The 57,671-nt window shown below is 54.2% G+C and carries 43 protein-coding genes (2 of these 43 cut by a window edge); 18 read left to right on the top strand and 25 right to left on the bottom strand.

The window, feature by feature from the left end; translation table 11 throughout:
* On the top strand, window positions 1–350 hold the 3' portion of the coding sequence (gene hemB, locus VKV18_RS10365) for a porphobilinogen synthase (RefSeq protein WP_324204133.1). The gene continues 646 nt to the left of window position 1, outside the view; the window shows 350 of its 996 coding nt (coding positions 647–996); its start codon lies beyond the left edge, outside the window; it ends in the stop codon at window positions 348–350.
* A 138-nt stretch (window positions 351–488) separates the two neighbouring features.
* Window positions 489–1,838, top strand: coding sequence for a GAF domain-containing sensor histidine kinase (locus VKV18_RS10360; protein WP_324204132.1), 1,350 nt, complete (start codon window positions 489–491; stop codon window positions 1,836–1,838).
* 92 nt (window positions 1,839–1,930) lie between these two features.
* Here the strand turns inward: VKV18_RS10360 and VKV18_RS10355 are convergent, their stop codons facing one another.
* The 6 genes from VKV18_RS10355 to VKV18_RS10330 form a co-directional block, all read right to left on the bottom strand.
* Window positions 1,931–2,710, bottom strand: a complete 780-nt coding sequence (locus VKV18_RS10355; protein WP_324204131.1) for a DUF1080 domain-containing protein — start codon at window positions 2,708–2,710, stop codon at window positions 1,931–1,933.
* A gap of 28 nt (window positions 2,711–2,738) precedes the next feature.
* Window positions 2,739–3,572: a phytanoyl-CoA dioxygenase family protein gene (locus VKV18_RS10350; RefSeq protein WP_324204130.1), complete on the bottom strand. Its 834-nt coding sequence runs from the start codon at window positions 3,570–3,572 to the stop codon at window positions 2,739–2,741.
* Window positions 3,573–3,783: 211 nt separating this feature from the next.
* Window positions 3,784–5,184: a dipeptidase PepV gene (pepV, locus tag VKV18_RS10345; RefSeq protein ID WP_324204129.1), complete on the bottom strand. Its 1,401-nt coding sequence runs from the start codon at window positions 5,182–5,184 to the stop codon at window positions 3,784–3,786.
* 10 nt (window positions 5,185–5,194) lie between these two features.
* On the bottom strand, window positions 5,195–6,292 hold the full coding sequence (gene serC / locus VKV18_RS10340; protein ID WP_324204128.1) for a 3-phosphoserine/phosphohydroxythreonine transaminase: 1,098 nt from the start codon (window positions 6,290–6,292) through the stop codon (window positions 5,195–5,197).
* Between the two features lie 104 nt (window positions 6,293–6,396).
* The gene (locus VKV18_RS10335) at window positions 6,397–7,506 is read right to left on the bottom strand and encodes a DUF2252 family protein (protein WP_324204127.1); all 1,110 of its coding nucleotides are present in this window, start codon (window positions 7,504–7,506) and stop codon (window positions 6,397–6,399) included.
* A gap of 20 nt (window positions 7,507–7,526) precedes the next feature.
* On the bottom strand, window positions 7,527–8,648 hold the full coding sequence (locus VKV18_RS10330; RefSeq protein ID WP_324204126.1) for a Zn-dependent alcohol dehydrogenase: 1,122 nt from the start codon (window positions 8,646–8,648) through the stop codon (window positions 7,527–7,529).
* A gap of 274 nt (window positions 8,649–8,922) precedes the next feature.
* Between VKV18_RS10330 and VKV18_RS10325 the strand changes: the two genes are divergently transcribed.
* Entirely contained in the window at window positions 8,923–10,071 is a 1,149-nt protein-coding gene (locus VKV18_RS10325) for a GntR family transcriptional regulator (protein ID WP_324204125.1), read from the top strand.
* A gap of 94 nt (window positions 10,072–10,165) precedes the next feature.
* Here the strand turns inward: VKV18_RS10325 and VKV18_RS10320 are convergent, their stop codons facing one another.
* Window positions 10,166–12,361 (bottom strand): GH116 family glycosyl-hydrolase, encoded by a 2,196-nt coding sequence (locus tag VKV18_RS10320; protein ID WP_324204124.1) that lies wholly within the window; start codon window positions 12,359–12,361, stop codon window positions 10,166–10,168.
* Window positions 12,362–12,679: 318 nt separating this feature from the next.
* Here VKV18_RS10320 and VKV18_RS10315 point away from each other — a divergent pair, with 318 nt between their 5' ends.
* On the top strand, window positions 12,680–13,630 hold the full coding sequence (locus VKV18_RS10315) for a hypothetical protein (protein WP_324204123.1): 951 nt from the start codon (window positions 12,680–12,682) through the stop codon (window positions 13,628–13,630).
* Window positions 13,631–13,676: 46 nt separating this feature from the next.
* Here VKV18_RS10315 and VKV18_RS10310 read toward each other — a convergent pair whose 3' ends face one another.
* The 4 genes from VKV18_RS10310 to VKV18_RS10295 form a co-directional block, all read right to left on the bottom strand.
* Window positions 13,677–14,627 (bottom strand): TIGR01777 family oxidoreductase, encoded by a 951-nt coding sequence (locus VKV18_RS10310; RefSeq protein ID WP_324204122.1) that lies wholly within the window; start codon window positions 14,625–14,627, stop codon window positions 13,677–13,679.
* 19 nt (window positions 14,628–14,646) lie between these two features.
* Window positions 14,647–16,455, bottom strand: coding sequence for a tetratricopeptide repeat protein (locus tag VKV18_RS10305; protein WP_324204121.1), 1,809 nt, complete (start codon window positions 16,453–16,455; stop codon window positions 14,647–14,649).
* A 34-nt stretch (window positions 16,456–16,489) separates the two neighbouring features.
* Complete coding sequence (locus tag VKV18_RS10300) at window positions 16,490–18,124, bottom strand: Hsp70 family protein (protein ID WP_324204120.1); 1,635 nt, start codon at window positions 18,122–18,124, stop codon at window positions 16,490–16,492.
* An 81-nt stretch (window positions 18,125–18,205) separates the two neighbouring features.
* Window positions 18,206–19,186 carry an N-acetylglucosamine kinase gene (locus VKV18_RS10295; RefSeq protein WP_324204119.1) on the bottom strand — a complete coding sequence of 327 codons (981 nt, stop codon included), beginning with the start codon at window positions 19,184–19,186 and terminating at the stop codon, window positions 18,206–18,208.
* A gap of 179 nt (window positions 19,187–19,365) precedes the next feature.
* Between VKV18_RS10295 and VKV18_RS10290 the strand changes: the two genes are divergently transcribed.
* The gene (locus tag VKV18_RS10290; protein ID WP_324204118.1) at window positions 19,366–21,528 is read left to right on the top strand and encodes a hypothetical protein; all 2,163 of its coding nucleotides are present in this window, start codon (window positions 19,366–19,368) and stop codon (window positions 21,526–21,528) included.
* Between the two features lie 93 nt (window positions 21,529–21,621).
* Entirely contained in the window at window positions 21,622–21,912 is a 291-nt protein-coding gene (gene rpsT, locus VKV18_RS10285; protein ID WP_324204117.1) for a 30S ribosomal protein S20, read from the top strand.
* 35 nt (window positions 21,913–21,947) lie between these two features.
* Here rpsT and holA read toward each other — a convergent pair whose 3' ends face one another.
* The 4 genes from holA to VKV18_RS10265 form a co-directional block, all read right to left on the bottom strand.
* Complete coding sequence (gene holA, locus VKV18_RS10280) at window positions 21,948–23,102, bottom strand: DNA polymerase III subunit delta (RefSeq protein WP_324204116.1); 1,155 nt, start codon at window positions 23,100–23,102, stop codon at window positions 21,948–21,950.
* A gap of 191 nt (window positions 23,103–23,293) precedes the next feature.
* On the bottom strand, window positions 23,294–25,528 hold the full coding sequence (locus VKV18_RS10275; RefSeq protein ID WP_324204115.1) for a transglutaminaseTgpA domain-containing protein: 2,235 nt from the start codon (window positions 25,526–25,528) through the stop codon (window positions 23,294–23,296).
* Window positions 25,497–26,759 carry a DUF58 domain-containing protein gene (locus tag VKV18_RS10270; protein ID WP_324204114.1) on the bottom strand — a complete coding sequence of 421 codons (1,263 nt, stop codon included), beginning with the start codon at window positions 26,757–26,759 and terminating at the stop codon, window positions 25,497–25,499. The genes VKV18_RS10275 and VKV18_RS10270 overlap by 32 nt, the downstream gene beginning before the upstream one ends.
* A 33-nt stretch (window positions 26,760–26,792) precedes the next feature.
* Window positions 26,793–27,737 (bottom strand): MoxR family ATPase, encoded by a 945-nt coding sequence (locus VKV18_RS10265; protein ID WP_324204113.1) that lies wholly within the window; start codon window positions 27,735–27,737, stop codon window positions 26,793–26,795.
* Window positions 27,738–27,929: 192 nt separating this feature from the next.
* Between VKV18_RS10265 and VKV18_RS10260 the strand changes: the two genes are divergently transcribed.
* From VKV18_RS10260 to VKV18_RS10245, 4 genes are all read left to right on the top strand, one after another.
* Window positions 27,930–29,165, top strand: coding sequence for a DUF1385 domain-containing protein (locus VKV18_RS10260; RefSeq protein WP_324204112.1), 1,236 nt, complete (start codon window positions 27,930–27,932; stop codon window positions 29,163–29,165).
* Between the two features lie 40 nt (window positions 29,166–29,205).
* Complete coding sequence (gene argS, locus VKV18_RS10255) at window positions 29,206–31,059, top strand: arginine--tRNA ligase (RefSeq protein WP_324204111.1); 1,854 nt, start codon at window positions 29,206–29,208, stop codon at window positions 31,057–31,059.
* A 117-nt stretch (window positions 31,060–31,176) separates the two neighbouring features.
* Window positions 31,177–31,539, top strand: coding sequence for an ASCH domain-containing protein (locus tag VKV18_RS10250; protein ID WP_324201417.1), 363 nt, complete (start codon window positions 31,177–31,179; stop codon window positions 31,537–31,539).
* 31 nt (window positions 31,540–31,570) lie between these two features.
* The gene (locus tag VKV18_RS10245; RefSeq protein ID WP_324204110.1) at window positions 31,571–34,147 is read left to right on the top strand and encodes a hypothetical protein; all 2,577 of its coding nucleotides are present in this window, start codon (window positions 31,571–31,573) and stop codon (window positions 34,145–34,147) included.
* Window positions 34,148–34,168: 21 nt separating this feature from the next.
* On the opposite strand, the gene VKV18_RS10240 is transcribed toward VKV18_RS10245, so the two are convergent.
* From VKV18_RS10240 to VKV18_RS10225, 4 genes are all read right to left on the bottom strand, one after another.
* Entirely contained in the window at window positions 34,169–35,839 is a 1,671-nt protein-coding gene (locus tag VKV18_RS10240; RefSeq protein WP_324204109.1) for a glycoside hydrolase family 44 protein, read from the bottom strand.
* A 114-nt stretch (window positions 35,840–35,953) separates the two neighbouring features.
* Entirely contained in the window at window positions 35,954–36,739 is a 786-nt protein-coding gene (locus VKV18_RS10235) for a type III pantothenate kinase (RefSeq protein ID WP_324204108.1), read from the bottom strand.
* A 6-nt stretch (window positions 36,740–36,745) separates the two neighbouring features.
* A complete protein-coding gene (locus tag VKV18_RS10230) occupies window positions 36,746–37,792 on the bottom strand; it encodes a WD40 repeat domain-containing protein (protein ID WP_324204107.1) in 1,047 nt (348 codons plus the stop codon).
* A gap of 105 nt (window positions 37,793–37,897) precedes the next feature.
* Entirely contained in the window at window positions 37,898–38,539 is a 642-nt protein-coding gene (locus VKV18_RS10225) for an anthrax toxin lethal factor-related metalloendopeptidase (protein ID WP_324204106.1), read from the bottom strand.
* A 274-nt stretch (window positions 38,540–38,813) separates the two neighbouring features.
* Here VKV18_RS10225 and VKV18_RS10220 point away from each other — a divergent pair, with 274 nt between their 5' ends.
* The 3 genes from VKV18_RS10220 to VKV18_RS10210 are packed head-to-tail and all read left to right on the top strand — an operon-like array spanning window position 38,814 to window position 44,666.
* Window positions 38,814–41,114 (top strand): glycoside hydrolase family 2 protein, encoded by a 2,301-nt coding sequence (locus VKV18_RS10220; RefSeq protein ID WP_324204105.1) that lies wholly within the window; start codon window positions 38,814–38,816, stop codon window positions 41,112–41,114.
* Window positions 41,083–43,461, top strand: a complete 2,379-nt coding sequence (locus VKV18_RS10215) for a glycoside hydrolase family 127 protein (protein WP_324204104.1) — start codon at window positions 41,083–41,085, stop codon at window positions 43,459–43,461. The genes VKV18_RS10220 and VKV18_RS10215 overlap by 32 nt, the downstream gene beginning before the upstream one ends.
* A gap of 14 nt (window positions 43,462–43,475) precedes the next feature.
* Complete coding sequence (locus VKV18_RS10210) at window positions 43,476–44,666, top strand: D-galactonate dehydratase family protein (protein WP_324204103.1); 1,191 nt, start codon at window positions 43,476–43,478, stop codon at window positions 44,664–44,666.
* A 397-nt stretch (window positions 44,667–45,063) separates the two neighbouring features.
* On the opposite strand, the gene VKV18_RS10205 is transcribed toward VKV18_RS10210, so the two are convergent.
* The 4 genes from VKV18_RS10205 to VKV18_RS10190 all read right to left on the bottom strand — a co-directional run bounded on the left by VKV18_RS10205 (window position 45,064) and on the right by VKV18_RS10190 (window position 50,833).
* Window positions 45,064–45,591 (bottom strand): adenine phosphoribosyltransferase, encoded by a 528-nt coding sequence (locus tag VKV18_RS10205; protein WP_345786411.1) that lies wholly within the window; start codon window positions 45,589–45,591, stop codon window positions 45,064–45,066.
* A 124-nt stretch (window positions 45,592–45,715) separates the two neighbouring features.
* Window positions 45,716–48,862, bottom strand: a complete 3,147-nt coding sequence (locus VKV18_RS10200; RefSeq protein ID WP_324204101.1) for a type ISP restriction/modification enzyme — start codon at window positions 48,860–48,862, stop codon at window positions 45,716–45,718.
* Window positions 48,863–48,928: 66 nt separating this feature from the next.
* Window positions 48,929–50,008, bottom strand: coding sequence for an S-methyl-5-thioribose-1-phosphate isomerase (mtnA, locus tag VKV18_RS10195; RefSeq protein WP_324204100.1), 1,080 nt, complete (start codon window positions 50,006–50,008; stop codon window positions 48,929–48,931).
* Window positions 50,009–50,011: 3 nt separating this feature from the next.
* Window positions 50,012–50,833 (bottom strand): S-methyl-5'-thioadenosine phosphorylase, encoded by an 822-nt coding sequence (locus VKV18_RS10190; RefSeq protein ID WP_324204099.1) that lies wholly within the window; start codon window positions 50,831–50,833, stop codon window positions 50,012–50,014.
* A 243-nt stretch (window positions 50,834–51,076) separates the two neighbouring features.
* Between VKV18_RS10190 and VKV18_RS10185 the strand changes: the two genes are divergently transcribed.
* Window positions 51,077–51,643, top strand: a complete 567-nt coding sequence (locus tag VKV18_RS10185) for an HAD family hydrolase (protein ID WP_324204098.1) — start codon at window positions 51,077–51,079, stop codon at window positions 51,641–51,643.
* Here VKV18_RS10185 and VKV18_RS10180 read toward each other — a convergent pair.
* Window positions 51,614–54,040 (bottom strand): hypothetical protein, encoded by a 2,427-nt coding sequence (locus VKV18_RS10180; RefSeq protein ID WP_324204097.1) that lies wholly within the window; start codon window positions 54,038–54,040, stop codon window positions 51,614–51,616. The genes VKV18_RS10185 and VKV18_RS10180 overlap by 30 nt on opposite strands.
* A 73-nt stretch (window positions 54,041–54,113) precedes the next feature.
* Window positions 54,114–55,439 (bottom strand): sulfatase, encoded by a 1,326-nt coding sequence (locus VKV18_RS10175; protein WP_324204096.1) that lies wholly within the window; start codon window positions 55,437–55,439, stop codon window positions 54,114–54,116.
* 176 nt (window positions 55,440–55,615) lie between these two features.
* Here VKV18_RS10175 and VKV18_RS10170 point away from each other — a divergent pair, with 176 nt between their 5' ends.
* The 4 genes in view from VKV18_RS10170 to VKV18_RS10155 are tightly spaced (at most 40 nt apart) and all read left to right on the top strand, a layout consistent with a single transcriptional unit that may run on beyond the window.
* Window positions 55,616–55,756, top strand: coding sequence for a hypothetical protein (locus VKV18_RS10170; protein ID WP_324204095.1), 141 nt, complete (start codon window positions 55,616–55,618; stop codon window positions 55,754–55,756).
* Window positions 55,713–56,906: an aminotransferase class I/II-fold pyridoxal phosphate-dependent enzyme gene (locus VKV18_RS10165; protein ID WP_345786410.1), complete on the top strand. Its 1,194-nt coding sequence runs from the start codon at window positions 55,713–55,715 to the stop codon at window positions 56,904–56,906. Before VKV18_RS10170 ends, VKV18_RS10165 begins: the two co-directional genes overlap by 44 nt.
* A complete protein-coding gene (locus VKV18_RS10160; protein WP_324204093.1) occupies window positions 56,903–57,547 on the top strand; it encodes a hypothetical protein in 645 nt (214 codons plus the stop codon). Before VKV18_RS10165 ends, VKV18_RS10160 begins: the two co-directional genes overlap by 4 nt.
* A gap of 40 nt (window positions 57,548–57,587) precedes the next feature.
* A protein-coding gene (locus VKV18_RS10155; RefSeq protein WP_324204092.1) for a hypothetical protein crosses the window boundary here: on the top strand, window positions 57,588–57,671 show its start. 1,032 nt of this gene lie beyond the right edge of the window; the window shows 84 of its 1,116 coding nt (coding positions 1–84); it begins with the start codon at window positions 57,588–57,590; the stop codon falls past the right edge of the window.

Genomic DNA, 57,671 nt, shown 5'->3' with positions numbered 1-57,671 from the left:
ATCGGCGCAGCTATCAGATGGACCCGCCGAACCTACGCGAGGCGATGCGCGAGATAGCGCTGGATATTCGGGAGGGAGCCGACATCGTGATGGTGAAGCCGGGACTGGCCTATCTGGATGTGCTGCGCATTGCCCGCGAGCGCTTCGATGTGCCGCTCGCCGTTTATAATGTTTCAGGAGAGTATAGCCTCGTGAAGGCTGCAGCGCTGAACGGTTGGATAGAGGAGGCGCGCATCGTAGAGGAGATTTTGACCGCTTTCAAACGCGCAGGTGCCGACATCATCCTGACCTATCATGCGCTGGATTACGCTCGGCGTTGGCAGGAAAAACATGGCGAAACCAAATCCTAGATGCAGTCCGTAATCGGCTAAAGGCCTATCTATCCTTACGAAACTCCCAAAGGAAGGGAACATTTCTGAGTACGGATGCGGTTTCTTAATTTACAGGCCGATTCTTTTAGGGATATAGAGAAATAAGGAGTGAATAGAATGGCGGAGACAACAGCAAAGTCGCCTTCCCAGGAGAACTATTTAGAAAAGCTACTCGAGCTTGGCCAGCTCATGAACTCGACCCTTGAGCTTAAGCAGGTTCTCGATATAGCGATGGAGCAGGTGATCAAATTTGTCGGAGCGGAGAGAGGGTTCATTCTCTTGGTAGATGTGGCCACCGGAAAAGTTTGGGGAGAGGCCATGTACCAGATTGACCGAGCGGCGCTTGAGGCAGCTTTTTCTGGAAGAGAGGGAGGCAACCAGGCGGAGATCAGCAAGACTATCGTGGAAAGCGTGCTGACCACACGGCAGCCGGTGATCTCCTACAATGCGATGGAGGATCCGCGGTTTGCCTCGCGCCAAAGCGTGCAGTTTCATAACCTGCGCTCTGTGCTTTGTGTGCCTCTGTTGGTACGAGACAAACTGCTTGGTGTTATTTATCTCGACAATCGTCTGAAAACGGGAGTGTTTTCTGAAGAGCATCTTCAAATGCTACAGGCTTTTTCCAATCAAGCGGCCATTGCCTTGGAAAACGCACGGCTTTATGAGAATCTACGTCGTTCTTTAGAAGAGCGCTTGCGCTTACAAGATGAACTTCACAAACAAGAGACACGACGTTTGGCCATGGAAGAGGCCAATCGGCTAAAATCGGACTTCATTGGCTTCGTCGCTCATGAACTACGCAATCCTCTGACCACTATTCGAGGCTACGTCCAGACCATTTTAGCCGATACCGACCATACGCTAGATGAGGAGACCAAGCAAGAGTTTTATCGTGCCATTGAAGCAGACGCCGATCGTTTACTGGATATGATCAACGAGTTGCTCGATGTAGCTCGTCTTGAGGCGGGACGGCCCTTGACCCTAGCGATTCGCGAGGTAGATATTCGCGCCGTTTTAGAGCGATTGGTGAACCGTTATCGCTATTATAAGTTCTATACCGATCGTCATCAGCTTGTCCTCGATGTTGCCGATGATGTGCCCAACACCATTGAGGCGGATGAGGACAAGCTAACCATGATCTTCTCGAATCTTATCAGTAATGCCCTTAAATACTCTCCTCAAGGTGGAGAGGTACGTATTACGGCACGGAAAGAGGAGGATGCACTGGTTGTGCGGGTAAAAGATCACGGAGTCGGTATGACACAAGAAGAGTGTGCGCGACTCTTCCGTCCCTACGAGCGCCTTGAGCGAGAGGAGATTCGCAACATTCAGGGAACCGGTTTAGGGCTTTACCTGGTGAAGCACCTTGTAGACCTTCACAAGGGCACGATCTCGGTAGAGAGCGCACCCGGGCAAGGGAGCACCTTCACCGTGCGCTTGCCCCTGCAAGCGAACCAGGTTTCTTGAAACGCTTCACTTACCTCAGCATCGTATAGGATGACAAAAATCCCCTTCCTTAGTGAAGGAGAGGAAGGGGATTTTTGGACCTATATCAGACTTTAGTAGTGTGTTGCACCATGCTCCGGTAATGGGATCACCCAGACATTACGGAAGCGGACGGGCGAGCCATGGTCTTGGAGTAAGATAGGTCCTGGCCCGGGGTGCTCCTTACGACCGTAGGCGATGCCCGTAGGTTCAGGAATGATGGTGTTGTTTTGAACCACAATCCCGTTTTGAAGGACGGTAACCCGTGCATCTTCCGTTTTCTTTCCATTGGCATCCCATCGGGGCGCACGAAAGATAATGTCGTAGGTTTGCCATTGCAGTGGGGGCTTGCAGGCATTAAGGAGCGGGGCTGTCTGGCCATAGACGGCCCCACAATCTCCGGTTCCGGGATCGGGAATGCCGTAAGAGTCGAGCACCTGAATCTCGTAGAGGCCATAGGGTGCCACGCCGCTATTTCCTCTCTCCTGCCCGTGGGCGTTGGGCATATACGGCTCCCAGAACTCGACGTGGAGGTGGAAGTCGGTAAAGGTCTGTTTCGAGATTATGTCCCCACCTCGTGGCCTCATGGTGCCGTGGTCGAATATCCACTGAGCGGGTTGGTGACTGCCTCGGTAGACCCAGTTTTCGGCGATTTCGTTGGGCTTGCCGGTGAAAAGGTAGACCACATTCTTCGCTCCGGGTGGAGGGGGCACCGGTGGGCTTTCCACCGGTTTTGGGGCCGGCTCAGACGCCTGTTGAGGTAGAGAATGGGCGTGCATGGTGGCAAAGAACAGACCGGCCAAAAGCAAGGGGCTTAAGAGCCGCCCTATGCGTACAAGTTGTGCTTTGTTCATGAACTGACGCACTCCTGAAATAGGTTGGTTACTCCTTTCGATAGACTAAAGGATTCAGTTTGCTCACCGCTAGCTCTCCGGGTTTCACACCTGGGAGCCAGGTTTCAAGGTCGAGCCAGCGATTTTTATTGTCGGGCTTCTCCATCACGCGAACGCCATCGGCGAAGTAGATGATGGTCATGACCTCTCTGTTGCGATCGCTTTTATTGCCGGGGGCGGAATGGAGGGTGGCACCGGCATGGAATGTGGCATCGCCCGCTTTCATAGCCCCTGCCGGGCTAAGGGGAAAGCCGTGTTCAGCTACGAAATTTCTGAAGTACTCTTCGGATGTATCACCGATCTCAAAGTGCCCGAGAAAGCCTTGGGTGTGAGAGCCGGAAGCAAAGGTCATGGTGCCCATCGTCTCGTCGGCATCTACTAATGGCATCCACGTGGTGATCGTCTTGTCGGTATCGAGAGGCCAGTAGTAGAAATCCTGATGCCATGGGGTTGGGCCACCCCCTGCCTCCTTAAAGAGGGCTTGATCGTGATAGATTCGGACGCCCTCCACGCCCATCAGCTCCGCCGCGATGCGCGCAAAACGACGGGCCAGAACATATTTACGAACCCGCTCGTCTCGAACCCAGAGGTTCATAATTTGAAGGAACGCTTTGCCGTAGGTATCGCGTTGTTCGATGGGCAGATTTTGGGTGTTGTAGCGATAAGCGGCTTCACGGATGATAGGGCCGTAAACGGCTATTTCTTCGGGTGAGCAAACGCCTCTCAGTAGAATGTGGCCATCCCGTTGATAGGCCTCTATCTGCTCTTTTTTGAGCGGATAAGGTGAGGAGAGATCGGGTAAAGTCTCTGCAGACGTGATCATTTTCGCACTCCTCTTTAGGTTGTCCGTTGTATATACTCTATTGGCCGGGATGTTTCCTGCCTACTTCGATTCTGAACTTTCTTAGCCTAGTATCGTCTAACCGTTCGTAAGACGACAACTCCTTGCAAAGTTAAGTTGTGTTTTGATAGGGTTTGGGCTGCGTGTTGTTATCGCACGCAGCCCTTTGTTTTGGCATCTGCTCAGGGCAGAATCACTTAGCGAGTTCGTATAGGGCATGAGCGTAGATTTTTGCCGCTTTCAGCAAGGACTGGATCGCAATGCGCTCGTCCGGTTCGTGCGCTGGGCCATCCTTCCCATCGGGGAAAGCGGCTCCGTAGGCAACGGTGCGGGGTGTGGCCCGTGCATAGGTGCCACCGCCCATCGTGCCGGGCTGGCTTTTCGTATCGCCGGTTTCCTCGCGATAGACGCGCAGAAGAGTTGCCACCGGTTCCTGATCAAGCGGCACGTAGAGAGGGGCATGCCCTTGAGTAACCTCGTAGTTCCATCCCTCTTTCTCCCAAAACGGGCGTCCTTGCGCCAGAAGACTGTCTAACGGCCAGGTAACAGGATAACGGATATTGTAGGTAAGAAAAACCCGTTCTTCCTTGTATTCTAGGACACCGAGGTTGGAGGTGAGAGGGCCGGACACATCGTCCCGATGGGCGATTCCCAAGCCGCTGCCGGCTGTATCGGAGGCGTGTACAACCCAATCGAGCCAGAGGGAGCGTTCGGGCAACTCAAGCTCGCATAAGACGCGGGCAAGCCGCACGATGGCGTTGTCGCCTGCGGTAGGGTGGCTGCCGTGTGCCGATTTGCCGATGGCCTCTATTTTGATGCCTCCATCGGTATAGCTGAACGTAATGTTACGATCCCAGTAGCGGTGTAGGCGGGTTTCTGCCTCACGCAACGCTTCTTCGCTGCCGGCAAGGAGGGCGGTTGCGTGATCGGGCACCATATTGGGACGGCGGCCTCCTTGTGCATGGGCGATGTAGAGACCGGCGTTGTTCTTCGGGAGGAGTTTGGAGAGAGTAAGATTCACGATGCCTTTCTCGGCATAGATGAGAGGGAAGGAGGCATCGGGCGTGAATCCGTAGAGAGGGCGCTCTTGCTTTGTTACATCGAAGTAATGATGCATGCAGCCAAAACCGCTCTCCTCATTGCAGCCGAAGATAATGCGGACGCGGCGACGAAGCGGCAAGCCACTCTCCATGAGCGCTTTCGCCGCGTAGAGCGCGGCATAGGTTGGGCCTTTATCGTCAGAGGCGCCCCGCGCGTAGATATAGCCATCTTCTATTTCGGCGCCGTAGGGTGGGTGGTGCCATCCATCTCCTTCAGGGACAACATCGAGATGCCCTAATACCCCTATATATTCGGGGCCTTCACCGAACTCCGCATCTCCCGCGTGGCCGTCAATATCGCGCACGCGAAAGCCGAGTTTGCGACTCAGTTCGAGAGTATAGTCGAGAGCCTCGCGAACGGCGCGGCCATAGGGCGCATTGGGTTCTGGTGGACCTTCCACACTTGGGATGCGCAAAACCCCCTGAAGCATCTCGACGATCTCATTCTGGTGTTCATCAATCCAACGGTGCAGTTTTTCTATAGCTTGATCCATTTCTTGCCTCTTAGCTCGCTTTTGATGTGGGGTTGGAGGCGAATGCATGGAGATAGTCTGCAAGCGCCTGACAGCCTTCTAAAGGAAATGCATTGTAGATGGAGGCGCGAAACCCTCCTACGGATCGGTGGCCTTTCAAGCCATCCATTCTTCTCGCCTTGGCGCCTTCTAGGAAAGCCGTTTCCCATTCCGTGTTTTTAAGCCGGAAGGTCACATTCATGAGGGAGCGATCGGCCTTTTGCGTTACGGTGGGTTCGTAGACATCGGGGTGCGCATCGAGGGCGTCGTAGATGAGGGCTGCTTTCTGGCGATTATTCGCTTCAACGGCTTTGAGGCCTCCCTGGGCCTCGATCCATTTCAGAACCAGGTTCATCACGTAGATGGCGAATACTGGGGGTGTATTGTAGAGCGAATTCGCCTTCGCGTGGGTTTTGTAGGAGAGGATAACGGGCACATCGTCGGCAGCTTGTTGCAGAAACTCTTTTCTCGCCACCACGAGGGTAACGCCCGCGGGGCCGGCGTTTTTTTGAGCGCCGGCATAAAAGAGGTGGAAACGCGAATAGTCTAATTCGCGTGCAAAGATATCGGAGGAGCAGTCTGCCACCAGCGGCACCCCGTTGGTCACCGGTAGGGTATGCCATTCGGTACCTTCGATTGTGTTGTTTGTAGTGATGTGGACATAGCGCGCGTTTGGGGAGAGATGCAGGTCGGTAGGGATGTAGGAATAGCGTCTATCTTCTGAGGTGCCGGCAATATTCACGGTGCCGAAGCGTTTTGCCTCGGCGATGGCTTTAACAGCCCATTCGCCGGTGTTGACATAGTCGGCCGTTTGACCGGCACGAAGGAAGTTCATTGGGAGCATGGCAAACTGCAAGCTCGCCCCTCCGCCCAAAAAGAGAACATCGAATTCGTCGGGGGAGAGGTTGAGCACGGAGAGCACACGTTGGATGGTATCGTGGTGAATGGCTTCATAGTGTTTGCCCCGATGGCTGACCTCTAGAATGGACATGCCGGAATTTTGGATTTCGAGCACGCCTTTGCTCGCTTCTTCGAGCACCGGTAGGGGCAACATGGCGGGGCCGGCGCTAAAGTTATAGATTCTTTCCATAGAAAGCTCCCTGTTCTAAAGTAAGGCTCGACACATGCCGTTGCTAGCGGCACGATTTTCCTTCTTAATACCAATACCCCAAAAAGAGGTTGCGCGATGAGGCTCTAGCGTGACTTCGTCGTTTTTTTCTCAGGCAAGGGTTCTTGGCACCATTTCTGCCAATCGTCGAGGGTAGCTTCTGCCATCGCTTGAGCTGCAGAAAGTAGTTGGCCGGCTTTAAGTCGTTTTGCGTGTGGAAAGACATCTGCTAAGCAGTTTGCGGAGCCGAGGTGAACGTTGGCTGTTTCAAAGCCCATGGCATGGAGAAGCCTTTTTTCATCACGCTCCTGAGGCAACTGAGATAGCTCGATCCGCGAGCAATCGGGCGCGAGACGGCGGACGATCCAGTGCCCTTCAAGGCGAACGAAGGGATCACGACAGCGCACGGAGCGATCGAGAATAGCCTGGTAATAGATTTCAGGAGCACGCTCCAGCCCCGCTGCCCAAAGGGCTGCCGAGGGAAGGAGCGCTTTCGCTTCACGAACAACCAGACCTCCTTCCCATTCAGCGATAGCCGCATAGCGCGGGCGTCCGAGGCTACCAAGTCCTGCGATGCGGCGTTTCAGCTTATAAGCTAGCCCCTTCGCCGGTAAAAGGTGTTCCAGCGCCACTTGGGCGCTTTCTGGAATCGGCTCTTCCGGATCGGGTAGGGCGTTCATTTTTTGGAAGAACTTTTCGGGGTTACGCAGTTCACCGGTGCTTAAACGGCGTAGCCAACCGTGCTCTTCGGCAAGAACATAAGGACGCCCACCTTTCTCAAGGCTTTCAAGATAGCCCTCCAGAATGGCCGTGCAGGCCGTGTCGGCTGCGAGATGAAGGTGGTTCTCCTTGATAGCCAAGAGAGCACTTGTTGCGAGGCGGGTAAGGTCAAGAGTATAGGGGAAATGCGCCGTCTCGTCAAAGTCGTTGATGCCCCAAACAAGGCGTCCCTCGGCGTCGCGCCAGGTGCCGAAGTTTTCCACATGGAGGTCGCCAACGGCAAGCACAACAGGCGCTTTAGCAAACTCGGAGCAAACCTTCGGCCAACGCTGCATCCAGCGATAGAAGGTGGCCCGTAAAAAAGGGAATGCGCCGGAGGCCATGGCCTTGTATTTGAGTTGCAGATCCGATTCTACCGGCACGGTATAAAGGGCCATCCATTCGTTGTAGAGTTGTGTTGCTCGTTGTATCTTCACCCGGTGCAGGTGCCCCCCCTTTATACAGGAAGTTTAATGACCGAGCGGATCACATTGCCTGTTTCCATCTCATGGAAGGCGTCTTCCACATCCTCTAGCCCGATAATTCGGGTGACCATGTCGTCGAGATTAAGCTGTTTTTGTAGGTAGAGCTGGGCCAGGAGGGGAAAATCGTGTGACGGAAGCGTATCGCCCGCATGGCAGACCCGCAGGGCGGCTTTGTTCCAATAGACACCGGTGGCCATATCGCCCAAATTAAGGGTAACGCTATCGGTGGCTGCAGGAAGGCCTATGGTTGTTGCGGTACCTCCATAGGCGAGCATGCGTACGGCCTGTTCGATGCAGGAGGGGATGCCGGTGGCCTCAAAGGCGAACTCTACCCCACCGTCGTAGCCATCTTCGGTAAGGGCGCGCACGACGGCAACAGGGTCTGTCTCGCGCGCATTAACGGTGTGCGTGGCTCCGAACTTTCGGGCCCATTCCAGCTTCGTTGGGTTAATGTCAATGGCGATGATCTGACGCGCATGGGCTAGCTTTGCACCCTGAATGACACTTAGCCCCACCCCTCCGCAGCCAATAACGGCCACGCGAGAGCCGGCAAAGACCGGGGTGGTGTTGAAGGTAGCACCGACGCCGGTGACGACTCCGCAGGCAATGAGACATGCCTTGTCGAGGGGCATATCCGTAGGCATCTTGATGGCAGCCTTTGCATGAACCACCGTATAGGTGCTGAAGGTGCCGCAGCGAAGCACTTGCGAACAGAGAGCACCATCGCGCTTGCGGTGAATGCGTTGTTTGGGACGTAGGGCTACGTAGCAGTGGCGTGGATCTCCCCGACGGCAGGCCGGGCACTGTTCGCAAGGGGCGCGGTAGGCAAGTACCACCGGGTCGCCTGGCGCGAGATGGGTTACCCCTTCCCCTACCTCTTCGACATAACCGGCGCCCTCATGGCCGAGTACGATGGGGAAAGGCATGCCCATGCCTTTCAGATTTTTCACCGTGAGGTCTGTATGGCATACCCCGCTGGCGACGATTCTCACAAGAACCTCATTGGGGCCGGGCGGGTCTACAAGGATATCCTCAACAACGGCGGGCGTATCGGGGGCGTTCAGCAGTACCGCTTTCCCTTGACGGCTCGACATATTCTCCTTCCTCCTCCTCGATTCTGTTTAACCTATAACTTCAACAAGGACATGCCGATGTCCTGCATTTCGATGTGTTGAGAAAAGGCGAAACTTTTCGGCGTTAAAAGAGTCTTTCGATACAGGTATTTCCTAGTAAGAGGCCTCTTTAGGGGGAGGCTATATCGGTGAGGGAACTTTTTAGGAAATACTAACTGTTTTAAACTATGTGAATTTTCGCGTATACCGTTAAGACCTAAAGTACGCGAAGTAGTCCCTTTGGAGAGTGTAAGTTATGGCAACACGAAGAGAGGTGGAACGACGTCGGAACGCGCTCATTCAAGATTTGCGTGAGGCGGTGCGTTCTGGCAGTTTACAACCTGGTGAGACACTGCCTCCCATGAAGGAGTTAGCGAAAAAATATAACATTTCAGTCAATGTTACCCATCGTGCTATGCAAACTCTGGTGGAAGAAGGATTGCTCTGCACGGTCTCTCGCGTGGGGACGTTCGTGCGAAGGCGCCCTGTTCCTCTGGAGGGGTTCTATCTATGGCTCGTCCAGGACGGCATTCCTCTGGCTGCACAACATGGATTCGAGATGCGCATGGCTCAGCTCGGTGCGGCCACTCTGGCCATGCGCCCGTCACAGTTGAGAGAGCTTTTTCAACAAGGGCAGCTTCCCGCCATTTTGGGCGTTTTTGGCGATATCTCCTCCCCGGAGAACAGGGAAATGTTCGCCTATTTCGACCACGAGGCTCTGCCCAACGTAACCTATGCCTCCCATTCACTCGAGGGGTTAGGCGATGTGGTGGCCTTTGATGAGTTTGAGGGAGGGCGTATGGCGACCAACCATCTTATCCGGTTGGGACATCGCCAAATCGCCTTTTTGGGGGCACATACCTCCTCGAATCTGCATCCGGGCTTTGAATGGTCTGCATTGCGTGAGGAGGGGTGGCGTGAAGCGTTAGAAGCAAGTGGGCTTAGCCCGCAAGGGCTTGCGTTTCACCCTTCCAAGGTGCCAACGTGGACGGGAGAGGCGATGTTCCACATTGGTATCGAACTCGGGGAGGCTCTGTTACGCCGAATAGGTGAGATGACCGCGATAGTCGCTGCCAATGATCGCATAGCGCTCGGTGTACTTTCGGTTTTGCGCAACAGCGATGTGCCGACCGTAAGATGGCCGGCCTTGGTAGGGTTCGATAATACGGCCATCGGCGGTGCCCATTTTCTCACCACGCTCTACATGCCGTGGGAACAGATCGGTCGGGAGGCCGCCGATCTGCTGTGGGAACGCCAGCATGGGCAGGTAAAGCGCCCGCCGATTGTGCGCAAAGTGCCTATGTACCTTCTGCCGCGCCTTACCTCTCAGTACGGTTGGGCGGCGCGCGGCGTATTTGAGGTTATCGAGCCTCAAAATCTGCTTCAACCGGCCCTAGCAGGGTAATCGGCATTGCATTTAGGCAAGAGCGGAGTAGGAGGGTATTGAGCCTATAGAAGCCGCTGCAACATGTAGGGGCAGGTTTCAAACCTGCCCCTACTTAGTGGACTTCAATATCGAGCGTATCGCCAGCAGTTAATTGCAGGGGAGTATCGAGTTGCAGGCAGAGAACAGAAGGATTAACGGGCTTCAGGCGAAAACCAAGTGGGCGTTGGGCTAGGCTGAGATGGACTTCCGGAAGACTCGTGGATAGGTGATGCAGTCCACGAGGTGGTGCCGGTATGAAGAGTGACCTGATGATGAGATGTGGCGGAGGGAGTTTGGGAAGCAGTTCGGAGCTAGGGGGATAGGCGAGTGGCCCTGGAGCGAAAAGGCGAGCGATGTATAACCGCATGTTTTCGCCTCGGGCTGTAGGTGTGTAATGAAGAGTGGCCCAAAGATTGGCAGAGAAGATAGGGCATTCCAGGCGAGGCCAGTCGCCGGGGATATCGGGTAGAAGCCAGACACTTTCGGTAACTTGATCGACTTGAAAACCGGACAACACATCAAGTAAGCCCCAAAGAATGCACTGGAGGGGGTTATTCGTCTCGATAGGGTGGTAGGAAAGAGAATAGCGTAGTCCTGCATCTGGATGGTTTTGCATGATAAGGACGTAGAGATAAGCGGGCAAGAGGATGTCGTTCATGGTAGATACGTTAGGGTATGTGGGGGGGATGGATGGAATAGGCAAAGAGAGATTTTCGTCGAAAGCATGGAGGAGCGCGGCCGGTACTAGCCAGTGCGAAGGATTCACGAGGGAAGGCTCGGGTGAAGTTATGGAATTGTGGAAAATGTTGCCGATCGTTTGGGTCTCTTCGGCAAGCGATTGCAGTAGATGCGTCGCGAGGTCTTTATCATTGAGAAGGTTTGCCAGAGAGACCGCCGCTGAAAGGGCCCCCCATCTCCACAGACTGAGTGTCGGCTGAGAGGTGGAATCGAGCATTTGAGAGGCGTCATGGAGGATGGGCTTCTCGTTTTGAACCAGAAAGAGGTTACCTGTTTGTCGGACATAGGCGTCGCTGAGCAGCAGCAGCGGGACGGCGACGGCATAATCTTTGTGTTGCCGAAAGGCCGTTCCCAGACTTTCGATTTCTTTGGCTATCAGGTCTGGATAGAGGTCAAGTAGCGGAAGAGAGAGAGACAATTGTTTGCTGATCGCATCTTCCGCAGGGCTGAGTGAGCCTGTTTCCATACGTGTATCGCTGCGGGGGATGCTTAGAAAACCGTCGTGGTCTATAGCCGCTTCGGTGAGCAGCGGTTGAAGGCAGTCACCGAGCCTTTGAATGAGCGGACTTGGAAGGTTTGAAAACTTAAGGTTGTCTTGCCACTCCGCAGTGAGGGCATAAAGCGCAAGCCAGTTAGCAAGAAGTCGTTGGGCTATGGCCGTGGCGTTCGGGAAGAGGGTTGCGTAGTAAAACGATTGGGCCGTGTGGGCGTACCAGGCTAACACAAAAGGAATTTGCACCTGATCGTGGGGTGCTAGTGTCAGATGCACGGCAAGGGCTATGGCCGGTTTGGCGACCTCGTGGAGCTGCTGCGATCCGGTGAGGTTCCCTGTATCCACAAAGGAACGCCACCAACTTACCGTTTGCTCGGATCCGTTCCAGCACAGGGAGGTTACGGTGGCATCTCCTCTTTGGGGGTAGGTATAGACTGCCGTTTCACCCTGTGCGCTCGTGATGTGCGCTCCAAAGAAGCCATTTGAGGCGGGCAATATCTCGGCCTGGTCGGGGGCTACGAAGAGCGATGGACATGAGATGAGCGCGCTTACCTTGGCCGCAATAGGGAGTGGATTGTGAAAGGTGACAATAAAGGCGACTGCCGGCAGCGTGGAATTGGGCAGATCGTGAGGGATGAAGGGAGAGAAGATGCGAAGTTGGGTTGCTATCGGCGAGTCGGTGCTTGGCACTTCAAACTCGGAGATAGGAAATCCAGGAGTGCTGAGTAAGGAAGGCAGGCAAGGGATTTGCTTCACACTCTGAGAAGAGAGGGCGAAGGCATGCGTTTCGTCCCCAATGCGAATGCGTGCAGCAAGAAAGCCGGTTTCATCCGGCGAAAACCTGCGAGGGCGATCGGGAATGGGCGCTGCAGCGGAAATCGTTCCCGTGTTATCGAGCAGAACGGCACCCGACCCGATGCCTCCAAGCATCACCGGATAGGAACGACTGTTTGCCGCCAATACGGCTTGGACAGACAATGCTAAGTGCACCAGAGCAACGGCGACCAAGATGAGAATTTGACGATAGACCCTTTGCATGCCTTCCTCCCCCTCCACGACAACTTTGGAAGCAGAGTTAGTATACACACTTCGAATGAGGTTTAGCTCTCAATCTCTCACTCGATGGAAAGAGTTATCGGCATAGAGTGTTTTTGGAGAACGGTGGCAGCCTTAATAGAAAATTAATTTTATGTTAACCACCGCTTAATATTCGCGATGTAACATATAGCATGCTGTTATCGAGACTGAGGGGCTACTTGTATAAACCAGAACAGCGCGTCATGATGTCAAAGGCTTTGACGCAAGACAATAACTAAGGAGACCAGCCCCATGAAGAAAAATTGTGCATGTGTATCTATGCTAGTTAGTTTTCTGTTGGTCTGTTGCCTAGCAGCTGCCTGGGCAGATAACTTTACCGACAATGCCTACTTTCCCGGTTGCTTCTGGTTCTCCATTCCATTAACGGAATACGTTGAAACAGAGACACCCTTATTCCGCGAGGCCTACTCTCTCTTGAAAGCCGGCAAGTACGATCAGGCAGCGCCTCTGTTCCAAAAGGAGATGCTCCAAAACCCTCAGGACTATGTGGCTGCGGTAGGATACCTGCAGGCGATAGGACATAAGCGCGATATTCTTTTAGAACGGTGGCAACAGGATGCGCAAACCCAACCGACGCCCATGAACCTGTTTAAACTGGGTATGCTGGCCCTCTACATGAAACAAGAGCGCGACCGCATCTTGCGGCCATTTGCCGAGTATCCGCCTTTTGAGCAAAAGTTAGTGAAGCTCTGTCTCGATAATCTTTACCAGTTCTATTTGCAAACACATAGCCCTCTCAGCGTGGACGCCCTTTGCCAGGCCTATGAGGATGTAGATGTGTATAAGCCTTTTCCCTCCGAATCGTTTCTTGCCAAAGATTTAATAAGGCGTATTGGAGGAGAGAGGATGTTTGCCGTATTGGATCGTGCTGCCCACAGCCACTGGAAGGGGCCGCAACCGCCGATTCCCACCGGTCTTTCTGTGAAGCAACTCAAATACTTGCGCCGAGCAGCAAACCTGCTTTGGAGGCAGTATGCCACAGAGGTTGGTTATCCGTCCATCGGTCTGCACAATGGCAAAATGTATTATGAAATAAACGGCAAGTACGTTGCCTATCCACCTACGGTTACCCCCATTAGACCTAAAACGCCCGAAGAGCAGGCCGGTTATGAGTATCTCTCGCGCCTACGTGCACGGTTAGAGCAGGCTATCAAGCAAAAGGAGAAAGTACAGTCCAAGAAACAGGTTACGCATCAAAAAGGACGCTAATGCATGGGTTGCTTTGAGGGCTGAGGTTAGGCTCTTCAAACCCTATTTAGCCCTTCGGCCTTGTCTCCAACGCGGTTACGCTCTGTTTTAGGGCCGGAATAAGCTCGGGATACCGGTAGGTATAGCCAAGGCGTTTTGCTACGGTAGGAACCACGCGCTGGCTGGCGAGCAGCGAATCGGCAAACTCTCCTAAAAGGATACGCAATACGAATGCGGGGAGCGGGAAGGAGGGGCGCTTCCCATAGATGGCTGCAAGGGCGCGGGCGAACTCTAGATTGCTTATCGTTTCGGGCGCTACGGCGTTGCACGGGCCATCCAGACGATCTTCCTGAAGTGCCCAGAGGAAGAGGCCGACGGCATCTTCAAGATGGATCCAGGGCATCCACTGTTTTCCCGATCCGAACGGGCCTCCTAAACCGAGTTTCCATGGGTTGAAGGGGATGGAGGGGAAAGGCCGTAGCATCCTCGCTAAGGCACCGCCTGGCCCAAGCACCGTAGCCAGTCGCATGGTCGCCACACGAGCTTTGCATTGGCGCGCGCGGTTGGCCTCGGTCTCCCACTGAAGACAAAGCTCTGCCAAAAAATCGGAGCCGGCGGGCCGCTCTTCGGTGATCATCTTATCGTTACAGTCTCCGTAGTAGCCTACGGCAGAGGCGGAGAGAAGAGTGGAGGGAGGATTTTTACAGTTGCGCATGCACTCCACGAGGGTATGTGTGGTCTCCACACGCGAGCGCACCAGCTCCTCCTTGTAGGCAGCGTTCCAGCGCTTACCGGCGATAGAAGCCCCCGCTAAGTTGATCACAGCCTGAGACTCTTCTAAAGCTGTGTGAAGAGCCTCTTTATCGTTCCAACAGATGCTTTTGACATTCGCTCCAAAAAGGCGAGGAACTCCCTCAGGGTGGCGTGTTACAACCGCTAGGGTGTGTCCATCCCTCAGCAGTTGAGCGCAGAGGGCTTTACCCAGAAAACCGGTTGCGCCTGTGACGAGAATGTGCATAGAAACAATGTGATCCTCTCTAATGGGTCGAGAATAGGGAAGGGGCGTAGTGAATGCAGAAGAGCAGGGAAATGACGGTGCTGAGAATGCCCAGTACGAGGGCGATGTTTGCTTGTGTGGCGCCTGTGAAATAGGGGCTAGCAGCGATCCAACGTTTGGCTTCGATTGCTTTACGAATGGCGATGGGGCCTAAAACAACACCTATTACAAAGAGGATGAGGCTGGCGATGGCGATTTGTAACGCTTCGGTGGCCTCTTGGCAAGGAACGGGCACAAAGTAGCTATAGTCCTCCGCGTCATCTTCGACCGAGCCCCGTGCTTTTGTTTGGCGCGATTTGGGTTGAACGTGCGGTGGAATCTCGGCACTTACAGCCTCTTCAGGCGCTTCTGCCGATTGAGATGGCTCGTGGGTAGGGGAAGCGGCAGTCTGTTGGGCAGAGGCTCTCTCTTGTACGGATTCACGGCTGGCGTGACCGAGAAGCGGTTCGCCAATCGAAGGCTCCGAGAATGTGGGCTGTGGTTGGGCTTGCGGAGATACGGTGGAGGAGGGCGTTGTCTCTGTTTCGAGCACTGTGGGATCGTTGAGAGCAACAGCAGGTGGCTCCAGAGCGGTAGTGGTAGGGCTGATATCCTCTTGTTGGAGAGCGGAATCGGTCGGTGCAGAAGCCCTTACGAGATTCGATTCCTCTTCCCTTGTCTCGATAACCGGGGGAGGCACGGGGTGCGTTGGGAGTGATTCGGGGGTGGGTAGCTCGAACACCTCGGGTGGGGCAAGCAGGTCGAGGACGTTGACGTCGGAAGGTTCTGTTACTTCAGGTGGGGCGGATACCTCTTCAGGTACCGCTATGGCTGATGGCTCTGCCGGTTCCGTATTATTATCAGCGGTTTTCTCTTGAAGCGCTTTGGGTGGTGAAACCACTTCAGAGAGAATGGGCGGGGGTGTTGTTGTGGCAACGTCGTCGGACTCCATGACTTCCTGCAAGAGGATAGGATCGGGCGGCTCGGGTACCAGCGGCACCTCGTCAGGTTGAGACCATTCGATGGGTGGTGGTGTGAGCAAGGTTGGCTGCAGAACAGGGATATCCGTCTGTAGAGAATCCTCTTTGATTTCATCGGAGGAGGTCTGTGTCCGCGCCTCCCCCGGTTGAGTGGTTGTCTCGACGACCGTTGCGGAATCGCTGGCAAGATTAGGCGGATTTACAGATGACAAATCGGAGGGGGTATCCTGAGCGGTAATCGGTTGATTGAGAGGCGGGCTGATGCTTTCCGGCCTCGAAGGCGCGATCTCAACAAAGGGCGGCAGCATGGCTGCTTGTGCGGATGGGGCTGCCTTCTGAGGTTCGGCTTCTGGGGAACTCTGCACTGCGTCGGAAGGTGCCTCCATAGAAGCGGCCGATGTGTCGGCATTTTGTTGAGTTAGCCAGTTGCGGGGCAGGCCGGCCAACAGTTTGGCTTCTTCTTCAGGAGTTAGAGAGATTTTACCGGCGCGTGCCCATTTGCGTAGGGTGCCGGAGGCGACCTCATAGTGTGGGTCGAGTTCCAGCGCTTTGCGCACCTCATTGGCCGCATCTTCCCATTTGCCTATGCGTTCCAGGGCAATGCCGAGGTTGTAGTGGGCTTGTGGCGAATGCGGCTTAAGAAACACGGCTCTCTGTAGAGCCGAGACGGCCTGGTCGTAGCGCCGGCAGTTATAATAGACGGCACCGAGTAGGTAGTGTGCTTTGAAGTCTTCGGGGTACTGCCAACAGGCGCTTTCCAACAACACACGCGCCCTTTCAAAATCCCCTTGTTTGAGTGCACGCAGGCCTGCCTCTCTTTGAGTGGGCATCGGCCATCTCCTTCATGTTCCTTATTTGTGGCGATCAGCGCAGTTTTACAACACGTTCATCCGTACGCAGGTCGCGCTGTTTCAGCAGATCGTGAATCGTTGCACAGAGATAGCGATTGCTATCTATTGAGAAATCGATTCGCAGGCGGGCCTGGGGCCCTTGTCCTGGCGGTATGAGGCGCAAAGTATCGCCCTCGTTGAGGGTGATAACGCACTCGGCCTCCTCGGCTTCGGTAGGTATCCAGTATTCATTGCCGTTGCTACGGCGCTTCCACGGCAGATTCATACGCCCCGCGTAGCCGACCTCGCAGACGGGGAGGCGGAACAGCTGCTGGCCTTCGGTTACGGCGTAGTAGCGTGTCTCAAAGGGCACCGGAGTAGGATAGCTCGTGCCCCTTCGGATCAGACGCTCATATTCGGCTTTCTGTTCCGCATCGTTATAGACGCGGATGGCGTAGTCATGGTGGATGATCTGGTCTACGCTATATCCGGCTCCGAAGATGGCCGCTCCCTTTACTACGGCCTCAAACGGCTCCCAGTAGTGAACTCGCTGAGGCCCGAAAAGCTTCTCGAAGAGATCGCGGACGCCGGGGAGAAGGGTCGAACCCCCAACGAGGAGAACGGCATCTATGTCGGCCTCATCAAGTTCATGACGGCAGTCGTCCAGAACCGCGTCGGTTAACACCTCGAGAGTGCGGTAGAGGCCGCGTTCTTCCAGCAGGTCAATAAACTCCTGGCGCGTAATTTCGATGCGTCCGGCACCTTGTAGGAGGAAAAAGCTGCTATCGGCGATGGAGGCCTTGTTACTAAGGTCTTTCTTAACGGCTTCGGCTTGAGCGAGAAGCACCGGTCGCAAAGCCATCTGATGAGCGCGTAGCTTTTGGCAGGCGAAGTCGGCAAGCCATTGGTCTACCGTTTCGCCGCCAAGTTCAGCGCCGCGGCCGGCCAGGAGGGTAGCGCGATGTTGGGAGGCATCACGACCGGAGGGGTGGGTAGGGTGTGTTCGAACAACGGCGAGGTCGAGCGTGCCTCCACCGAAATCCACAACAAGCAGATGCTTTTCATCGCTAAGGTCAATACCATAGCCGAGGGCCGCGGCCACCGGCTCATCGAGGGTGCGGAAATGGCTGACACCGAGTTTGCGGGCGATCTGGTAGAGTTCAGCCCGATAAGGCTCGTAGCTCTCCACAGGCACCGTCATCGTGAGATCGGTTACCTGTCCCTCCTTGCGCCACCATCGTAAGAGGCTAATGAAACGCTGTAGGCGCGTGCGGTGTGGGTCCGATTTTTGACGCTCGTATTCGGCGGTGGCGGCCAGCAGCTCGCGTAAAAAGGTGGTGGCGCATTGGCGAGCCGAAATGGTCTCTGAGCCTACCTGTGCAACGGCCTGTTGGCTTGCGCGGGCCAGAGTTCTCTTGAAGGAACGCGCGAGTGGGCCTAGCCCCTGCAGATCGAGCCCGTGCAGAATTTCGCGAGAGGCAAGGGCCGGCTTTCCGATAATAGCCCGCTGCGTATCTTGAAAAAAGATGGCCGACGGGATAAGAGGCGTTTGCCAGGCCGGCTCGTAATCCACCAGGTCTTCTAGGGCGATAGTTACCGCGTGGGTTCCAACCCACTTGGCGATGAGTGTATTGGTTGTTCCTAAATCAATAGCCCAATGTGTTTCCATACCACCTTCATGCGCGCTCGCACCAATATGCGCGTCTTTTTATATTATTGCCGCTTATTTCTTATTTACGCACAAAATGGCTCAAGACTTCAAGAGGTTTCTCTTTTTTAGACTCTGCCTGAGATGATGAAGGAGCGGTTCGTTGGGGGGAACGCCAATGGCCTCCAACGCGATGAGCGCGGCTCCCACCGCCGCCGGAAGACGAGCAGAGGTTATACAGGCATAGGGGGCTCGTCGCTTAATGGCGGTGCGGAAGGGGCGTAGGATGGAGCGACCTGCCCGAAAAACACCGCCGACGGTGCCAACGGTGACCTCTTGTTTCTCCATACCCAATCGGCAGATAGCGGTAACGGCAAGGAGAGCAAGCTCCCGACCTGCCTCACGCAAGATTTGTTGTGCTATGGCATCGCCTTGTGCTGCCGCCATCCCAACGATTTCGGACAGAGCGGCGATGTCGGGGCGAGAAAGCTTGCCGGAATAGAGGAGGGTATGAAGCTGCTTTAGGTTCTCCACCTCCAGGTGCCGTAGAATAAGCGGCTGTAGGAGAGTAGGAGGGAGGATGCCGTCGGCAGCGCGACAACAGGCATTGAGCGCCTTCAGAGCGATCCAGTAGCCGCTTCCTTCATCGCCCATAAGATAACCCCAGCCGCCGACAAGCGCCTCTTCCCCCTGCGCGTTGACACCGTAGGCAACCGAGCCGGTACCTCCAATAACAACAACACCCGGGCTACCAAACGTGACGGAATAAAATGCAATGCGTGTATCGTGACCGAAGATTATCTGTTCCGCAGGCACGAGTGGGGTACAGATGGCCTCCATAGCTGCAGAGCTACCAGTCATGCCTAAACAGGCGGCAGCTAGGCGACCTTGAGGCAGCCCGGCAGTGTTCAAAGCGCCCTGAATGGCATCGGTAAGGGAGCGTTGTACGCGCTCGATGCCGCCCGGCTCGTGGATGTGATTGGCAGGGCCGCCGATGCCGAAACCGAGCAGCTTGCCCGTTTCGTCGGCAACAACGGCCAGAGTGCGCGTTTGCCCTCCATCTACACCCAACACAAGGCGCATCTTTACTCCTCATCTCTGCAGCGTATTCCACCTACCAATTCACTTTAAGACCTCAGGATTCCTGCTTTAGAGAGCGCTTCTCGCAAGAGGAAAAATGGCAGCGAAGTATGGAAACCCCTTATAATAGGGCTAGAATGAATGTGCGAGGAACTTTGTGAAAGGATGTCGCGGAAGCTTTTATGCGTGTGGATTCCATTCATCACTTATCTGTCAGAAAACGAATTGTGGGCTGGTTGGCGTTCTGGCTGCTGCTTGTATTGCAGCGAAGTTGCACGGCGGCACCACGTATTGTTCTGCTCATTGTCCCCGACCTTACCTGTGCCGATTTGAAAACACTCCCTCTCCGCCCGGCTATGCAGGCGTTTTCGTCGCAGGGAGTATGCGGCTGGATGGTGTGTCGGGCTGCATCAAACGTGCCACGCAACCTGCTGAATGCAAAGGGTGCCGATCGGCTTGCTTCGCTGTTGTTGAGCCTAGGAACGGGCTGTCGTGCAGTAGCGCCACCCAATGGCATTTTGGCAGAATATCCCCCTACATCCATGAACAGATTTGAGGGAAGCGCGTTGAATGTGGCCTTGCTCCGACAATGTTATGAGGTCAACAGGCGCATCGGGTACCCGATAGATATCGGTCTCTTAGGTGCGTTTGTGCACCTCTATGGCGGGGCGACTGCGGCCTTTGCGGATGCTGACAACAACGTCCGTGCGAATGAGGCTTTGCTGGTGGCCATGGATGCGGATGGCTTTGTGGACTTGGCAGGGCCTCGACTCTTTTGTGCGAGGGCAAACCTCCTGGCACCGGAAGGCGCAGAGGCGGATGTTGACAGAATGCTTAGGGCCTTCAATCAACTGCCGCCAAATACACGCCTGACCGTTATCAGCTTCTTTGATCTGCAGAGAGCGACAGAGGAGGCCACTTCCTGTCTCCCTTCTATGGTCGCGACATATCGTCGCGAGGCGCTAGGGCGGCTAGGTCGGTTGATGCTGGGTGTGATCGAGTGGGTTCGAAGCCGTCCCGACGCCATTTTCTGGTGCTGCGCTCCAGGCCCAAGTTCCAATGCAACGACAGGTGAGCGTTTAGCTCCGGTGCTTTTAATGGGGCAGGGAGTTCCACATGGAACGATCTTTCCCCCTTCTACCCGGTGGGATGGGCTTGGGGTAAATACCGATCTCTTGCCCACAATCGCACGACAGCTTGGCCTACACCGCATACCGCGTAGCGTTGTAGGGCGTGCTTGGGAGTTTAAAGCAGGGCGAAGCTTCTCCTACAAAAGTTTTTGCGACTATTTTCGGTCGCTTGTGATGCAAGCCGAGTTGCAGAATCTTTATGGAGGCTTGCCAACCCTACAACTGTTGTGTATTTTGGGCGGCGTGGTATGCTGGAAACGGCAGAAGCTCTCACCATCGGTTTTTGGATTGATAATCGGACTTTTGCCTCTTCTCCTGCTTGTGCTGCCGGCATTGTTTGCTTTCAATGAAATTACCGCCGGAATCGCCTTAGGGATCAGCTTGATGGGTCTTGCTGCTCTGGGGGAATGGATGTGGCGTACCCAACGGGACGCCGTATCGGTATTTAGGACAATGGCCGGCGTTTTCGTAGTATGCGTGGTCGGAGATCTGCTAACAGGCTCTCATCTTATTCGCCGGGCTTGGATGAGCTACTCGATGATGGAGGGGGCACGGTTCTTTGGTATTGGCAACGAGTACATGGGTGCCTTGTTCGGGGCTGCGTTGGTGATGTTGCCGTGGCTGATAGGGGAAAAGGGAAAATGGCTAAAGGCGGTAGTAGTCTATGCTGTTATTTTATTTGTTGTGGCGTGGCCGCAATGGGGAGCAAAGGTTGGGGCGATACCGACAGGGATCGGGGCATTCGGTCTTGCTCTCTTCGCTTCGATAAAAGATCGGGTTGGCTGGAAAGAGATAGCCTGGCTTGGTGTGCTGGCACTGCTGCTTTTCGAGGGTTTGGCGTTAATAGACCTTCATTTTCATGGTGCCAATGAATCGCATCTCGCGCGGGCTTTGAAAGGTGAGGGCGGTGGAAGTTTTGCCGTAGTCGTTTTGCGAAAACTGAGGATGGAAGGATTTCTATTGTTCCATAGTCCATGGGCGGCCGTTTTACTAGGCAATCTTATGGCTACGGGTTACCTCCATCGTTTACAGAAAGCGCAGCAGGGAGTTGTGGAACGCGCGATGTGGCTGGGATTTTATGGAGGCGTTGTCTGTTCCCTGTTGTTCAACGATGCCGGCGTTCCGGCGGCGGCCCTGTTAGCGCAGCAGGGGTTAGGGCTGGTGTTGTGCGAAGGAGGCAGGCGAACCGAGAGACTGTCCGGAGGGATTTCGTGATGGCTTAACTTGCACAAGATAGGTTTGATGCGGTATACTTCCGAAACGAACCAGGATACTATTACGCTCTAAGCGTTAAGGGGGGGAGCATCTTTGCCCAACATTAAATCGGTTAAAAAGGATGTTATCAAGTCACGTAAGAATCATTTGAGGAACGTGGCGGCCAAGTCGGCCATGAAGACTTTTATCAAGAAGGCGCGTCTTGCCATAGACAGCGGCGCTGCAGAAGAGGAGATTGCGAAGGCCATACAGCTTGCCTATAAGGTGATTGATAAAACCGCCGAGCGGGGTATCATCCATAAAAACCAGGCTGCGCGGCGTAAGTCTCGGCTCATGAAGTACTATCATAAACAGTTACAGCAGGCCGGTCAAAACGCATCTTGATTAGGATCGTACCTTTGCTTCCCTGAATAGCCCCACTATCTCTTAGAGATAGTGGGGTTTGCTGTTGATAGGGGTGTGGACGCGAGGGATAGAACGAGAATTTGAAGGTTACGGGCCGGGTCGGCTCCGAAAAGCCCGATATCGAGGACTGCCGCACCTTTATTGGCGGTGTCGCATTCTAAGAGCTGATCCATGGCGGCGGCTAAGTCGTGCCACGACCACTGTTTCGCCAGATCGAATAGCTCTCGTGCTTTCCAGTGCATCCCGGTGATGGAAGCCTCTTTAGGCAATTCTGCAGCGATATCCTCCGGCAGATGGGAAACTTGGTTGGGGCTAATGCCCAGCTCAATCAACAGCTTGGCCTGCCATAACAAGCGGAACTGGCGGGCAAGCAGCGCAAGAAACTTGGCGGCTACGGCCTGCGGTTTCGGCTCATAACGATGAAGTTCGGCGAGGAGTTGGAGCGCCAGTTCCGCTTGACGCTTAACGACGGCATCAACCGCAGCGAAGATAACATCTTCTGGGGTATCGGTGGCAAGCGTTTGTACGTCGGCTTTGGTGATCACGGGGCGTGTGCCGCTATAGGCGAGCAACTTGGCCAACTCCTGCTCAAGCGTGTGCAGCTCGTGACCGGTGGTTGTGAGTAGAAGTTCAAGCGCTGCCGGCTCAAAGGTTTTGTTTTCCTTCTGAGCTTTTTGTAGGAGCCACTTTTTTAAGGTATCAGCGGAAGGCGATCGACAGGAGACCAAAGCTCCTTTTTCTCCAATAGCTTTATCGAGGCGTGGGGTAAGGACTGTCTTGCGTTTGTCCTCATCATTCTGTGCAGCAACGATGAGGGCTACGCAGCAGGAGGTTGGAAGATGGGAGATAGCTTCGGCCAGTCTATCGGCCTCATTGGATCGCGCCTTTTCGCGCCAAATCTCCGCTCCGTGCACGACCACGAGCCGCCGGCTAGAGCCGAACGGGGCCTGGCACGCCGCGGCGAGAATGGCATCGAGGGAGGTGGTAGCGGCGTCGAGAACCTCATAGTCAAACTCGGCAAAAGACGGTTCGATGAGATGGTGTTTGAGAGCAGCGATGGCCTCCTCTTTGAGCTTATCTGCCGATCCCCAAAAAAGATAGATCGGGAGCAACTGTTTTTGCCAGAGCAGTTGCGGACTACTGGGGGTGTAAACAATCTCTCTACTCATCGAAATTTCGGCGCGGAGACTGTCGTCTTTAGGCGACAGAGGAAGCGCCCCCTCCTTTCTTTGTTGACAGTTAGCGAATAATTCGGTCTCAAGACACCCTCCTGAAGGAGAGGCTCGCGACGGGTCCGAAGACTCGTCGGGCTGCTGTAAACCAGCCCCTACCTGCTGTCTTTAGGCGGCAGTTTACTTGCTTAGGTAGTGGCCGGTGCCGTTACCCTAGAGGCAGGGGCGGCATAGTGACGCAGCAGAGCACGTAGTTGAGAGATGTGCTGTTTCATCCTATCAACCTCTTCCGGTGACAGTTCACGAGGGCTGTAGCGAGCCTCGGTATAGAGTTGGGTAATGACTCCCATAAGGGGTTTCCAGTCTCCATCTCCGAGTGTTTGTGTGAGCGCGTGGAGATACTCGTCGGGGGTCATAGAAGAGCCGCGCGCAAGACCTTTACGGGCGAGGAAATTGCAAAGCTCAAGATACTGAGCGATGACATCGCGGTTTGTGGCAAAGCGTTCAGGTGCGAGGAGTGCAGCCCGACGGCGCCAGTGAAGGCGTCGTCCTAGTTCGTTCCACAGCACAAAGATCAAGAGAGCGATCACGGTACAAAAGATGAAGGCGGGCAGGGCGCCATGTGCGAAGCACCACGAAAGAAAATCCTTGATATGGCCCATCAGTCCGGGGGAGGTAGTCACCTCTTGAGCACCCTCTGTGGCATCGAATGGAACCCAGCCGATTTTGGGGAAGAAAACCTCCGCCCAGATGTGCTTATCTTTCTCACGTACCAGGTAGGTATTATCGCCACGCACTTCGCCGGTGATGAAACCAGAGGCCAAACGCGCTGGGATGCCTGCATAGCGGCATAACATGACCATAGCAGCCCCAAAGCTATCACAATAGCCCTGGCGCGCTTTAAAGAGGAAGTAGTCCACGACATCTTGATCGGCAGGTGCCGGCGGAGCATGCAGGTTGTATTTGCAATGGCCGGCAATATAGGCTCGAATGGCGGATGCTTTATCGTAGTTATTGTGAAGCCCTTTTGTGATCTGCTGAGCGAGTTTACGTAAGGCCGGATCGTCATGTCCATTCACTGCAGTTTGAAGGCAGGTATCGCGAATAATGGAGGGGATATCGTTGATCGAAGAGGGTGCCTTGCGTAGAATGGACGGATCCTCGGTGGGCACGCGTGATACGACGGTATAGGTCGTCTGAATGTGCAGCGGGTCGGGCGCGCTGAGCTTTTCTGAAAGTGGATCGTAGGCCAGCGTGTTATAGGGTACGTCCAATGAACGAATATTGCCCGCGCCATAGATTTGGAGAATCGTTCCCCCTACGATACGCACTTGCTGCTTGATCTCCATGCTATGTTGCATTTGGGTATCGTCTAATTCCATCGGGCTTTGCGGAAGGAGGAAGTGATGGGGCGAGGTATCCCTAGACTCCATGGGGCCTGTAATATCCTCATATTGCTGAATGCGTTGCGTGTCGGATTGTTCTTCAGGGAACAGTTGTTCGGTGGACGACGACCCAGACGCGGCTTCAAAACCGATACCATCGTAGAAGGTTAAAACCTCGCCGCGCCAGTAGAGCGGACGTGAGGAGGTTACCTCAAAAAGCGGCTGATCGCTGCTTGTGACAGGCCCGCTAGCAACACGAACATGGTTTCTCTCGCTAACCTGCACTTGGGTGCTCGGTGAGTTCGAAAGCGGTAAATAGTGTGGATAGTAGGGGGATTGTTGGAATATAGCTCCGAAAAGGGCTTGTCCCATCGCGCGTAAGGGTGTAGCGACGATATTAGAGAGCACCAACGTACAGAACAGGCAAGCAAGCGCAAGAGCGATCTGGCCGGAATAGAGCGAACGTTTTTGTTTTGGAGCCGTGAAGATGCGCGTATGGGTGGTTCGCAGGTAGTTTTCATGGATCAGGAGAAAAATGGAGGCCGCCACGAAGACAAGAAAGTCTTGGTGGATGACCGGGTCGGGATTTCGAGCGCTCACCAGGGCGAGCATAGTCATGCAGGGCACGCAGGCAAAGAGGACGGTTGAATCGTTAAGGAGGGTGTAACTATGTAGAATGGATGCCCAGACAAAGAGCTGCAGCAGTCCGAGGATGCGATCATCGGTCTGGTCTTGATTAAAGAAGGGCAGGGTGGAGGGATTCACGAAGGTAACAAAAGCGAGGCCTATCATAAGGAGAAGCAGCCCCACGGAAAGCGTTTTGACGCCACGGCGGCGAAGGAGGTAGCTTGAGGCGTAGCCAAATATAGCGAGGAGGTAGATAAGCTGCGCTCCGGGGCCGTTGTAGGTATAGTTCACCGCAAACAGTCCGCTAAGCGTAACGGCCAGTCCCGCGAGATAGAGCAGGATACTTGGACGTTCTTCTGGGGTTGCCGATGAGGTAACCTCAACGGTGCGAGGCGTGGCTTCTGGGTTCATAGAAGTGCTCCTTTATAACAAGCCCTGCTTCCGCTTGATAGCTTAGCAAGAGGGTTTGCGCTTTAGCCGCGGCGAGAGAGGAGAGAAAGTTATGGAAATTGCCGGTTGTTGGAGGGGACTCGGGGAAAGAAGAGACATCAAAGCCGATAACAAAGGCGCGGATGCCGAGTGCCGTGACGATATCGGAAAGCACCTGCGGGAGGGCAGGGTCTTCCGTTGTGGTAATAAGCACGAGCACAAGGCCGGGCGTGAGAGAGGGATAGATGGCGGAGATAACATCGCTGGGCAAGATTTCACCGGTAGCCTCAACCCGAGCCAGCTCGCCGAGCAAAAGGTGACGGTGGGTCTGACCTCGATCTCCTCCGGTGTCGAGGAAGCCGGCCGGCGCACGTCCATCGGTAATACAGAGCCGGCTCCAGGCTCCGGCTTCGAGGGCTTCCGTAAGCAGCGCTGCAGCCACTTTAATCATGTACTCCAGTGGGGTCAGGGGTTCTATGCCTTTATCGCAGCCGCGATGGGCATCGAGGAGCAAAACCAGACGCGAGGACTGCATCTCCTCAAACTCCACGACATTAAGCTGACCCGTTCGGGCGGTTTGGCGCCAATGAATTCGGCGAAGGGGGTCTCCTGGCACATAGGGCCTGACGCCGGAGAGGTCTACGCTTGTACCTTGACGAAAAGAGGCCACGATCTGTTGTAGCCCAAACTGCTCGCCGCCGCCTATAACGGTTTGAGGAAGTTTATATGGGGAAGGATAGACGACGAGTTCGCCCTCTGTTGCCACCGACTGCGTAAATGCGAATACCCCGAGCGGATCCATCGCGGAGACATGAAAACTATTTGTGTTATAGACGCCACGGCGTAGACAGCGCACCCTGCGAGCGACACGGACGGTGCCCTTTGCGGGCACATTAAAGAGCGGCTCCTCTTCAACGGGGGTAAGCCAGGGCGGAAACTCCTCATAGGTGCTGAGGAAAAAGCGCATAAAACGGGTGTCATTTGAAACCACATAGACGATATCGATCTCTTCCTCTTCCATAGCGGCAGAAGGGAGTTCGCGTTGAAATGTAAGCCCGCGCAGCATAGCCCAGCCCGCAAAATAGGAGATAGCAGGCAGGGTGATGAGGATGGCAGCCATATAGTAGAGATGTTGGGCCGGCGGGATCACCGTGGCTACAGTGATCAGGCAGAGCGCTCCAAAACCGAGCACAATCCATTTGCTATGCTGCATGCTCTAACCTATCCTTCCTCAACGAGGCGCTCACTAGTCAACCGGCACGCGAATACGCTGTATGGCCTCTTCCACGCAACTTTGAGGGGTTGTACCCCGCAGTCGGAATTCCGGTCTTACAATAATGCGATGAGCGAGCACGGCCACCGCAAGTGTTTTGATGTCATCCGGTTTCACATAGGTGCGGCCTCTTATCGCCGCTAATGCCTGCCCGGCGTGCATCAGGCACAAGGCGCCGCGCGTGCTAGCCCCCAACACCACTTGGGGCTGGTTTCGCGTATAGTTTACAATATCTAGCACATATTCTTGAAGGCTTGCATCCACGTGAACTTGGCGCACCTGTTTTTGGATGGCGACAATCTCTTCGGCATGGGTAACAGGTTCGATCTGTTCTAAAGGGCGGGTATGTTGCTGCTGAGATAGGATGCGTCGTTCAGCGGCGCGATCGGGGTAACCCATGGCCAGGCGCGCCATGAAGCGATCAAGTTGAGCTTCGGGGAGGGGATAGGTGCCGGCCATTTCGATATTGTTCTGAGTCGCGATGACAAAGAAGGGGGAGGGAAGGGGAATCGAGTTGCCATCTATGGTAACTTGGCGTTCTTCCATCGATTCGAGCAGGGCGGCCTGGGTTTTAGGTGTTGTCCGATTGATCTCATCGGCAAGCACGATATTGGCGAAGAGCGGGCCGGGACGCACCTCGAATTCCCCCTGTTTTTGGTTATAAACGGAGGAGCCGGTGATGTCGGCAGGGAGGAGATCGGGCGTGAACTGGATGCGTTTAAAGGAGATGCCCAAAGCGCGCGCCAGCGCTTTGGCGAGCGTGGTCTTGCCCACACCGGGGATATCTTCAATGAGCAGATGGCCTTCGGCTAGCAGCACGGCAAGCGCCAACTCGACCACTTCGCTTTTGCCGATTATGGCCGTTTCCACGGCATTGGCGATCTGTCGCGCTTTTTGTGCGAGGTCTTCTGGTGTCAAGTTGCAACCCTTTCTGAAGTCTGGTAGTGAGGATAGGTTCGGTCTGCGAATTCCAGAGATTTGCCAGAGATATATATTCCGATACGAATTGCAAAGGCAAGTCTTCTTCTTCAATGAGGGCTGCGTAAGGTATAATTTTCAAAAGCGCCGCCTCTATCGGCGCTAATCGCTTTTTTTAGATGATAGATTTCCATGTCAGATCGCGATGTTAGGTTTTTAGATCAAAATGCATCGGTAGCAACCCAAGAACGCTGGCCGCTAACGCTGAGGGGGCTGTTGCGTCAAGGGCCTCTGCCGGCTCCTGAGGACAGTATGGAGCGGGCGTTACATCTGATGCGAACCTATGGAGTAGAAGCCTTGCCGGTAACGCTTGACGGCCATCTGATGGGTATGGTGAGGCGCGAAACTCTGTTGCGTTACGCCAAAGAGAAGGGACTAGATGATGAGGTAAAGTGGGCCTCTGTGGGCGACTTTATCGAGCCGGCCGCGGAGACCGTAGCGCCGGAGACCTCGCTAGATATGTTACGCGAGCGCTGGCATAGCCGTTTAGACCAAGGCCTACCGGCGCTGCCGGTAGTGGATAAAGAGGGCTACTGCCTGGGCTATGTTCATCCCCTCGACCTGTTCTTTCCCGAGCCTGTGTGGCGTCCGCAACTTCCGCCTATTGGGGGGATGGCCACGCTGTTTGGGGTCTACCTTACCGATGGCCGCATCCAAGCCGGAGCATCCAATCTAGCTCTTGTGGCAACCGGAGCTTTTATGGGTCTGCTCATTTTCGGAAGCCTATGGCTTTCGAGCTGGGGACTAGAGCGACTGGCCTTGTTAGTCCCATCTATTCCTCGTTGGGTTTTCAATATGAATGCCGCACTTCAGGAGGCTCATCCGTGGTGGTCGGCTTGCGCGGTGTGTGTGCGTAGCGTTGTTATTTTGCCTTATCTCCTTTTGATGCGATTTTCGGTGCTGGCAGGCTATCACGCTGCAGAGCACCAGACGGTTCACGCCATAGAGCGCCAGGAGCCGCTTGTTGTGGCAGTCGTTCGGCGGATGCCTCGGGTACACCCGCGCTGTGGCACGAATCTGGTGGCAGCGATGGGAATATTTGCCTTTGTGGCGGAGCTGGCCAGTTGCTTCCCGTGGCTGCAGGATGCCGCTATCGTGCTTGCAGGCTTGGTGACGCTCTTCACATGGCGTCGTGTCGGGGCTTTTTTGCAGGCCTGGTTCACCACGCGTCCTGCGAGTGTGCATCAGTTGGAGAAGGGCATTCAGGCCGGGCAAGAGCTGATCGAACGCTACTTGCAGAGCTATCCAAAGCGGCCACATATTCTCCGAAAAATATGGTGTATGGGGCTGCTGCAGGCCCTTATCGGAATGGGAATTGTTGCCCTTCTTATCTCTTACATACCCTCCCTCAGCGCGTTTCTGCGCTAGGATACGATCGTTTTTATCTTTTTCGAGGAGTGGCTATTAGGTGATTACGGAAAAGCTGGCAAACATCCTCAGGCGAGCCGTTTTGGCAGCGCGTGAGGCCGGTGAGCTAAAGCTGACAACAGATGATTTCACGGTAAAACTCGAGATGCCCCCGTCAAAGCAGTTTGGGGACTATTCAAGCAACCTGGCGTTGACTCTGCGTAAATTCACCGATGTGGCAGATAGTCGCGCGATTGCCGAGATCATCCGTCGGCATATTGAAGACCCCGATAAGATTATTGAGCGTGTGGAGGTGGCGGGGCCGGGATTTCTTAACCTGTTTTTGAATCCAAACTGGCTTTACGACACCTTGGTGCGCATTGAGGAGTTAGGAAAAGACTATGGGCGCTCTCAGGCGCGAGTCGGTCAGAAGATTCTTTTGGAGTTTGTTAGCGCGAACCCAACCGGCCCGATCAGCGTTGTAAACGGTCGTGCGGCGGCGCTGGGCGACGTGTTAGCCAACTTATTTGCAGCAGAGGGAGCCGAGGTACAGCGAGAGTTCTACGTAAATGATGCGCTCAACTCGTTGCAGCTAGAGCTTTTTGCTCGGACGGTGAAGGTTCGCTACTTGCAAGAGCTTGGCTATCCCATTGCGATGCCGGAAGGCGATGTGGAGACCGAGCCTTCTACTGGGGATGCGAGTAAGCCGATCATTCCCTTCCCTAAAAATGGCTACTTGGGTGAATATGTGCGCGACATTGCCCGACGTATCGTAGAGGAGATCGGAAACCGGTACGAGACCGCGGTGGTGAAGGAGCTGCTTGGAGACGAGGAGACCGCGAGTAGCGAGGCGGAGGAGAAAGATCGATATTTTCGAGAAGCCACACTGCGCATTATCCTGGAGTTGCAACGGCAGGCGTTGGAGGCGTTTGGGGTTTTCTTCGATCGTTGGTTTTTCGAGAGTAGTCTCTACGAATCGGGAGCGGTAGAGGAGGTCATCCGCCTCTTTACCGAGCGTGGATATACCTACCGCAAGGATGGGGCACTTTGGTTGAAGACATCCGCCTTTGGCGACGATGAAGACAGGGTTTTGGTGCGTTCAAATGAAAAGGCCACCTATATCGCAGCGGATGCAGCCTATCATAGAGACAAATTTGAGCGTGGCTTTACCCACCTCGTAGATATTTTTGGGGCCGATCATCACGGCTATGTCGCCCGTTTGCGGGCTTCTGTGGCGGCCCTTGGTTATCCCGTGGAGCGGCTATATATTATTCTTACCCAAATGGTTTCGCTGATGCGCGATGGAGAGGCCATTATTGGAGGCAAGCGAAAAGGTGCCATCATCGAACTGAAGGAAGACTTGGTAGATGAGATCGGTCGTGATGCGGCACGCTTCTATTTCCTTCTGAACTCCTATGAGACTCCTGCCACCGTGGATGTGGAGTTGGCCAAGCGTCAATCGAACGAAAACCCCGTGTACTATGTTCAGTATGCGCATGCGCGGCTTTGCAGTATTCTCCGAAAGGCAGAAGAGATGGGCATTGCCGTATTGTCGGCAGCGCAGGTAGACCGGAATCTGCTGACCCATCCGAGGGAGCTAGAGGTTTTACGAAAGCTGGCCGACTATCCTGAGGAGGTGGCAACGGCCTCGGAGCGTTTTGCCCCTCATCGCTTAACGCGCTACGCAATAGATTTGGCCAGCCTGTTGAACCTGTTTTACGAGAACTGTCGGGTCTTGCCTAATTCGCAGGGAGAGCCCGATCGTTCTCTTGTGCAGGCTCGACTGGCGTTGGTGAATTGCGCTCGGATAGTGCTGAATAACCTATTGGGCTTACTCGGCGTTTCCGCACCCGAGCGAATGGAGCGTGCCGATAACAACGCAGCAGAGGAGGGGCGTGAAATTGACGGCTCTTAAGTTTTGTGCTAAACTTTAGGCTCATATGCCGACTTTGAAGGAGGCCGATGCTCTTACGGGAAGGCAATACGGTCTCCATAAACCGTTGAAGAGGACAAAGAGGATATCTCGTACCCTATGTATGCGCTCAACTTCTATTCGGAGTACTATGAGGAGGCTTTACGTACCGGTCGTAAAACAGTGACGATTCGTCTTGGGGATAAGACCGATAAGTATAAAGCCGGGATGATCGTTTGGGTGACGATAGGGCCGCGCTTCGGAAAGCGTCAGAAGCTCTTCACTGCCATATTGGATAGGGTAGAGGTAAAGACCATAGATGCTCTCTCGCCGAGAGAGATTCAAAAGGAGAACCCGGAGTTCCGCTCTGTGGATGATGTTGTGGCTCTTCTCAGGCGTATCTATTCTAGCGATATCTCCGTTGAAGACACGGTTACGGTGGTACACTTTTCGCCGGTAGAAGAGTATCCGCTACCTACTTAAGGAAAGGCTTCTGTGTGGCATCGGGATAGTTATGCACAAACGCCATCTTTTATGCGCACTTGGGTTTCTTTGCCTGCAACTCCCCGGTCTCTATGGCCGCGCCCAGGCAGTAAGCTCTGACCGTTTTCGTGCAGGAACCTATCGGCCTGCTGCAGCCTCCTCGGCGTTTACATGGCAAGTAACGGCAAGTAACACACTTAATTGGAACAGTGTGCCTTACATGCCTGTGGGCATTGCCTTTACTCCCTCCTCTTTTAAGGAGGATACACCCTCTGCTTGGCATTCGGATGAAGCCTATCTCGATGCCCTCAAAGCACACGGCATTACCGATGTGTTGATAACCCCACCAGGCTCTCTTGTGGAGGTGTCTCCATCGGCGGTACAGCGGCTCATAGATGCGATGGAGGCGCGAGGTTTCCACTATGGCATTGGGTTTGGGAAGGGGATTGAGCAGCCACTCACCGGTTTTGAAGTGCGTCCGGCGGTCTACCGATTTGACGATCCAAACCGCAATGTGGCTTTGTGGCAGGTGAGCCATGCGCAATCTGCAGCCTATTTTGTTGTAGATGCTGCGGCCGATAGTAGGCTTATCGGGGCCGGGATGGCCACGATCAATGGCGGTGTGGCAAGCATCTCGCTGGATGATTTTCATGGAACGGCGCATCCTGTCGCCTTGCTGTTGCCTTTGCTAACACTCACTCCAGATGCCGATGGAGTTAGCCTGCCGGACGTGTGGGGAGAGTTCGATAGCTATCGTGACCGTCTTCTAGGCCTGCTGCGGCAAATCCATTTTGGGGCGGGCCTGCGGTTTTTTCTTGACCCGCTGGGGCCAACCCTTGGTTTTAGCGACGAAGCCCTTTTTATGGTGCCTAACTCAGAGATGTTTCGGATATCGTGGGAGAGCTACCTCTCTCGCAAATACGGCACGCCCGATGCTTTGACGGCCAAGTGGCAGCTCTCAAAAAGCTTTTCCTCTCTCCAAGAGATGGCACGTCTGATCCCATTATGGTCTTTAGGACGTGGCTTTCCCTACTTCTACGACCCTGCAACGGGCGATACCTATCGCGTAACACAACCTACTCTCTCCACTTGGTGGGACGATTTCTCCGATTGGCGTGCTCAGACTCTGCGGTATGCGTTAAAAACCATTGCAGATGAGTTGCAGCGCTATGTGGCCGACGTGCCGGTTGTCTACAGCGGCGGGCTGCAAAGTCTGTCCAACGTTTCGTTGAACGACTCTTCGCCACCCGATGGATTGGCCGCAGCTTTTTCGCCTGAAGAGCCACCTTCCCTCAATCGCTCGATGGCGCCGCTTTACGGTGTGGCTTCGCTAAGTCGTCCTCCACGATGGCTCATTGCGGTACCAGAGGGCACCGCAGGTAGCTACGCTTCCTACACCGATCTGATAGGGCAGTTGGCAAGTCTACAAAACCTCGGGTTTAAAGGCTTCTTCGTTACCGGAGTCACACCGGATCATCTCGATTGGCTTAAGCGGGCGGCGCATACGCTAACCGATTCGCCTATTGCCGCTCTGCAAACTCCACGAGTGCTGTACTATCCCTTTCAAGCGCCAGGCCCAGCGTTTACCGGACAGGTGCCTGGAGACGAATCGGTATTTTGGATACCGGCTCCGGTTCAGGGGACGCTTGACGACTGGTGGCCCTCGTTTAGCGGCTATACTATCCATCTTCCTAGCGGGTCGGAGACGGTTCTGGTCTCGCTTTTAGGGCCTCGTGTGGTTCGCCTTCAAGTGCCGGACCCGCACATAGCACGTGCCTTTACACCGGATGGTGCCCCCGTTCCCGTTAAAGTTGTAGGAAAAGACCTCATCGAAGTTCGCTTTGCGAATGTGCCGCTCGTGTTTACCGGGGTGGGGGAAAGCCCAATCCCAACAGAGGCTGCCACCGATGCTGTAACCTTGGTGACGATGCTATTGCCTCATGCTAGCAAGGCCGATCGGGCGCTCGGAGAGTTGCAGCGTGATCAGGCAGCGATGCTTCTGCGGCGCAAAGACTACCTAGGTGCCTACACGGCAGTACGCCCTGCTGTGGAGGGGCTAGCAGCGGCGCTTAGTCCTTTTATTTGGATCGAGGGCGAGAACCCTGCATTAGACAATTTTACCGAGATCGCGCAGAATGCGGGCGCTTCCGGAGGAGCCTATCTGCGACTTTCAACTCCTGAAGAGCCTTTGCAGATCATTCATGAATACGCGGCGCGATATACTTTCGAGGTAAATGCATCCGGCGATTACGACATTTGGCTCGCCGGCACGATTCCGGGGCCGCAAACGTCCCCGTTCACTTGGTATATCGATCATCAACCTCCTCAACCTCCTACCACCACAACGCCGGCGGGGCCGCGTTATCTTAGCGGATATTTCGGTTGGATTTACTTAGGCCGAGCGTCCTTATCACAAGGCTCACATGCGCTCTCGATCAAGATTGCCGACACGGCGCCGCGGACGAGGCTCTACACCTTCTCCATTGACGCCCTGCTCATTACGCCATCCTCCTTGCCGTTCACACCGCGTACCACGATACGCCCTGTCCCCTTGCCCGCCACCGACATGCCTAAGTTCTTGAAAACGATTGGGATCCAGGCAAAGTAGGAGCAGGTTTCAAACCCGCCCCTACATGTTAGGGTGGAGCACGATAAGCGTGATGGAGTTGGCGGGATAGGTGGCCTGGAAGCCCGTGTTGGAGACGGTTAGATTTGGTTGGCGCTCAATGGCCTGCAGATTGGCTCCGCTGTAGCGATAGACCTCTGCTGTGCTCTTCGGGTAGAAACCGGTGAGATGAAGTTGACTGGTGAGGTCGCTGTCGGTTTTGTTGATGATTACCAGCGTTAAGGCATGATCCTTCAAGCGCTGAGCCCCATAGATAGCAAGCTGATCTTGGTTCGCGCTGACAGACTGAACCCATATGTCTCCATAAGCGCTACCCTTTCCGTCGTAGTTGCGGTAGATACGAAAGGCATAGGCGCCGGGATCGGTCGCTTTGGGGGAACCCCACAGTGTGGCAAGGTCTAGTCCTTCCCGCCCGAAGATACCCAGCACATCCGCTTGCGCTAGCGCTCCGTTAAGGGTGTTCAGGGCGCCGAAATTATATTCGGTGATGGAGATTTTGCATCCGGGGAAGAACTGGCTTACCCACTTTTTCATAGAGGGAATAAGCGCGATAGGGCCGAAGTACTTTCCTATCCAGTCTTTCTCGACGTAGGTGGGGTCCCAAAGAGAGCGTGTGGCCCGCAGACGCCACGCTTGTACGGCGGGGTCGTTGTCGTTATCGGGAAGTCCGTCATCTTTGGTGGGATAGTAGTGCTCATCGAGGTAGTCTAGCAGACGGACACCGGCTTGTTCCGAGGCTTGATGCAGCGCCTGCAGATAGTACTGGACGTTCCAAAGGTGGCCCGGGTTCTTCTCCGGCGATCCGCGATAGGCTGCAAAACCGAAATCACCGGGGCCAAGAACTTTGGCCGTTGGGTCCACCTCTTTCACGGCTTTCGCGAAGGGGATCGTCCTTTCCACGATCTCGGTATAGGTGGGCTGGTTAGGATGGACATCGCGATGGGTATTCGACCAACCGAACGGCTCGTTGTCCATTTGGTAGATCGGCACTCCGCCATGGGCTGCCGTACCGAACTTTTGGACTAGGTGCCGTATCCACGTTTTTTGGAAGTCGGGCGTGTTTACAATGTGAATGCGCAGGATTTGGTCGGTGGTTAAAGTAATGAGGCTTCCATCGGGGCGAACGCCGTTACCGGCATCGGTCTGTTTGCCGTTGACGATAGGATGAACATAGGGGTTGACCGCCTGTTGCGGACCAAAGATGGAGACGGGGAAGGAGCAGTCCCACTGTGAGACCTTATTGATATACTGGATGATAGGGATGGTGATGATGGGGCTAGCTCCTACTGCGAGAGCGTTTTGTACGTATTCGTCGGAGGATTGGCCTGGTACAGGATTATCCTTGCCATCTCCGGCCATGAAGAACCAGTCTCCACCAGCATTGGAGGCGTCTACTTTCCAGTTATAACGTGTGGTGCCGTCGCCACCCCATCGCGTAGCCGGCAGTCTGATCTCTTTAGCCAAACTAGGATCAATACCATATTCGTTAATGCCATAGATGTGTGGGTTGATGGGGTGACGCTGAAGCAGTACATTGACATGAAGAGCCGGGCCTTGGGAGCGAGAACGAATCTGAAGCGCGAGAGGCGTTAAAAACCCGCCTATAGCACCGGTAAGCAGTGTTCGCCGTGAAAGCTGGGCGTTTCGGGCAGAAGAACGTTTTCGTGATTGCATTGTTACCTCCAGAGGGTTTGTTTGAAGGGTTTCGAGACGCGCGCGATAGGAAAAGTAAAGCGCTTTACTTATAACAACAAATATTCTACCCCACCGGTTCCAAATAGGGTGAGCCTATTTCGAGTCGTCTGAGTGGTTTCGCTCAAACAAGATGCGGAGACCGTCCAGGGTAACGAGCTGGTCAACGATCTCAATCGTTCGACTTGCGCTGTGGATCAGTTCTGCCAAACCTCCTGTTGCAATGACGCGGGCGTTCTGCCCGATTTCACTGCGTATTCTCTCTACCATGGCATCGGTTTGGCCGGCATAACCGAAGACGAGACCACTTTGAATGGCGTGGACGGTGTTGGTTCCGACAGCTTTTGGAGGAGCGGCAAATTCCACCCGGAAAAGGCGAGAGGCTTGGCGGAAGAGCGCATCCATCGAGATGCCGATGCCGGGCAGGATCGCCCCGCCTAAATAGTCGCCATTAGGAGCGATGGCATCGAAAGTGGTGGCCGTTCCAAAGTCCACTACGATGGCAGGGCCGCCATAGCGGGCGAAAGCGCCCACCGCATTGCAAAGGCGGTCGGCTCCCACATCGGAGGGTGGTGAGTAGTGGATGGTGATACCGAGTTGAACATGAGATGTAACGATGAAGGGCTGTACGCCGAAATAACGTTGTGCCAGTTCCACCAAAGTGTCATTCATTGTGGGAACGACGCTTGATAGAGCCACATGATGGATATCGCTAAGATGAAGCCCATTGTGTTCGAGCAGCGCTTTGATAAGCACAAAATGCTCGTCGGCGGTGCGATCGCGATCGGTATGAAGCCGCCAAGGACCGATGATTGGGTCTCGATGATTGGGATAGACCCCGAAGACGATATTGGTGTTTCCGACATCGAGCGCGAGCAACATGGTGGTCTACTGTCCTAGTGGGTTCAGCACTATCGTTCGACCGAGGTTGGCTTGCAGGTCGAAGAGAACGAGCACGGGAGTTTGCTTCTGTCTTCCAAGAACAGCAAGCAGATGCCCATCTGGTGAGAAGGAGGGCAGGGTTGTTGGAGGGGAAGTAAGCGTGGTGACCTTCTGAACCATGCTCCCTTTGATATCTGTGAGCCAAACTGTTACTGTGGCAGGCGATTTGTGTTGAACGGTGACAAAGGCGATGTGGGTTAGGTCGGTAGAGAGCACAGCCTGTATCACGGCATCCACGGCGTCGTGCGGATTGGGATTGACTTGGGGAAGGCGATTGGGAAAATCGAGTTTGCGCAGACTGCGTGCGTTGATGATAAGTTCGTAGAGCGAGAAGAGAATATAGTGGGTGTTTGGGCTACGGCGTATCCAAACTACGCGACTACCGTCTGGCGAGACCACGAAACCGAGCACATCGCCGGTTTGTGTTAGTTGTGTTGGAATGCCTGCATCTACGAGCCAGAGGTCTCGCTTCGTGCCGTCTCCGCCTACAAGGAGGACGTTATCGGTTTCTGGCACCCATTGTACGGGCGGGCAGGTGCCGGCCAAATGATGGAAAGGAAGTGTGATAGGCTTTATGCGATAACCCCCCTCTCGGTAGTCTATATGCAGAATGAGTTGGCCGGCATCGTTGCGGCAGACCGCTGCAAGCGTTTTAGAATCCGGTGCCCAACTTACAGGAGCCTCGAGATGGCTTTCAATGGGGATAGTTTTGCCGGTAGGTATATCCATGAGCACCAGATCGCCACTACCATTACGATAGGCGAGCGTTTTGCCATCTGGAGAGAAGGCAAAGAGAGAGCCAGTCGCGTTATTGGGCAACAAAGGGGTGGGGGTAGGCGCAACGGCAGCAGAGGCTGAAGTAAAGTCAATGCGTAAGGGGGGCGTACCCTCGATAATCAGCTGTTTGGCATCAGGGCTCCAGACTTGCGCGGCTGCAAAGGTGGGCGTCAAAGCCACCGCGCAGAAGGCAACAAAGCGCGCAACGTTTCGCACGAATCTTTCTCCTTTTTTAGAACGTGAAGATTGCAAAGAATGCCGGTACAAAGAAGAGTACCGGCCTTAAGTTAACTTTTATTATGTCGTTTTCTCAGCTAGGAGTCAAGGATTGGATTGTGCCACTTGTCTCTGAGCAGCGGACGTGTCTAGCAGATCGGACAGAAAGATTTCCGAGGAGCGAGCTTTGGCATCAAGCTCCTTACGATTACAAAAGAAGTAGGCGAAGGTCTCTGCAAACCCCTCCTCTGGTGAGGTTGCTGCATAGCCGGTTATGAGATGGTGTTGGGCTTTTTGTTGCTGCCAAAGTTGGCGGTAAGCCTCACGTTGGGCATGATTCAGAAGCTGGTCCCACACGAAGTGCCCGTATTCGTGGGCGAAGACCTCGATGGCGGCGTCTCCGTGGAGTGTATTCAAGAGGCTGATAGTTGCGTCGGCATCTATCCGCTCGCCTCCAAACTGATAGCAGCCATCTATGCCGTCGGCGTTGGCAGGCACTTTGCCATAGGCCTCTTTGAAAATCTGCACGAGCTGCTGATGCGAGACCTCTTGCACGATGATGATCTTGTCGGTTTTCCAAACGGCAGGCAGTTGGTTGTAGAAGGCCTGCCATTCACCGGCATGGGGAGCATCATCGTAGAAGCGGAGTTCGGCCGAGACCGGTTTGGTGCGTGTTAGGCCGGCCAACATGGTGGCAATAAAAAGAGTTCCGATATAGAATCGCATTGTTCGGTTTTGTGATGTCATAGTCGTATCCTTCAACGTCATCGAAGTGAGCGTACTTACCCAGCAAATAGCACTGTCTGCAATGAAGGGTGTGTCTATTTTCGGTTATGGAGGCACTCAGCTTAAGGGCAGACGGAGGATGGATAGGGGGAAGGAAAATGGGCAGCCAACGGCTAATTTTTGTTCGCAACCAGTAGAAAGGTTGCGCATAAGAGAATATTTTCGGGTATTCTCTATCAAACAACCGCTTGCATAGGGCGAGGTCGCCCACAAACTTTATCACGGAGTCGCTGAGATGGATCGTGGATTTTACCGGTTTGCCAACGTCGTAGTCACATTAACAGCCTTTCTTTTAGGAGGAGTACTCATGCAGAGTCAAGTAAGAGGGGAGGAATGGCACGCGGCCATAGGCCCTTTGAAAACGCGGTGGACCGACTCGGTGTCGCCAACAAACGATCACCCAGAGTACCCACGACCGCAGATGGAGAGAAGCGTTTGGCAGAATCTCAATGGGCTTTGGGAGTATGCCATTATCCCGAAGGATGCTTCCTGGTCGGGAGCGGCTGATGGTCACATTCTGGTGCCTTTCCCTGTGGAGTCGGCGCTATCGGGAGTCATGCGATCGGTCACGCCAAATGAGCGCGTGTGGTATCATCGCACTTTCGATGTGCCTCCGAGCTGGCATGGGAAGCGCGTGTTGCTGCATTTTGGGGCTGTAGATTGGGAGACGAACGTATGGGTAAATGGGAAAAAGGTCGGTACGCACAGAGGGGGCTACGATCCGTTTACCTTCGACATCACCGAGGCGCTAAAGCCGAGCGGCTCGCAAGACCTGCTGGTTTCGGTTTATGATCCGACAGACGGCGAAGAGGGTGGACTGCAACCGCATGGCAAGCAGACACTACATCCCGGCGGTATCATGTATACACCGACCACAGGGATTTGGCAAACCGTTTGGCTTGAGCCGGTACCCCATACCTATATATCCGATCTCAAGATCGTCCCCGATATAGACCACTCTCAACTACATCTAACGGTATTCGTTAACGGCTCAATAACAGGCTACCAGGTGGAAGCGCAGGCAACGGAGCAGAATCGTGTGGTGGCACGAGGTTCGGGAGCGCCAAATGCGGAGCTAACGCTTTCCATTCCTAATGAAAAATTATGGTCACCCAACGATCCGTTTCTTTACGGGCTAACGGTAACGCTGCGCAACGCTGGCGGCGCTGTGGACATGGTGAAGAGTTACTTCGGAATGCGCAAAATCTCGATAGGGCCGGATGAAAAGGGCATTACGCGCATCCTGCTGAATAACAAGCCGATTTTTCAAATCGGTCTGTTAGACCAAGGGTTTTGGCCCGATGGGCTATACACGGCGCCGAGTGAGGCTGCTATGCGCTACGATTTGGAGACGATCAAGCGGCTTGGGTTCAATCTTTTACGCAAGCATGTGAAGGTTGAGCCGGACGTCTGGTATTCTCTTTGCGACCATCTTGGCATCTTGGTGTGGCAAGACATGCCCAGCGCCAGCCGCCCGGCGAATTTAGACCCGGAGATTTTGGCACGGCGCGATCAAGAGTTCGAACATGAACTCAAGGCGATGATCCAGACACACTGGAACCATCCTTGCATCATCATGTGGGTGCCGTTTAATGAGGGATGGGGGCAGTTTGATACGGCGCGCATTGTCTCGATGATAAAGGAGCTGGACCCCTCCCGCCTGGTGGATAACGCAAGTGGATGGACGGATGAAGGGGTCGGCGATGTAATTGACATGCACAACTATCCGGGGCCGGGGAGTCCTAAGCCGGAGCCGAATCGCGCCGCTGTGCTAGGTGAGTTTGGCGGGCTTGGTTTTGCGGTGAAAGGGCATACGTGGTCGCAGAAATCTTGGGGCTATCAGGGGCTACCAAATCGCGAGATGCTCACATTGCGTTACGCCCAACTGCTGCAAAAGGTGTGGCAGCTGCACGAAAAGCCCGGGCTGAGCGCGGCAGTATATACCCAGTTAAGCGATGTGGAGACGGAGTGCAATGGGATCATGACCTATGACCGCGCCGAGATCAAGATGAACCCGAAGATCATGACAGAGGTAAACGAGGGCCGATTCGATAATGTACCTCCTTTGCCCGAGCCGGCCGTGCTGACGAAGACCATCCTTTGGAGATATACTACTCAGAGACCCGGGGAGGGGTGGTTCAAGCCAGGCTTCGACGATTCGGGATGGAAAGAGGGGGCGGCGGGGTTCGGCACGCAGGGCACGCCGGGAGCTATCGTCCATACCGAATGGAACACGGACGACATCTGGTTGCGGCGTACGGTAGACCTGAAGGCCGATCTCTTAAAACATCCGCTATTGCTGCTGCATCACGATGAGGATGTGCAGGTCTATATCAATGGCGTCCTTGCGTTTGAAGAACCTGGCTTTCTCACGGAGTATGAGGTTGTCCCGATACGACCGGAGGCTCTAAAAACCCTGCATCCCGGACCAAATCTACTTGCGGTGCACTGCCACCAGACGACGGGAGGCCAGTATGTGGATGTGGAGTTTGTTGGAGAGGGGAATGAAGTTGAGCAGACGGCGCATTCCCGGTAGAGTGCTTGGTGCCATCGGCATTTTGTGCGCGATTGTAGGCTTAGGAGGGGAAGCGGCAGCAAGCGGTGCAAAGATGCTGCCGCACTCCTTCTGGCCGGGAGTCGTTCAGCCGTTCGATATGCGCGACGTTCGACTGCTGCCAAGCCCGTTTCTTACGGCGCGTGAGGCCGATGCGCACTACCTACTTTCCCTTGATCCTGACCGACTGCTCTATAACTTTCGTGTTAATGCAGGCTTGCCGCATCCGGGCCGACCATTAGGCGGTTGGGAGGCGCCCGATTGTGAGCTTCGGGGCCACTTTGTTGGACACTACCTTTCTGCCTGTTCCTTGCTCTATAGAGCTACAGGGGATAAGGCGTTCAAACGGCGTGTGGACTACCTGGTGGCGGAGTTGGCAAAATGCCAGAAAGCGCTAGGAGGCGAGTATCTTTCCGCCTTTCCTACCTCGTTTTTCGACAGGTTAGAGACGGGTAAACCCGTTTGGGCGCCCTACTACACCATTCATAAGATCATGGCCGGCCTTGTGGATGCCTATACGCTTTGCGGCAATGAGCAGGCTTTACGAATTGCAGAGCGCATGGCGGCCTACTTTAAACAGCGCACCGACCGGCTCGCACCTTGGCAGATGGATCGTGTTTTGCAGGTAGAGTTTGGCGGAATGCCTGCCGTGCTCTACCGGCTCTATACGTTGACTCACAATCCGAACGATCTCGTTCTAGCCCATCGTTTCGATCAGGCGTCTTTCTTAGGGCCTCTAGCCCTTCACCACGATGATCTCACCGGTATCCACGCAAACACGCATATCCCAAAGATATTGGGGGCAGCAAGGCGTTATGAGCTGTTCAGAGACCCAACGTATCGCTCTATCGTAAGCTACTTCTGGAATCTAGTGACACAAACACGCTCTTATGCCACCGGTGGAAGCAATGCAGGAGAGTATTGGGGCCCGCCTAACCGATTGGCAAATACTCTTGTCTCCAATAATCAGGAGACATGTACAACCTACAATATCCTGAAGGTCACTCGTACCCTATTCACCTGGGCGGCAGATGAGAAATACGCAGACTTTTATGAGCGTGCCCTCTACAACGGCATTCTTGAGGCACAAGACCCGCAGACCGGCATGATGATCTACTACACACCGCTCGCTGCCGGTAGTACGAAGCAGTGGGGAACCCCTACCCATTCGTTTTGGTGTTGTTATGGCACGGGCGTCGAATCGTTTGCGAAGCTGAATGATAGCATCTATTTTCATAGCTCGGATGGTCTTTATGTTAATCTGTTTATTCCATCAGAGCTAAATTGGCAGCAGAAAGGCGTGCGTCTCGTTCAAACGACGGCCTTTCCCGAATCGGATACTACCAAGTTGCAGTTCCATGTGCGCCGGCCCACGAAACTGACGCTCAACCTTCGGGTTCCGGCCTGGACGACGTCAGATTACCGGGTATGGGTAAACGGAAAACCGTTAAGATTTGCGGTAAGACCAGGTTCTTATCTTTCCATGGAGCGGGTCTGGCACGATGGCGATACGGTTGAGGCGAAGATGCCTATGATACTCCACACCGCACCTATGCCAGACGATAAGGATATGGTGGCATTCATGGTGGGGCCGATCGTTTTGGCCGGTATTATCACGCCGGAGGTGCGAGAGACTTACCTGTTAGATGAGCACGGTATGCCTCTGACTGCCGGTTATTTCCCCATCAACAGCCTTTCTATGGCCTCCATGTTGCGCCCCGTTGCCGGCCAGCCTTTAGTCTATAGAAGCGTTGGTGCCGATCCGGCGATCACCTTCATTCCGCTCTACAAGGTGATTCATCAGGCCTATGGGGTCTATTGGCGATTGATGGACAAGGGCAGCCCGCAATACGCACGCTTTAAAGCGGCCATGGCGGAGCGGGCACAGCGAGAGGCCTTGGTTGTAGATAGGGTTCAGCCCGGTGACACAAACTCAGAGCAGGCGCATCAGTTGCAAGCCCACGATAGCAACACCGGCGTTTTCAACGGAGGGCAGTGGCGTGATGCTACCGGCTCTTTTTCCTGGCAATTGAAAGTGTTGCCCGACCAACCGATGGTGCTCTCTTGCATGTATTGGGGAGATGAGGGAGGCGAGCGTGTCTTCGATATTCTTGTGGATGGGCAAAAGTTGGCGACTCAGACCTTGCTTCACAACCATCCCGGCGCTTTCTTTGAGGTAGATTACCCCATTCCGTTCGAGTGGACGCGCGGAAAACAGAGCATCACCGTTACCTTTCAGGCGCATCCTGGGGCGATAGCCGGAGGCGTTTTCCGATGTGAGATTCGGCGTCGGGCACCTTCATCGCAATCGGTGCTGAGAGAAAGGTAGGTGGTGGCTCTCTTATGAAGATAAGCGATATTGAGGTCTATCTGGCATGTCCGGGTAGAAACTATCTATTTATCAAAGTATTGACAGACACTCCGGGTCTATGGGGTGTTGGTGAAGGCACACTCAACGGCAGCGAGCCGATTGTGGCTTCGACCATCCAACACATTACACCTTTGCTTATTGGACGGGACCCTCAGCGCATTGAGGATATATGGCATCTGATCTATCGGCAGGGATATTGGCGTGGCGGCCCTATCTTCATGGCGGCGCTGGCTGCGATAGACCTAGCGCTTTGGGACATCAAGGGTAAAATCGCCAACTTACCGGTTTATCAACTCCTTGGAGGGCGGGCACGGGATGGAGTGATGTGTTATAGCCATGCGGGTGGTCGGGATGAAAAGGAGTGTGAAGATAACGCCCGCAAGCTTATCGAACAGGGATTTCGCGCGGTTCGATGTCAGGTAGGTCCTTATGGAGGGGCGGGAGTTATTGGTGAGTTGCCACCGTTGCATCCGGAAGCTCCGCCCACGAGCCTCTATGAGCCGACACCCTATTTACTGCAGGTGCCCAAGCTGTTTGCTCACTTAAGAAGCAAACTCGGCATGGAGATAGAACTATTGCACGATGTACACGAACAACTCGACCCTATTCAGGCAGCACGGCTCGCCAAGGAGTTAGAGCCGTATCGGCTATTTTATCTTGAAGACCCCCTTATGCCGGAGCATCGGGAGAGTTGGCCGCTTGTGCGTGCGGCCTCCACGACCCCCTTAGCCATCGGTGAGATATTTACGTCGCGCTGGGACTGTCTGCCGGTTTTTATGAATCGGTGGGTAGACTACATTCGCATTAAGCCCCTGCATGTAGGTGGCTTGACGGAAGCACGAAAGATCATGGTGCTGGCAGAGCCTTTCAATGTGCGAAGCGCTTTTCACGGGGCAGCGGACATAGGGCCTGTGGCGCAAGCGGCTTCTGTGGCGTTGCAGATGGTGATCCCGAATTTTGGTATTCAGGAGTGGACACGATTTCCGGAGCCGGTTTATGAAGTTATAGAGGGTATACCAGAGATGCGACAAGGCTTTCTTTACCCCAATGAGCGCCCTGGTTTAGGGATTGAGATAGATACCGCGAAGCTACAAAAATATCCTTATAAACGCGCCTTCATGCCCATCGTACGTCGTGCTGATGGCACAATGCATGTTTACTGAAACGAGCGTCGGAAGGCCAGCACCGGTCTGGCCTACAGGATTGCCACAGGAAGGATGTTGGGGTAGGCCTTGTGCCTACCCTTGCTTTTTAGCCCTTGTGCTATCCTCTGCGCGTGAAACCGGTCTTGAGGGGAAGGGCGCCATTCCGCTCAGAACTGGTGGGAATTGAAACTCAAGATTTCTCGCCTTCGGCTCGAAATGACAAGCGTATCACCGGCTCTTCAAGACCGATACAGGGTCCCCAGAAAATCGCCAGATTTTCTAGGGACCCCTGTGTCGGCGTTAAAAGAAGTAGGAATCAGACCCTATGTCCTATTTAGGCATGGTTTGACCAACGGTAGCCCCCGGCATCGGTGGCCGAAGGCATGAAAATGCACGCCTTCGGCTCGTCCTGAAGCTATTCTTGATAGTGAATAAGGCTGATGATAGGGTACTTTTCGAGCGCTTTTCGCCCCTCAAGAAAGTCTAACTCGATGAGGAAGCACAGGCCTGCTACCTGCCCGCCGGCTCGTTCCACAAGCCGAGCGGCTGCGGCTGCCGTCCCTCCGGTCGCAAGTACGTCGTCTACAATAAGCACTCTTTGGCCCGGTTTGATGGAGTCGGTATGAATCTCCACCGTGTTTGTGCCGTATTCCAGGGCGTACTCTTCTACGAGCCGATTGTAGGGCAGTTTCCCGAGTTTGCGCAGTGGTACAAAGCCCACCTCCAGCTCGAGCGCCAACGGAGCACCAAAAATGAATCCTCGCGCCTCGATGCCCACAACCGCGTCCACTTTTAGCGGGCGACTCTGTTCGGTCATCTTATCTATGACCTGTTTGAGGGCATCGTAGTCTTGCAAAACCGGGGTAATATCCTTAAAAAGGATTCCCGGTTTTGGAAAGTCCGGCACATCACGCACAAGAGCTTCAGCCAAAAGTTTTTCCATAGAGAACTGTGCGGGAACTCGATTATTGCTGCCGAGAAACCCGCGTCTACCTCCTTTCCTATTTCGTAATGATTGTTGTGTTGTGTTTGGCCGATCTTTAGGGGATTCCGCGTTCCCTGATCGGTTAAAGAGGGGACGCCTCTATCTCATCGTAGAGAGCATCTATTTCTTTTTGTAACCTAATCGTTCGATCAAGAGCGGTGACGATTCGGCAGAAGGTTTGAATCTCATCGAGTGAGAGACGGCGGCCCTGCCTTTCTTTCAGCCATTTCTCGCAGACCTGGTAGCCTCCCATAGGATACTCCCAGACTTTCTGGGATATCGGTGCGAAATACTGATGCGCGTTAATGTAAGCCCTCTGTTCCACAGGACCGTAGCGTAACCCGGAAGCTCCACTTTGTTGCACAAGATGGTCTCCCTGCCCGTGATATTTACAGAGTGGAGGGTTCAGTTCGGTAGATTGTAGCAGATGAATCTGAACGAGCTGTGCGCCGAGATCGGCATAGCGCGAGAAGAGGTCGGAACGTGTAGGAAAGGGCACTCTCGGAAAGTCACTCTGAAGAAACGTATAGTATCTTTCTCGATAGGTGGGCGCATAGAGAACCGCGTAGATATAGTGAAATATCTCTTCCGGGGCGGGCAATCGGCCATAGGCTTGTGTTAAGGTTGCTGTTAATGTAGCATTTAAGTTCGGAGTCCGCTGTAGATCGCTGTGTTGATCGAAGAGATGGGTTTGTTCGCCGTTATGATAGAGATAGAGTGGGAAGAGATAGTTCGTTGTGAGGGTTGAGAGAGCAACGTGTTCAACGATAAGATTGGTGACAAGGGCATGAGACCAAGGCAGATTTAATCCTTCTTGTTTGTGAGTTATCAACCCTAAGTTCGAGCCGAGGAGCATGTGCCGCATGACATCGTATCGCGGCATACAGTGAAAGCCTCGAGAGTGGCCGGTGTAGTACGTATAGCGCACATCGAAGGGACGGTAGAGGATTGGCACAATGTGCTGCTTTGATGGCCCCGAATCGCTTAAATCTTTTTGCGCCCATTCCACCCTCCAGTCACGGGCATCTTTGCCGAGGCGGTAGGCTTGGCGGGCCAATTCCGGATCGAGGCGCACGAAGTTGGTAACCGTGTTCCAAACCTCTTCCGAAGTCCAGTGAATGGTCAGACGGTCGCGGGCGGTTACGATGCCAACGCTATAAACCGGAAAAATTTCAGGTATAGAAGGGTATCGTTGATATATAGCTTCTAGATCGGTATTACGTGGGACAAAAAAGTAGAGGGGAGAGGAAGGCTGCAGCGGTTGCCATGGTGTGCTGTTAAGGTGATTCGAGCTAAGCCATGCGTACTTGGATTCGCGAGAACCCCACAGGTCCGCATAGTATATCTTTGCTTCAGCCTTGCCTTCCTCATGGTCTGTCTGCCTATGTTGCTTCACAAAGAGCGCAATGGCTACGCCTTGTTGAATGTCGAATACGTTCTGATCGGGAGAGCCATCCGGGCAGGTTTCGCGCTTTCTTGCGTTTCCGTGAAGGTTCAGTATGTAGATCTCATCATAGGTGCGTAGCAGACTTTGGCGCATGCCGCGGAATGTCGGGTTATCGAGGTAGGCGTGATTTGAGATCATGCCTACCACACCGCAGCCGGCCTGCTCGATTTTCCACTGGGCGAAACGCAAGAATTTAACATAATCGTCCTGGAGCCATTTGGGGTTTTTCTCTCCAAGAGGCCGCCCGTCCACCTGTTTGTAGTCCTCAATAAGGCCTCTTATCCAGGCTCCTTGATTGGTCGACTCGCCGGAATAGGGTGGGTTTCCGAGAATGACGAGAATGGGGGTCTGCTTTTTAATCTCAAGCGCCTGCTGCGATTCGGCGGCGAGGGCAGAGAAGAAGGGGAGCCGGCTTGTCTCAAGCTCTTCAATATCCAGAGCGTTTGTAAGATAAAAACGCACACGCTCGTCGTTAGAAAGGATGTAACCAAGCTCTTTGAGCAGGAAGTTCATTTTGAGGTGGCCGACGGCATAGGGAGCCATCATCAACTCGAAGGCAAAGAAGTTTTTTAGGATATGGTTCCGAATGAAATCGGTAAGGGCGCCGGCACCGTACCTTTCTTGAAACTCGGAGACGGCTTGCTGAGTAGCCTGAGCGACGAACGTCATCGTTCCTGCGGCAGGGTCTAGCAGCGTGATATTGTTTGAGGCCAAGCCTTCGGGCACTTGGAGACGGTCTTTAAGCAGCCCATGAAGCGAACGAACGATGTAAGAGACAACCGGTTCAGGGGTGTAGTAGACGCCGCGGCGCTCTCGCTCCTGAGGGTCATATTCTGAAAGGAAAGTTTCGTAGAAGTGGATGATAGGGTCGCTTCCTTTGCCTTCTTGGTAATAGCGGTCGAGTATCTCGTTGAGATCGGCGACCGAGAGAACCTCCACGATGTCATCTACGCACCAGATCAGCTCGGTCGGAGGGTCGGCCGAAGAGATGAATTGAAACAGCTTGCGTAAGACGCCTATGGTGTGAGGGATATGTTCGGCGGCGGTACGACGTTGGAAGCTATCCGTGGTGCGTGTTCTTGCTGCAAAAAGTCCGTAGGTAATCGTTTGGGCGAACAGGTCGGCAAAAGCTTCCGGTGTTAAGTCGGCAATGAGGAAGGTTTTGAACGCCTCATAGAAGCTGTACAGCTCGCCAGGTTCTGCTTCTTCCCGTTTGAGCTGTTCTTCGGCCACAGTTCGTAAGAAACGCGTTCGCTTGGCCAGCTCCGCCGCGAGAGATTCGGCACTATAGACTTTAGGAGTGGCAAAACTGAAAAAGCGTTCAAGTAGTGCGTAGAGAGACTCTACATTTTCTGCAGGAGGCGCCACGCGCAACGTATTGAGAACCGCGGGGCGTGCGAGAAGGGCTGTCTCTACTCTCTTACCATCCCTGTAGAGGCGGAACTCCAGAAAGTTCGTGAGAATGAGGTTCGGAAACGTTGCCCGGTAGCGCGCAAGTTGGCCTGAATTCTCGACATGGTCGAGGTGTTCCTCGGTTGGTCGCTTCGCCTCTATATAGCCGATGATATGTTGGCTTCCATCCCAAACCCGAAAGTCGGGATTCCCCGCTTCCGTGGGGCGAGGAAGCGCGGTCACTACCACGTTGCGATGGGTTGTTTGTGCAAAGGCCTCTAGCATAGCCTGAAGGGCAGGGTAGAAGCTCTCTTCACGGGCATCGCCTTGGGCGGCCACTTTAGACAGTTGCTGGAGATAGGTGTCGAACAAGGAACGGTTACCATTCATGGCAACGCTCCCACTGGAAAAAGGTTAAGCGGAGGGGGGCACTTGGAAGCCATCGGAGGAATAGGTTTAAGGCACATGTTGGCTCGAAGCGTTGGTCAGGCGCTCGGGAAGGGAATCGAACGGTGGATAGAGAACGCCTATCTCTGTGATGAAGGCGTGGATAAGCTCGGCAGGTGTTACATCAAAGGCAGGGTTGAGAACAGGAACGCCCTCTGGAGCGACGCGATGTCCTTGAATGTGGGTGACCTCTTGCGGGTCTCGCTGTTCGATGGGAATGAGGTGTCCTGAGGGAAGGCGAAGGTCGAATGTGGAAACGGGTGCAGCCACATAAAACGGGATGTTGTGGTAGTGCGCGAGGACGGCAAGACCATAGGTGCCGATTTTGTTGGCGGTATCTCCGTTGGCGGCAATGCGGTCGGCCCCGACAATCACGCAGTCGATCTTTCCTTCGCGCATGAGCACGGCGGCCATATTGTCGGCAATGATGGTGACCGGAATCGAGTCTTGGGCTAACTCCCAGGCAGTGAGCTTCATTCCTTGCAGGCGCGGTCGCGTTTCATCGGCATAAACCTCCACCGTTTTGCCTAGTTCCACGGCGGCTCGAACGACCCCAAGTGCGGTGCCGTAACCCACCGTAGCGAGAGCGCCGGCATTGCAGTGGGTAAGCACACCGGCGTGTTGGGGAAGGAGTTGGGCCCCATGATGACCCAGACGCCTATTAATTTGGATGTCCTCCTCAAGCATACGAAGCCCTTCATCTAGAACGGCCTGACGGATATGTTCCACACTGTCAGAAGCCTCGCGTGCGACGGCAAGAATGCGGTCTACAGCCCAAAAAAGGTTCACGGCAGTTGGACGAGCCGAACGAAAGGCTCGAGCCATGGTTTCAAGGTGCGCGAGGAGGGCGTCGCCGGTATCGAACGGAGGACTATGTTGTGCGCCAAGAGCCATCCCTAACGCGGCTGTGCAACCGATGGCAGGGGCGCCTCGAACGACCATGGTGCGGATAGCCTCGACAACATCGCGCCAATCGGTGTAAGTAATGTACGTGAGGCGGTGAGGAAGGGCGTTTTGGTCTATCAAAACCAACCGTCCCTCACGCCAATCCACCGTTTGCAAAGTTGTTCCGAGCCGTTGTTCCGACATCGTTCAAGCCTCAACTTTGGCATGATCTAGCGCATGATGGCAGGGGCTGTCTAGATCGAGCGGAATTCTCTGCACCAACTCCTTGACAACTTTCTTGATGCGTTCCGCGTTTTTCAGAAAGGTTTCATAGACTTCCTTTTGGGTAACCGGTGCTACTTCGCCTTCGGCTACCAAGCCGCTATCGTAGTCTGTGATAAGGGAGATATTCACCACGGCGATATTTTGTTCGAGAGCTAGGTAGGCTTCCGGATATTGGGTCATATTGATCACTTCCCATCCGGCTTGAGTAAACCAGCGACTTTCGGCTTTTGTGGAGAAGCGAGGGCCTTGAATGACTACTACCGTTCCGCGCTCATGGACGGGGATACCTTGTTCCCGGATGACCTCGATAGCAAGTTTGCGCAGGTGAGGGCAATAGGGATCGGCACTTGAGACATGATACACTTCTGGGCCATCGTAGAAGGTATCTTTTCGGTTGCGGGTACGGTCTACATACTGATCGCAAACCACGAAGTCGCCGGGTTTAATGTGGCTTTGTAAGCTGCCGGCGGCACAAGGGCTGATGAGAAAGCGTACACCAAGTCGTTTCATCGCCCAGATATTCGCCCGATAGTTGATGGCATGGGGAGGAATCGTATGGTGTCGCCCATGCCGAGGAAGAAAGGCCACTCGCCGATCCGCGAGGGTGGCAAGGAAGATATTATCGCTTGGAGAGCCAAATGGGGTATCTACGGTGATCTCCTCTACCTTTTCAAAAAGAGAGTAAAAGCCGCTGCCGCCGAAGACTCCGATCTCCGCGGTAGGGGTTGTGTTATCAGCAGGCATCCTACAGTAAAAAGCTCCTCTAAATCTATGGGATGAAGAATGGTAGACGGCGTCTATTTTACCCGCTCACGACGAACTTTTGGGGGAATGGGGAATGCAGGGTGTTTGGCGGGTATGGATTCGACTTGGTGCTCTTGCCTGAAGCGTTGGCCTATGCGAAGAGTCGGTGCGTTGACCGAAAATGGCTTTATGTCGGTAAGATTCAGGAGTTTATCGGTTTTACACTAGAAGAGAGGGAGCACGGTGATAACGAGAGCGGTTTTTCTGGATAGGGACGGGGTGTTGAGCGTGGAGGGAGGCGACTACGTGACCCGCCCCGACTTGCTGAGGATGTTGCCCAGAGTGGGCGAGGCGATAGAACGTCTGAACCGAGCGAACTTTAGAGTTATGATTGTAACCAATCAATCTGCGGTTGGGCGGGGATTGATGACCTTGGACGATTTAGCAGAAGTTCATACACGGTTGCAGGAAGAAGTTGCCTTGGAGGGAGGTAGGATAGATGCGGTCTATTTCTGCCCTCATCGTCCGGAGGAGGGATGCTCCTGTCGCAAACCGGCTCCGGGGATGCTCTTACGCGCTGCGGAGGAGCACGATGTTGATCTGCATCGGAGCTACATGATAGGCGATTCTCCGAAGGATATTGCCGCCGGGGCATCGGTGGGATGTCGTACCGTGCTGGTTTTAAGTGGACACACGCGGGCTTACGAGCCGTGTCGGTTTCCCTCGCCGCAGCCCGAATGTGTCTGTGCCGATCTATGGAATGCCGTCGAATGGATACTTTCAGTAGAGGCTACCGATTCCGGTTCCTAGAGCCTGACCGGCGGGGCCATAGCCGAAGGCGCGGAAGAAGGGGAAGGCAGTGATACGAATGGAAAGGTAGAAGGCGCGTTCCGGGCGGAAGCCTCCGACGTTGTTGGTGTAGGTTAGGCTCATCTCGAGACAATCCCAATCGTGGATGATCTGGAGGTTTTGAGCCGTGAAGCTTCCGGTGAGACCGCTGTAGAGGTAGAGGCCGTTAATGCGCCATGAGCGTCCAATAGGAATAGAGAACTGAGTGTTCAGTTGGGTAATTTTCCGTCGAATTCCGGGCTGCTGTGGGTCTATATTGGCGAGGATGTCGAGGCCGAAATCGTTTTTGCCACGTAGGCTTAGCTGGTTGACGAGGGCGAAGAAGCGCCCGCGATTCGGGTCGTAGACTTGGGTCGCATCAAAGCGAACGGAGGGAGTAGGGCGCCACATAAGGCGTGTAGAGAGCGACTGCCAAGGAAGGGTGCCCGGTGTGTGGGTGAGATCGTAGCCGACGCGAGCTGTAAATTGAAAATGAGGGTCATCTAGGTAGCCACCATCGAAAGAGAGATAATGGGATCGCCGCAGTTGGTCGAAGTAGAAAGGGGTGGCGCCTTCCGGCTGATCGTAGACGTAATCAATGTCGAAGCCGGAGCGGCCCGCGATGTGTTGGCGTAGATGCATATCGTCGTGGAGGCGATATTCGGCGGCACCATCGCCGTAGAAGCGTTGTTCGAAGCCGAGGGCGGTTGTGAGTTCTGTTCGTCCCATTAGGAGGGTAATGGGTTGTGTGTTGAGGCCTAAAAGCACGCGGTCGGTATTCACTTCGGAGCCGGGTTCGGAGTATTGCCCTATGCCCAGTTCGAGGGTTAGCGGCAGTTCTCGTAGCCAGCCACCTCGGAAACGGTAGGTATTCAAGTCCATTTTAAGCTCCGGCAGCTTTTGCAGCACCCCGAACGAGCCTCCTGTTTGGGTGCCGATGGGGGTAGAACCGTTTGCCACCAGAGAGAGAGCATACTCACGAGCGTCGTGTTGATAGCTGAAGTTTTCATCCAGTCGTTCCGATTTTGAGGAAAAGCCCGAGCCACCGGAGAGAAGATCGGAAAGCTCCAAATCGTAGGACAGGCTATTATGTGTGCTGCCGGAAGAGCCGAAGAGGAAATCTTGTTTGAGGCTGCCGGTAAGTTGACGGCTAAAGAAACCGGGCGAGAAGCTGGTGGCGAGATTAAGCGTAAGGCCGCCATCTGTGCCGTGTAGAGGGTCGGTGTGGGTAAAATCGAATCGGGTGGTTTGGGTGTCGTAGCTAACGGTGCCTGAGCCAAAGGCGTAGCTATTACGTTGCAACTCCGAGTCGATAGCAAAGCGGTTGTTGCTGCCGATGTTCTGTTGGTGTTTAAAGCTGGCGCTGAAGTTGGTGTTGAAGCCTTGGGATAGGTAGCCTTGAAGGGTAAAAAGCCCGCCGTTGGTAGGGCCCAGGCCGGTGCCGAGCCGCGGAAGCCGATTGCTTATGGTGCCGTAGCCGTAGGCTGAGACGTACACGCCATTATCTGCTGCGTAGGCACCACTTGTCGGCGAGGTTTGCGGTGTCTGTTTGCCTGCAAGGTACTCTTGTTCGAATCGGTAGCCAATGCCACGCTTTTGTGTGATGTCGAGGCGGAAGAGGCCGGCGGCATCCCGACCTTCTGCGAAGGCATAGGGGAAACGGGCGAAGTAGCCCTCGTCTATATTTTGGCCGAACTCAGGAAGGTAGTTGGTGCGCGGGCGTTTTGGAAGACGTTGATTGAGGGGAATTACAAGTTCCGGCAGCGTAATGAGTTTTACTCCAAAGAAGAAGATGCTCACCTTGCGGAGCGTTAGCTTTTGATAGGGCACTAACTCCGCCGAGCTTATTTGCAGTTGATAGTGCGGGGTGGGCTGGGTGCAGGTGGTGGCCGAGAGACTTTGGCCAAACAGGTAACCGGACTGGTTGCCTTCAAGTGTTTGGCCTTTTATGAAGATGGGCGAGTAGATGTTGCCGCTAAACAGGGATGGGGTAAGCATGCCATGTGGGTTGCCTAGTCGGAAGCTTCCATCGGGGGGATAGAAGAAGATGGTATCGGCCGTAGCAACTATTCCATTTCGTTCGATACGCGCATTGCCGCTAAAGAGGAAGCCGTTTTTAAAACTTCCGTCCATTCTCTCTGCGCTGATGGTGGTACCGAGATAGTTAATAGAGATGCCGCCGCTGACATGGTACACGCCATCCGGACTGATGCTAAAGGGGCCTTGTAGGTGAATTTGAAAGGACTGTTGAGGTGGCGCAGATGGCGGACGGACGAAGGCGGAAGGAGGTGGTGTAGCGGAGCTTACAGGGGGTTGATCCTGTAAGGGTGAGAATAAAGCCCAAATCTTGAGCAGCGCTAAGGATACGGCGATAGGCATAGGGCATATAGGGGGGACAGAGCGACGGCCACATTATGACATATTTACGAAAGAGGCAGAAAGGAGTGACTGGCTACTGGGCCTCTTGGCCGATCCGAACCCAAGCGTCCCATTTTTGGCCGAGCGAAACGGGCTGTGCAAGCAGTGGGTCTTCTTTACGACCAAGTCGTGCCAACTCCTGAGAGATCCAGCCCTCTAGTTCCTCTTGTAGTGCCTGAGCTTCATCGGCTCGGGAGTCGGCCAAATTCTGAGATTCTGCCGGGTCTTGAGCGAGATCGTACAGCTCGATGGGCGGCATGCCATGCCGGTCTGGGCGACGGGCAAGGATCAGTTTACGGTCGCGAGTACGAAGGGCCCATTTCGATTGCCAGGTGTTTTCGCAACTAATGACGCGATCCCATCCTTGGAAAGGGCGATTTTCGATAAGAGGCTGCCAAAAGCTTTTACCTTCCATGTGGGGGGGTGGGTTAGCTCCTACGGCGGAGAGCACTGTGGGCGCAATATCCAGGTGTTGCACCATCTCTGAAATAACCGTATTTGGCCGAATGTACTGTGGATGACGCATGATGAGGGGGACGTGGATGGTCTGATCGTAGAGCCCATGGTGTTCAAAGTAGATATCGTGTTCGGTAAGGCTTTCGCCATGGTCACCGGTAAGGATAACAAGGGTGTTTTGATCGAGGTTCTCTTCGGTAAGAGCCTCTAGGAGTTGACCGATGGCTTCATCCACATGGCGTATTTCGGCATCATAGAGAGAGGAGATGTAGTTTACGTCACGAACAGTGCCTAATTTTTTAAACCAGATGTCATGAAACATCCCCCAGATCGGCTGACGTCTTACCGGTTCCATCGTATCGGGGCCTGAGAAAGGGTCTTTATCCGGTGGATAGAACATCCTATAGCGTTGGGGAGGCAGATAGGGGGCATGTGGCTCCCAGTAGTGAAGGAAGAGGAAGAACGTTTCTGTTTTATGTTGACGCAGCCAAGGGATAGCCCGCGCGTTGATCTCTTCACATGATACGAGTAGTCGCAGTTTATGACGGAAGCTAGGGTTAATGTAGAACTCATAGCCGCGAGCAAGCCAAGGTTTTATGTCGTAAAGATTATCTACGGCGGCGGTAGTATAGTTCGCTTGTTGGAGCAGTTCGGGAAGGACGGGGATTTTCCGATCGAGGTCTACTTGGCCTCCATGGCAAACGATGTTGTGGCTGATGGGGTGAAGGCCTGTGTAAATGGTGGTATGGGCGGGTGTGGTGGGGATGCCGGGGGCGAAGCAATGGGTAAAGCAGGCTCCTTGTGCGGCGAGTCGGTCTATGTTGGGCGAAGTAGCGAGTGGGTAGCCATAGCAGCCGAGGTGGTCGGCCCTTAGGGTATCTATGACGATAAGGAGAACGTTCATTTATCTCTCATTGGGAGGGGGCACAACGCCGCCACATTATGAAATTCTTCTCTACATTATAACACTTGAGGCGGTTCTTCTTCGTACTAATATTTAGCACTTAAGAGTTGGTTTTGCAACACTTTGCATGATAGGTTAGACAGTGGTGCGAAATAGGTCAAATGAGCGGGTATACTTTGCAGAGAATAAAGCCCGTCGAGGTCTGTGGGCATCATCAAAAGGCGCTCTGTGCCAGCAAAGCGGTTCAAGCGCCTGAGAGGATAGAAGGTTTCGATGGCGGTAGCGCGTGGAACATCACCCAAAAGACCGTTAAATAAAGTGATCGCCGGTTGCCCGCCCTCTGGTATTCGTCGGTTCTTTGATATTGCGAGCCAGATGGAAGGGGTGATTTCTTTGGGGGTGGGCGAGCCGGATTTTGTAACACCGCGACTTATTCGTGAGGCCGGTATCCGCGCCCTTGAGGAAGGTCGCACCTCTTACACGGGCAACAGCGGTTTGCCCAAGCTGCGGGAAGGTATTTGTGCCTTGCTGGAGCGCCGACATGGGGTGCGTTATGACCCAGAAAGCGAGTGCTTGATTACGGTTGGTGTGTCGGAAGCGCTGGATTTGGCGTTGCGGGTGTTGATAAACCCTGGCGATGAGGTAATCGTACCTACGCCCTGTTATGTGGCTTATGAGCCGTGCATTCAGTTTGCCGGCGGCGTTGCGGTGACGATCCCGACCTACATGGAGGAGGGATTTCGGTTAGACCCGAGTCGCGTGGAAAGCGCCATAACATCAAGGACGAAAGCTATTCTTATCGCTTCGCCTGCCAACCCGACGGGAGCAACGCAGTCGCGCGAGAATTTGATTCGACTTGTTGAGATCGCCGACCAGTACGATCTCTATATTATCTCCGATGAGATTTACGAGCGCCTGACCTATGAGGGCGAGCCAACCTGTGTGGGAGCGTTGCCTTTAGCGCGAGAGCGAACGGTGGTGTTAAACGGCTTTTCGAAAAGCCATGCGATGACGGGGTGGCGCGTAGGATATGCTTGCGGACCGGAGCCTATTCTCCGCTTGATGACCCGAGTGCATCAGTACACCATGCTCTGTGCGAGCCATATTTCTCAGCTTGCAGCCATTGCGGCCATCGAAAACGGCGACGCGGATGTGGAGGCTATGGTGGCCGATTACGATAAGCGGCGGCGTATTTTTGTAGAGGGGCTAAACCGCATAGGCCTGGAATGCCTTATGCCACAAGGGGCCTTTTACACATTTCCCTCCATTAAGCGTTATGGGCTTTCGAGTGAGGAGTTTGCGGAGCGATTGTTACAGGAGGAGCGTGTAGCGGTAGTGCCAGGTACCGCCTTTGGCACAGCCGGAGAAGGGCATATACGCTGCTCTTATGCTACGGCGTTAACGAAAATAGAGGAGGCTCTTGAACGAATGGAACGATTTCTGCGTCGGCTGGAGAACGCTAGATGATAGAAAGGGTTAATCGGCGATTTGTGGGTTGGGGTGTTTGCATGCTCTTTCTATGCTGTTTCATCGGCGTCGCTCGTGCCGACCGCATCGTGCTTGCACCGATGGCGGAGACGCCAGACCCCAATAGTTTAGGGTTATCCGGTCTATTAACGCCCTATCGGCATGATAACAGCTTTCTATGGCTCCGATACGCCTCTGCGCAAGGAATAGAGTTGGAACTGCAACGTGCGGCGCTGCTTCCTGACCCAAAGACGCGCTATACTTTCGATGTGGAGTACCCTCTCACCTTCGATTTTGCCGGTCTTCCGGCCATCGCTTTAGGGGTACGAGACCTTTTTGGGACAGGGGATGAGCACGGTGCGCTGTATGCGGTCGTGAGTCATTCTCCCATTATCCCTGAGCGCCTGAAACCCTTCCTTAACCACTTTCGCCTGACGGCCGGCGTGGGAACCGGCACGATGGATGGGCTGTTCGTGGGGATACAGGCCAAAATGCTTGGTTCCGTTACGCTCTCTGCCGAACTTTACCGCAGACAGCCCAATTTTGGCCTGAATCTGCCGGTAATTCGGGGGATGAGTGCGGATTTTGCAAGCATCAATGGAACCATTTACTATGGTTTCAGTGTCCATATAGTTCGTTAGAACTCTTAACAAGGAAACTTTTATTTCGGGACAGGCATAGATGCAGAGCTTGAACGCTTTAGAAGACAGAAGAAAAGTTGTGCTCATCAAGAGCCTACGTACGAAGAACCGGTTCTACGCGCTT

The sequence above is a fragment of the Chthonomonas sp. genome (assembly GCF_035294505.1).
In the GTDB taxonomy this organism is placed as follows: Bacteria; Armatimonadota; Chthonomonadetes; order Chthonomonadales; family Chthonomonadaceae; genus Chthonomonas.
This window is presented reverse-complemented; position numbering and strand designations above follow the sequence as displayed.

Excerpts from the sequence above, each read along its gene's own strand:
- VKV18_RS10305 (WP_324204121.1), bottom strand. The coding sequence starts at position 16,455 with ATGCCCACTCAAAGAGAGGCAGGCCTGCGTGCACTCAAACAAGGGGAT.
- VKV18_RS10250 (WP_324201417.1), top strand. The coding sequence starts at position 31,177 with ATGTATGCGCTCAACTTCTATTCGGAGTACTATGAGGAGGCTTTACGT.
- VKV18_RS10270 (WP_324204114.1), bottom strand. The coding sequence starts at position 26,759 with ATGCAGCATAGCAAATGGATTGTGCTCGGTTTTGGAGCGCTCTGCCTG.
- VKV18_RS10200 (WP_324204101.1), bottom strand. The coding sequence starts at position 48,862 with ATGAATGGTAACCGTTCCTTGTTCGACACCTATCTCCAGCAACTGTCT.
- VKV18_RS10330 (WP_324204126.1), bottom strand. The coding sequence starts at position 8,648 with ATGTCGAGCCGTCAAGGGAAAGCGGTACTGCTGAACGCCCCCGATACG.
- VKV18_RS10160 (WP_324204093.1), top strand. The coding sequence starts at position 56,903 with ATGATAGAAAGGGTTAATCGGCGATTTGTGGGTTGGGGTGTTTGCATG.
- pepV (WP_324204129.1), bottom strand. The coding sequence starts at position 5,184 with ATGGATCAAGCTATAGAAAAACTGCACCGTTGGATTGATGAACACCAG.
- VKV18_RS10205 (WP_345786411.1), bottom strand. The coding sequence starts at position 45,591 with ATGGAAAAACTTTTGGCTGAAGCTCTTGTGCGTGATGTGCCGGACTTT.
- VKV18_RS10260 (WP_324204112.1), top strand. The coding sequence starts at position 27,930 with ATGTCAGATCGCGATGTTAGGTTTTTAGATCAAAATGCATCGGTAGCA.
- VKV18_RS10320 (WP_324204124.1), bottom strand. The coding sequence starts at position 12,361 with ATGCAAAGGGTCTATCGTCAAATTCTCATCTTGGTCGCCGTTGCTCTG.
- VKV18_RS10225 (WP_324204106.1), bottom strand. The coding sequence starts at position 38,539 with ATGACATCACAAAACCGAACAATGCGATTCTATATCGGAACTCTTTTT.
- VKV18_RS10290 (WP_324204118.1), top strand. The coding sequence starts at position 19,366 with ATGCGTGTGGATTCCATTCATCACTTATCTGTCAGAAAACGAATTGTG.
- VKV18_RS10180 (WP_324204097.1), bottom strand. The coding sequence starts at position 54,040 with ATGCCTATCGCCGTATCCTTAGCGCTGCTCAAGATTTGGGCTTTATTC.
- VKV18_RS10360 (WP_324204132.1), top strand. The coding sequence starts at position 489 with ATGGCGGAGACAACAGCAAAGTCGCCTTCCCAGGAGAACTATTTAGAA.
- VKV18_RS10315 (WP_324204123.1), top strand. The coding sequence starts at position 12,680 with ATGCTAGTTAGTTTTCTGTTGGTCTGTTGCCTAGCAGCTGCCTGGGCA.
- VKV18_RS10245 (WP_324204110.1), top strand. The coding sequence starts at position 31,571 with ATGCACAAACGCCATCTTTTATGCGCACTTGGGTTTCTTTGCCTGCAA.
- VKV18_RS10215 (WP_324204104.1), top strand. The coding sequence starts at position 41,083 with ATGAAGTTGAGCAGACGGCGCATTCCCGGTAGAGTGCTTGGTGCCATC.
- VKV18_RS10300 (WP_324204120.1), bottom strand. The coding sequence starts at position 18,124 with ATGGAAACACATTGGGCTATTGATTTAGGAACAACCAATACACTCATC.
- VKV18_RS10350 (WP_324204130.1), bottom strand. The coding sequence starts at position 3,572 with ATGATCACGTCTGCAGAGACTTTACCCGATCTCTCCTCACCTTATCCG.
- mtnA (WP_324204100.1), bottom strand. The coding sequence starts at position 50,008 with ATGTCGGAACAACGGCTCGGAACAACTTTGCAAACGGTGGATTGGCGT.
- VKV18_RS10220 (WP_324204105.1), top strand. The coding sequence starts at position 38,814 with ATGGATCGTGGATTTTACCGGTTTGCCAACGTCGTAGTCACATTAACA.
- VKV18_RS10235 (WP_324204108.1), bottom strand. The coding sequence starts at position 36,739 with ATGTTGCTCGCGCTCGATGTCGGAAACACCAATATCGTCTTCGGGGTC.
- VKV18_RS10175 (WP_324204096.1), bottom strand. The coding sequence starts at position 55,439 with ATGAACGTTCTCCTTATCGTCATAGATACCCTAAGGGCCGACCACCTC.
- VKV18_RS10240 (WP_324204109.1), bottom strand. The coding sequence starts at position 35,839 with ATGCAATCACGAAAACGTTCTTCTGCCCGAAACGCCCAGCTTTCACGG.
- VKV18_RS10165 (WP_345786410.1), top strand. The coding sequence starts at position 55,713 with ATGGCGGTAGCGCGTGGAACATCACCCAAAAGACCGTTAAATAAAGTG.
- VKV18_RS10355 (WP_324204131.1), bottom strand. The coding sequence starts at position 2,710 with ATGAACAAAGCACAACTTGTACGCATAGGGCGGCTCTTAAGCCCCTTG.
- VKV18_RS10295 (WP_324204119.1), bottom strand. The coding sequence starts at position 19,186 with ATGCGCCTTGTGTTGGGTGTAGATGGAGGGCAAACGCGCACTCTGGCC.
- serC (WP_324204128.1), bottom strand. The coding sequence starts at position 6,292 with ATGGAAAGAATCTATAACTTTAGCGCCGGCCCCGCCATGTTGCCCCTA.
- VKV18_RS10210 (WP_324204103.1), top strand. The coding sequence starts at position 43,476 with ATGAAGATAAGCGATATTGAGGTCTATCTGGCATGTCCGGGTAGAAAC.
- VKV18_RS10310 (WP_324204122.1), bottom strand. The coding sequence starts at position 14,627 with ATGCACATTCTCGTCACAGGCGCAACCGGTTTTCTGGGTAAAGCCCTC.
- holA (WP_324204116.1), bottom strand. The coding sequence starts at position 23,102 with ATGAGTAGAGAGATTGTTTACACCCCCAGTAGTCCGCAACTGCTCTGG.
- VKV18_RS10190 (WP_324204099.1), bottom strand. The coding sequence starts at position 50,833 with ATGCCTGCTGATAACACAACCCCTACCGCGGAGATCGGAGTCTTCGGC.
- VKV18_RS10275 (WP_324204115.1), bottom strand. The coding sequence starts at position 25,528 with ATGAACCCAGAAGCCACGCCTCGCACCGTTGAGGTTACCTCATCGGCA.
- VKV18_RS10325 (WP_324204125.1), top strand. The coding sequence starts at position 8,923 with ATGGCAACACGAAGAGAGGTGGAACGACGTCGGAACGCGCTCATTCAA.